The following is a 57,671-nucleotide window of genomic DNA, read 5'->3' as shown; positions in this document are numbered from 1 at the left end:
TTCTGCAATACCAATCACCGGTGCGCGAGTTAGCTCACGGGCAGCAAGCAGTCCAGGATCGCCAAAACAGGCCACGATATAGGCATCAATGCCTCCTTCGCGTTCGCCTTTCAACACCTCTTGAGCCACACCTACCGCGCTGACGACTTCATCAAAGTGACTTTCGATGGAGACCGGCCCAGACTCTGGTTGGGAAGCGGTTAGGCGAGTGCCTGTTGAAGCTTGACGCTCAGCGGCATGATGAATGGCTTGCGTCATCGATGCCGTGGTATTGGGGTTAATAATATGTATATGCACGATAAGCGATCCACAGGTAAACAAATCAAAATATCTTGTATACGAAAATAGGTTGATTTATCACCAAGAGCAAGGCCTTTAAGCTCATTAAAAAGGCTAAGGAGGTTGACCAATCGTTCAGTTTTGCTCCTTGGTTGCTAATAAAGTGGGATTCGGTGTATTAAGGTTGTATTGCGATTGGCTAATAATCTGGCTACTTTGTATACAAATATTGATGGCATTCTTGGGCTTATACGCTCAGCGATTACCGGTAAGGATCTGCTCTATGACGTTGACGACTCACCCTACCTATCCGCGCGATTTAATGGGCTATGGACGTACGCCGCCTCACGCTAACTGGCCGGGCAAGGCCAAAATCGCCGTTCAATTTGTACTTAACTATGAAGAGGGCGGTGAAAACAGCGTTCTGCATGGAGATAACGCTTCAGAGCAGTTTTTATCGGAGATAATTGGCGCTGCCGCCTACCCGGACCGCCACTTAAGCATGGAGTCGATTTATGAATACGGCTCCCGGGCAGGCGTATGGCGGATTTTGCGTGAATTTGAGCGACGCGGGCTGCCGCTGACGATTTTTGGGGTGGCAATGGCCTTAGAGCGTAACCCTGATGTCGCCCAGGCGTTCAAAGAGCTGGGTCATGAAATTGCCTGCCATGGCTATCGTTGGATCCACTATCAGGAAGTGCCCGAGCATATTGAGCGCGAGCATTTGCAAAAAGCGCTAGAGGTTTTCCAACGTCTTTACGGCGAAAAGCCCGAAGGCTGGTATACCGGGCGGGATAGCCCCAATACCCGCAAGCTGCTGCTGGATGAAGGCGGTTTTTTATATGACAGCGATTACTACGGGGATGACCTGCCGTTCTGGACGAAGGTTACTGATAGCCAGGGCAGCGAGCACCCCCACCTTATCGTGCCCTATACGCTGGATACCAATGACATGCGCTTCGCCGCGCCACAAGGCTTCAATACGGCCGACCATTTCTTTACCTATCTGCGCGATGCCTTTGATGTTCTGTATGCAGAAGGTGAAGAAGCGCCCAAAATGCTTTCCATCGGTATGCATTGCCGTTTGCTCGGGCGTCCAGGACGTTTTCGCGCCCTGCAGCGCTTTTTAGACTATATCGAAACCCATGATCGGGTTTGGGTAGCGCGCAGGGTGGATATTGCCCGCCATTGGGCAGCGCATCACCCGGCACCTGTTTGAGCTTTAATCCCCCTTTCTGAGCTAAGAAAGGGGGATTAAAAAAGCTTAACTTTTTAGCCTACCCACTGCACCGCCTGAGCAAAGATGAGAAAGCCTAGCGCGATTAATACCCAGACGCAGAAAAGCGGGAAAAAGAACTTCACCCACTTTTGCCAGGAAACGCCAGCAAGCGCTAACGTCGCCATGAAATAGCCTGACGTGGGATAAAGAATATTCCCCATGCCGTCGCCAAGCTGGAACGCCAGCACGGCGGTTTGACGGGTAACGCCAATAATATCGGAAAGCGGTGCCATAATGGGCATGGTGACAAGTGCTTGGCCACTGCCTGAAGGCACCACAAAATTGAACAGCAGCTGAGCAAAGTACATGCCAATAGCCGACAGAATCGTCGGCAGCTCGCCGACTAGGTTGCCCAGGCCATACACTAGCGTATCCATGATCTGGCCTTGCTCTAACATGACCGCAACGCCTCGGGCGATCCCCGCAATCATGGCACCTACAAGAACATCCCGAAAACCTTTGTTAAAGCCTTCACAAATATCATCGGTCGTAAGGCCCGCAATTAAGCCTACGACCACGCCCATAATGATAAACAGGCCAGCCATTTCGAGCATGAACCAGCCTTGTTTAAGAACACCGTAAACCAGGATGCCAAAAAAGATGAATGTGGCCAGTGCAGCCAGTTTCTGTCGCGTATTAGCCATTAGCGCTGACTCCGTAATGCTATGCTGATAGCTCAAACGTTTGTCCGCTTCTGCTTCATCATTTTGCATCAGGCTCAGGGCAGGATTTTGGCGCACTTGATGGGCGTAGCGCATGACGAAAAAAATAGCCGCACCCAGAACCGCAATGAACGCGACTACCCGTAAACCAAACCCTGAATATAACGGCAAGTCAGAAAGCTGCTGTCCAAGGCCCGTGTTAATCGGGTTTAATATGCCGGTAGCAAAGCCTGCCGTTGTCGCACACAGGGCTACCGCCGCCGCCGTTACTGAATCAAAGCGTAAGGCAATCATCAGCGGCAGAATAACCGGCACGTAGACCAGCGCCAGCTCTTGGGTGCCTATGATGGTGGCGATTAAGGCAAATACCGTCATCAAAATTGGAATCATCAGAAGGCTTTGATTGGCGAAGCGTCGCGTCAATTTATCAACACCAATTTCAATAATGCCGGTGCGCCGCAGCACCATGAACATACCGCCGATCATAAAGGTGAAAAACACAACCTCGCCTGCGCTTATCAACCCATTGGGGATCGCCAGCATAAAATCGGTGATGCCAGCAGGGGACGCTTCTACAAACTGAAAGGAATTAGGGTCAATCGTTATGCGCCCTGCAGGGCCCGGAACACGCTCAAACTGTCCGGCGGGAACAAAGTGTGTGGCAATCGCCGCGATTGCAATAAAGATAAATAAAATGACATAGATATCGGGAACCCTGCACCATCCTCGCTTAATGTTTTTGGGTGAAGGCGGAGTCGAGCGCTGAATTTTGTGGGACATAGGTGCCTCGCATGGGTGGGCGTTATCGTTATGTGAGCGTTATTGCCCATTTATATTGTTCGATGTTTCTTAATGAATTTGCGTGTTGTTTAGGCGCTAAAGGAGTTTTTTTGGGTACGCAGTCCTCCTCTTCTATTCCCCATATTGGCCAGCGAATTGGCGCACAATTTGCCGAGCTGAGCGCTCAGGAACAGCGTGTTGCCAGTTTCATACTTGATCATTTTGATGATCTGGCTACTTTTAGTGCCGCTGAATTGGCGCGCTTGACGGGAGTGTCTAAATCTACCGTTAGTCGCTTGTTTAAAAAGCTTGGATTTGAAAGCTTTCAAGTGGTTAAGCAGCATGCAAGGCAGCTGCGTAGCATGGGAGTGCCACTGGTAACAGGGAACGGGCAGCCGGATGAACAGCGCTTTAAGCATCATTTGATGCGCGAAAATGACAACCTTCAGCAAACGTTTGCCAATATTGACCCTGAAACGTTTGAGTCGGTGGTCAACGCGCTCGATAACGCAAGCCGTGTCGTGCTGATTGGGTTTCGTAACAGCTACCCTCTTGCTGTGCATTTTCGACAGCAGCTGATCCAGACCCGCGATAACGTCAGCTTGGCGCCACAACCCAATCAAAGCTTGGGTGAGGAGCTTGTCTCGCTCGGCGAAAACGATGTCGTCGTGCTGTTTGGGTTTCGACGTCGCCCCGCGATCTTTAACAATCTGCTGACATCGCTTATCGCTAAAGACTGCCGGGTATTGCTGTTCGGCGATGCCACCGTAAAGCCTCATATGCCCTACGTAGATTGGTGGTTTGAGTGCCCCTTGGATAGCATTTCTGCCTTTGACAGCTATGCCAGCGCAATGAGCCTGATCAGCCTGATGTCGAATAGCTTGCTCCACCAGCGGCTTGCCAAGGGACGTGTGCGTATCAACGCTATTAGCGAGCTTTATCAAGAACTTGATGAGCTTGAACTCAGCTAATATGAATACGTGCATTTTTTCCCATCGGGCGATGCGAAGGTCTATGCAAAGTCCTATACAAAGTCCTATGTAAGCCATGCGAAATGCTTTGGTATTAAGTGCCATCTTTCGTATAGTTTGTTAGTTTTTGGAACGAAGGTTTCTAAAGACGTTACTATTGGGACTAATGTTGCACAAGCTCAATTATCGTCCATGCCTCACACAAGCCGTTCATTTAACCGACCGAAAAGCATCATTATTCTTAGTTTATTTTAAATAAGATTTATAAAATAAATGCTTATGGTCGTTTTAAAGCTTTTGGATTGCTGTGCTACACATTCCTAGCCTCATCTATCAATGGTCTAAAGGAGAAACAATGCCAACAAAAAACGTACCTACTTATTACGCCTCCATGGGCGGGCATCCGCCGCAGACCCAGCTAACCGCTGACCGTGCGGTATTCACCGAAGCCTATGCGTTGATCCCCAAAGGGGTAATGCGCGATATCGTGACCAGCAATCTGCCATTTTGGGAAGGCACTCGTGCCTGGGTGTTGGCGCGACCGCTATCAGGCTTTGCTGAGACGTTTTCCCAGTACATCATGGAAGTGCAGCCGGGTGGGGGAAGCGACAAGCCCGAGCCTGCGGCTGATGCCGAGGGCGTGCTGTTCGTGGTCGAAGGCGAGCTTACCCTGACCCTTGACGGAGTGCGCCATACTCTGGCACCGGGCGGCTATGCGTTTATTCCTCCGGGTGTTGAGTGGCGGGCACGCAACGATGCGCAGGCGCCGGTGCGCTTTCACTGGATCCGCAAGGCGTTTGAATATGTGGACGGCCTTGAGGTGCCTGAGGCTTTCGTTACCAACGAACAGGCGATCACCCCCAGTGAAATGCCGGGTACCGAAGGACGCTGGTCGACCACTCGCTTTGTCGACCCCAACGACGTGCGCCACGATATGCACGTCACTATCGTCAACTTCCAGCCGGGCGGCGTGATTCCGTTTGATGAAACCCACGTCATGGAGCACGGCCTCTACGTGCTGGAAGGCAAGGCGGTGTATCACCTGAACCAGCAGTGGGTGGAGGTAGAGGCGGGTGACTTTATGTGGCTGCGCGCTTTTTGCCCCCAGTCGTGCTATGCCGGCGGCCCAGGGCCGTTCCGCTACCTGCTTTATAAAGACGTTAACCGCCACGCGGCACTAAAACTTTAAGGTCGACGGCTTCGTTGCTGTGCGGCAGCGAAGCCGACACGTCAGGAGTTCATCATGCTTACATTGACTGCCCAGCCGCTAACGTCGGAAGCCTTCGCGCCGTTTGGCGACGTCATCGATGCGCGTACTTCCGCGTCATTTCCGATTAATGCGGGGCGCACCCAACGCCACCATGATTTAGCCAAGGTCGAAACCCTGGGAGAAAACGGCCATACGCTGATTAATATCTTTGTCAGTCAGCCGGTTTCGTTGCCGCTTAAATTAACCTTTTTAGAACGTCATCCCCAAGGCAGCCAAGCATTTATGCCGCTGCATCAGGAGCGCTTTATCGTGGTGGTGGCCCCGCCTGGGGAGCAGATCCATGCGCAGGACGTCAAAGCGTTCGTCACCGATGGCCGGCAAGGGGTCAACTATCGTGCGGGTACCTGGCACGCGATTCAGTCCGTGTTGGAGCGCGAGGGCGAATTTTTAGTGGTTGATCGCGGTGGTGAGGGCAATAACTGCGAAGAATATCCGCTGGAAATCACGGTCGATTTAAGCGAATAACTTGTGCACGCGGCTTACGGTTGTCATCTTGGCCGTCTTATACTGATAAGCTAAAGACACACCACGTGATTGCTTAGGAAAATTATGAACGCACAGACACATATCCCGCTTCGTCGTACCAAAATTGTTGCAACCTTAGGCCCCGCCAGTGACCGTGAGGGCGTTTTGGAGGCGATGCTTAAAGCGGGAGTAGATGTCGTACGTTTGAACTTCTCCCACGGCACGGCGGACGATCATCGCCGTCGCCTGCTTCAGGTCCGTGAAATAGCCGCCAAGCTGGGGCGTAGCGTGGCCGCGTTAGGCGATCTTCAAGGGCCGAAAATCCGTATCGCGCGCTTTAAAGAGGGCGCAGTTAGCCTTAAAGAAGGCCAGCCGTTCGTACTCGATATGGCAATGGACAGTGATTCAGGCGACGTTCATCAAGTGGGCTGTGACTACAAAACCCTTGCCCAGGATGTAGGCGCTGGCGACCGGCTGCTGCTGGACGATGGCCGTGTCGTGCTGGACGTTACCCGTGTAGAAGGCCAGCAAGTTCATACCCAAGTAGTGGTGGGCGGCAAGCTCTCCAACCACAAAGGTATTAACAAGCAGGGCGGCGGGCTTTCTGCCCCGGCACTGACGGATAAAGATAAGCAGGATCTCAAAACCGCCGTTGAGATTGGCGTCGACTACCTGGCTATTTCTTTCCCGCGCCATGCCGAAGACATGCTCGAAGCGCGTCGTCTGCTGGGCGAAGAGGGCAAAGAGATTGGCCTGGTAGCCAAAGTAGAGCGTGCTGAAGCCGTTGCCGATGAGGCGACGCTCGACGGTATTATTGAAGCCTCTGAAGCGGTCATGGTGGCACGTGGTGACCTGGGCGTTGAGATTGGCGATGCCAAGCTGGTGGGCGTGCAAAAGCGCATGATCAAACGCGCCCGCTCGCTCAACCGTGCAGTGATTACCGCCACCCAGATGATGGAAAGCATGATCTCGGCGCCGCTACCTACCCGCGCTGAAGTATTTGACGTGGCCAATGCCGTACTGGATAGCAGTGACGCCGTGATGCTGTCAGCGGAAACCGCCGCCGGTGATTACCCGGTGGAAACCGTGCAAGCCATGGCGCGTATCTGCCTGGGCGCCGAGCGTGAAAAGGTGGCACAAGAGTCCGGCCACCGGATTCATGAAGGCTTTACCCGCCCCGATGAAACGATCGCCCTTTCTGCAATGTACGCCGCCAACCATATGACCGGCGTGGCCGCGATTGCCTGCATGACCGCATCCGGCTATACACCACTGATTGCCTCGCGCATTCGTTCTGGTTTGCCGATTGTTGGCCTTGCCCATAACCCGGTCGCCCAGCGGCGTATGGCGCTGTATCGTGGGGTCGTTTCGCTGCCCTTTGATACCTCAGAGATGAGCGCTACCGAGCTTAATGCTCGCGCGTTAGAACTACTAGTACAGCATAAGCTTGCCGAGCCGGGCGACCACGTCATTCTGACCCGGGGCGATCATATGAATGCCCACGGCGGCACCAATACAATGAAAGTCATGACGATCGCCGAATAGCCGACCGACAAAAGGAACTCGCCTTTATGAACCTGACTCGCCGTCAGTTGCTCAACGCTTCACTGGGTTTGTCGCTGGCCGCCTTGTTGCCGGGTACTGTACTAGGAGCACTCGCATGGGCGGGGGCTGACAATGAAAGTGTCGACAGGCTTTCATTGGCTATTCATAGCGAAAGTGGGCCGCACCGCCTGGACGTTGAAGTAGCTAAAACCCCCGCTCAGCGCCAGCAGGGATTAATGGAGCGGGAGCACTTACCCGAGCAGCAAGGCATGTTGTTTCGTTTCGAGAACGAACAGCCTGCCGGCAACGCCTTCTGGATGTACCGTACGTTAATCCCGTTGGATATCGCGTTTATAGATAAAGAGGGGCGGATTGTCGCGATTAACACAATGCCGCCCTGTGAGTCCGATAACCCCGGCGCCTGCCCCGCGTATCCTGCCGGGGCGGCCTATTATTCAGCACTTGAAACCAACGCTGGCTATTTCGCTGCAAGGGGTATCAAAGTAAGCGATTGTGTATCAGTGCCTGGCGAGGCCGGATTTTGCCAGCCCGCTGATTAATAGAAACATCTATAACGCCGGGCGGCGTTTGCGAAAGCGGATCAGAATCAAGCCGATCCCTGCTACCACCAAGCCGCCGCCCGCTAGCTTATGGATACCCAGACTATCGCCCATCAGCAGCGCCCCTAAACCCACGGCCAGCACCGGTACTAAAAGTGTCATCGGTACCACCCGGTTGACCGGATGGCGCCGCAGTAAGGCGTACCAGATGCCGTAAGCAACAATTGACGACATTGCTGCGGTGTAGAAAACCGCGCCCCAGCCCACCCAGCTCGCCTCTTTGATTGCCTGCCACTGACCGTTTTCAAACAGCCAAGAGCCAATAGCTACCTGCGGTACTGCCAATAGCGCAACCCACCCAGCCAGTGCCAGCGGCGCAATAGCCGGACCGCGTTTGATCAGAAGCTGCGATACCGCCCAGCCAAAAGCACTCAGCAGTAGAATGGACAGCGGAAGCGGCGAAGGCAGCGTAGGTCCACCGGCCAGTACGATCACCCCGGCAAATGACAGCAGCAGGCCAGTCAATCGTTTGGGACCCAGCTTCTCCTTAAGAAATATGACCGCCAAGAGTGTGGCGAAGGGCGTTCCCATCTGCACCAGAAGTGCCCCGGTGCCCGCCTCCGACTGGCCCAGGCCAATAAACAGCAGGGCAAAGTGCAGAGTGCCGAAGGTAAAGGATAGCAGGAGTAGAAACGGTAGCTGGGTGCGCGCCACCGGATAGAAGGGCACCAGAAGAATAGCCACCAGCATAAAGCGCAGCGTGGTCATCAGCAGCGGCGGAAGCTCAGCGACTCCCACCTTGATAACAATAATATTGAGCGCCCAGATGGCAATGACCAACAGGCCGAGCAGCAGATCGCGTAGGGGCACGGCAGTATCCAATCAGAATGAAAAGTTCTGCGCATCATATCAGCTTGTGTGTCTTCCCTTCGTCCTTTAAGTCCCTACAATAGAGCGGGGCAGCCGCCTACAAACGGCGGCGGGCCTACCATAAAAAATTGATAAAAAAGGAATCACAATGACGCTGACACGCTCAATGGGTCGTTTAACTGTGGGTTTGGTTGGTGCTGCGCTGCTTTCGGCGGCATTCTCTGCGCAAGCACGCGAACTATCGGTTTCTACCGTGCTTTCAGAAGCCTTTCCCTGGGGGCAGGCCGCCGAAAAATGGGCGGAACTGGTCGAAGAACGCAGTGATGGCGAGCTTACGCTACGCGTTTATCCCAATTCTCAGCTGGTTTCAGGCGACCAGACTCGCGAATTTTCTGCAATGCGCTCGGGGTTGATCGATGCCGCGGTGGGTTCGACCATCAACTGGTCGCCGCAGGTACCGGAACTCAATCTATTCTCACTACCCTTTTTTATTCCGGATGAAGCCGCCGTGGATGCAGTAACTGGCGGTGAAGCTGGCGAGATGGTCTTTGAAGCGATTGAATCACGCGGTGTGATTCCGCTGGCATGGGGTGAAAACGGTTTTCGCCAAGTGTCGAACTCGCGTGGCCCCATTGCCGCGCCGGATGACCTTGATGGCTTAAAAATCCGCGTGGTGGGTTCGCCGCTGTTCCAAGATACGTTTAATGCTCTGGGGGCTGACCCCACACAAATGAGCTGGACCGATGCCCAGCCAGCGCTGACCACTGGCGCAGTGGATGGTCAGGAAAACCCGCTTTCTGTGTTTGACGTGGCGCGTATTGACCAAGTCGGTCAGCAGCATCTGACGCTTTGGAATTACATGAACGATCCGTTGATTTTTGCGGTGAACCAGCAAGTCTGGCAGACGTTAAGCGAAGAGCAGCAAACCTTGCTGCGCGAAACGGCGCTTGAGGCAGGTGAGTGGGAAACCGCGATGACCCGTGAACAGGAGAGCGAGCGCTTGGCCGCGATCCAAGAGCGCGGCGTAACGGTGACCGAGCTTACTGACGAGCAATACCAGACGTTTGTGGATGCGACTCAATCGGTTTACGAAAAATGGGCACCGCGTATTGGCGAATCACTGGTTGAGGCCGCGCAAACGGCTATCGACGGGCGCTAACCGCTGACTTTGATGGAACAACTACCGGCCTCCTTGAGGCCGGTAGACTTGGTTGTGAAGAGGCTTTTATGAAAGGCTTTCCTGATGCGCGCCCCGAGCGCTGGATAGGCGCGCTGGCGCTTATCGTAATTTCGTTGATTAGTCTGGGGAATGTAGTTACCCGCTATATTACCGGCGGCTCATTTTCGTTTACTGAAGAATTTTCCGTGTTTTTACTGGTGGTGTTGACGTTTGCTGGCGCGTCGGTAGCGCTGCGCCGTAACCGACACATCCGTATTGGCTTTCTGGAACGGGCATTGCCTTTGCGCTTTCGTCAGCCGTTAATAGTCTTTCAGGCGTTATGCGGTATCACCGTGCTTGGGCTGATTACCTGGTATGGCGGCAAGCTCGCCTGGCAGGAATACCAGTGGCAGTCACTTTCTCCAGGGCTTGGCTTACCCCAGTGGTGGTATCTGGTCTGTCTGCCGGTGCTAACGCTCGCCATGCTGTGGCGGTTACTGCAGCAAACCCGTGACCGGTTAACCGGGGAGCTTTCTGATGACGCCTGATGTCTGGATGATTCTGGCATTTGCCGGACTGCTGATTGCCGGTGTGCCCGTGGCCTTTTCGCTGGCCCTTTCGGGCGCCGTAGGTATCGTGCTTGGCCTGTCACCCGATATGCTGGCAACGTTGGGTACCAATACCTATAACAGCATTGCCAAATATCCTTTGATTGCGATTCCGCTGTTTATTCTTACCGGGCTGATTTTTGAGCGCTCGGGCGTCGCCCTGCGGCTGGTACGTTTTGCTCAGGCGCTGATTGGTCCACGTCACGGCGGCCTGGCGCTGGTGGCGGTACTGGTATGCATGATAATGGGTGGGATGAGCGGTTCAGGCCCCGCCGACGCGGCCGCCGTCGCCATGGTAATGCTGCCCAGCATGACCAAGGCGGGCTATCCCAAGCCGTTTTCAGCCACGCTAATTGCGGCCTCCGCCTCGACTGCCATTCTGATTCCACCGTCGGTGGCGTTAATTCTGTATTCCATTGTGGTGCCGGGGGTCGATCTGCGTGCGCTATTTGCCGCTGGCCTGTTCCCCGGCATTTTGGCCGGGCTGGCGCTACTGGTGCCCGCGCTGATTTTCGCTAAACGCAATGGTTGGGAAGGCGGCACGCTTACGGCAGATAATCCGCGCTTGAGCGTTCGGGCCACGTTTAAAGAAGCGTTGCCGGCGCTGTTTGCGCCCATTCTGATTCTGGGCGGCTTGCGTTCGGGGTTATTTACCCCCACTGAAGCCGCCGTGGTCGCCGTAGCCTATGGAACCCTGGTGGGGCTATTTTTAACCCGTGAGCTTTCCCTGCGCGATTTATGGGAGCTGCTCGGTGAAGCGGCGATTATTTCGGGCGTGGTGATGTTAATCATCGCCTTAGCGGGCATTTTTGCCTGGGCTGGCACGATGCTGGGCACCTTCCGGCATCTGGCTGAATGGATCATTGGGTTGACCGATAATGGCGTTTTGCTGCTGATACTGGTGATGCTCGCGGTGCTGGTCGCGGGCATGTTGCTGGATGCGATCTCTATCTATCTGATTATGATGCCGATTTTGATACCAGTGATGCAGCATTTTGAATGGAATCCAGTCTGGTTTGGGATTTTGCTGGCGATGAACATCGCGATCGGCCAGTTTACGCCGCCCGTTGCGGTCAACTTAATGGTCACCACTGAAGTCGCTAAAATTCGCCTTGAGCACACGATTGGGTGGGCACTGGTATTCGTGGTTGCCATGGGCTGTGCGCTTGCCCTAGTGGCGATATTTCCCGAGATTGCGCTTTGGCTGCCACGCCTGCTGGGCTACAACGTGTAAGTAGTAAAAAAGTTAAATGACGCTAATATAAGATAGATCGTCTAATGCTTTGCTAATAACGGCCCATGCAAAATATGCATAGCCATTAACGGTAGCTAAACGTTACGTGCGGTTAAACTCGTGTTTCAATAGGCTGTGAAAGGGTTTGCCCAGCACTGATGCTAGCTACTTCGCCAAGCGACGCTTTTTTCGCTAAAGTAGTGATCGTCGGTACACCAAATGCCGGGCTATAACAGTTTGTCTTGAAAACGTTTTGAAACGTAATTCACCTGAGGGAACGGATCGACAGGTGGTTTCAAAGCGCATAACGCTCACAACATCAAGATAGAGGTGTGTTTATGAATCGCCATGTATTTTCTACCGCCGCCTTTTCGGGCGCGTTGATTGCAGCGGCCACGTTTGCTGCTCCGGCCGTCGCCCAAGAGCGCTATATCACAATTGGTACCGGTGGCCAAACCGGCGTTTACTACGTCGTAGGCCAGTCGGTATGCCGCATGGTGAACCGCGGTAGTGAAGATCACAATATTCGCTGTAACGCGCCTTCAACCGGTGGCTCTGTCGCTAACGTCAACGGCATGAAGAGCGGTGAGCTGGACATGGGTGTTGTTCAGTCTGACGTTCAATTCCGCGCCTATAATGGTGAAGCCAACTTCGAAGAAGAAGGCCCGTGGGAAGACATGCGTTCTGTCTTCACTATGCATGGTGAGCCGCTGACCGTGGTTGCCCGCGCAGATTCCGGTATCGAGAATATCAGCGACTTCCCTGGCAAGCGCGTTAATATTGGTAACCCAGGTTCTGGTCAGCGTAACACCATGGACGTCGTCATGGACGCGTTCGGTTGGGACGAAGATACTTTTTCACTGGCATCTCAGCTAGACGCAGCAGAGCAGGCTTCTGCGCTGTCTGACAACAATATCGATGCCATGGTGTATGTAGTAGGCCATCCCAATGGTTCTATCCAGGAAGCGACCACCACAATTGATGCGCGCCTGGTGTCTGTTACCGGCGATGAGATCGACAGCCTGATCGAAGAATACCCCTACTACACGCGTTCGGTTATTCCAGGCGGCCTGTACCGTGGTAACGATGAAGATGTTGAAACCTTCGGCGTCGCAGCAACGTTCGTGTCCTCCGCTGACGTAGATGAAGATATCGTTTACGAAACCGTTAAAGCCGTGTTCGAAAACTTCGATCGTTTCAAACGCCTGCACCCGGCATTTGAAAACCTTAACGAAGAAGACATGATCTCTGATGGTTTAACCGCCCCGCTGCATGACGGCGCTGAGCGTTACTACCGTGAGCGTGGCTGGATCGAGTAAGGCATAGCCATGACGCTATTAGCCAAGGCCAATAGCGATCGTTTTTGAAGTGCAAAGCGCGGGCACCTGGAGTGTCCGCGCTTCTTGTTGAAAGCGCTGACAATCAGCGCTGACCATTAGGCAGGGCAAGCGTATGCGTGATGACAAACAACCCACGGCAGCCACTGGAAGCGACCTGGATGATATGGTCGCCTCCAGTGACTCAGGGGCAAGGAAGCCTCACGGCGTACCCGGTAAGCTGCTGGTAAGTATCGCAGCTGTTTGGTCGCTGTTTCAGCTATGGATTGCATCGCCACTTCCTTATATTGTCGGCTTCGGCGTTTTTAGTGCTACCGAAGCACGCTCCATTCACTTAGCATTTGCGCTCTTTTTGGCTTTTATGGCCTACCCGGCGCTAAAGCGCTCCCCGCGTGATCGTATCCCTCTGCAAGACTGGGCGTTTGCAGCAGTAGCCGCGTTTTGCGGTGCCTATCTGTTTATTTTTTATTCGGACCTGGCGCAACGCCCGGGGCGACCCATTACCCAGGATATTGTGATCGGGATACTGGGCATTGTGATGCTGCTGGAAGCCACTCGACGTGCCCTTGGGCCTCCGTTGATGATCGTTGCCGCTCTGTTTATCGGCTATTCCCTATTTGGCCCCTATATGCCGGGTATTCTGGCTCACCGGGGGGTTAGCCTGGGTGGTTTGATCAATCATCAGTGGCTGGGAACACAAGGTGTCTTCGGTATTGCGCTAGGTGTATCCACAAGCTTCGTATTCCTATTTGTTTTGTTTGGCGCACTGCTCGATAAAGCGGGTGCGGGTAACTATTTTATTAAAGTCGCATTTTCAATGCTGGGCCACCTTAAGGGTGGGCCCGCGAAGGCGGCAGTCGTTGCCTCGGGCATGACCGGCTTGATCTCAGGTTCATCGATTGCCAACACGGTGACTACCGGTACGTTTACTATCCCCATGATGAAGCGGGTAGGGTTTAGCTCTGAAAAAGCCGGGGCGGTTGAAGTATCTTCATCGGTTAACGGGCAGATCATGCCGCCGGTTATGGGTGCTGCAGCGTTCCTGATGGTTGAATACGTTGGTATTCCTTATGTAGAAGTTATCAAGCACGCGTTTCTACCCGCCGTTATTTCGTATATCGCGCTGATCTATATCGTCCACCTGGAAGCCTTGAAAGCCAATATGACGGGGCTGCCTTCGAGTAACCCGGCGCGACCACTGCTTAATAAAGTGATTGGCTTTTTGACCGGCTTACTGCTGCTAATGGGGCTGTCGGTGGCGGTCTATTATGGTTTGGGATGGCTAAAACCGGTGCTGGGTGAGTCAACACCTTGGGTGGTATCGGTGGGTTTGGTCTTCATTTATGTTGGGCTTTTAAAAATCAGCTCTAACTACCCTGAACTGGAAATGGACGACCCGACTTCCAAGATCATTACACTGCCGCAAACCCGGCCGACCGTTATGGTGGGCTTGCACTATATCCTGCCGGTTATTGTGCTGGTGTGGTGTTTGATGGTGGAGCGCCTTTCGCCTGGGCTTTCGGCGTTTTGGGCGACCATGTTCATGATCTTTATCATGGTGACACAGCGGCCGATTATCGCCATCTTCCGTGGGCGTAGCAAAATGGCCGCTGACATTAAAGAGGGCTTTTTGGATCTGTGGGACGGCTTGGTAACCGGCGCGCGCAATATGATCGGTATCGGTATCGCAACTGCCACGGCGGGCATCATTGTTGGTGCCGTATCGCAAACCGGCGTAGGTCTGGTGCTGGCGGATGTCGTTGAGATTTTATCAGGCGGTAACCTGATGATGATCCTGCTGCTTACCGCGCTGCTGAGCCTGATCTTGGGTATGGGCCTGCCGACAACGGCCAACTACATCGTGGTATCGGCATTGATGGCACCGGTGATTGTGCTGCTGGGCCAGCAAAACGGGCTGATTGTGCCGCTGATTGCGGTGCATCTGTTCGTCTTCTACTTCGGCATTATGGCGGATGTTACCCCCCCGGTGGGCCTGGCTTCCTTTGCCGCCGCGGCGATCTCGGGAGGCGACCCGCTACGCACAGGCTTCCAAGCGTTCTATTACAGTCTGCGTACGGCAGCGCTGCCGTTCTTGTTCATCTTTAACACGGATCTGCTGTTAATCGATGTTACGGTCATGCAGGGCGTGGTGGTGTTTATCGTCGCGACGATTGCCATGCTGATCTTCGCGGCGGGCACCCAAGGCTTTATGTTGACACGTAACCGCTGGTACGAATCGCTGCTGTTACTGCTGGTCGCCTTTACGCTTTTCCGCCCCGGCTTCTGGATGGATCAGATTCATGACCCCTATGAGTCGGTACCCCCCGCGCAGCTTGCCGATGCGTTAGAGCGTGTGGACGATGGCAGCAGCCTGCGCGTGCAGATTGCCGGTGAGGATGCTTTTGGCGCCCCCATGTCGACTTACATTCTAGTGCCGGTACCCAGCGGTGAAACGGGCCAAGAACGCCTGGAAAATCTGGGTATAGAGCTCTATGTCGATGGTGATCAAACGCTGGTCGATTTCGTCGAGTTTGGTAGCCCCGCGGCCGAATTGGGCTTTGATTTCGATCAGGAAATTACCGAAGTTCTCGCGCCCGTTAACCGCTGGACCAAAGAGTGGATGTGGTTGCCTGCCTTGGGGCTCTTCGGCTTAGTGGTCCTTATGCAGCGTCGTAGGCGTCGTCAGGAACCTGATGACACAATGGCCAAAGCGTAACGGAGGTTGCTATGTACCAGAAAGTACTGCTGCCCGTGGATTTGAACGAAGAGGCCTCCTGGAAAAAAGCGTTACCTACGGCGGTAACGCTTTGCCAGACTTTCGGTGCATCGCTGCATATTGTCAGCGTGTTGCCGGAGTTTAAGATGCCGATGGTGGGGGCTTATTTTCCCAAAAACTTCTCAGAAAAGGCGAATGCTGCCATGAAGGAGGCGCAGCATACGTTTATTCAAGAAAATGTGCCGAAGGATATTCAAACCCAGAGCATCATTGTTGATGGGTCCCCCTGGGAGGCGATCACCAAGGTCGGTAAACAGCTGGATGCCGACCTTATCGTGATGGCCTCGCATACCAAGCATAAGTTTGTGGACTATGTGCTGGGACCTAATGCCGAGCATGTGGTGCATCATGCCAAGGTCTCGGTCATGATCGTGCGTTAAGCATCCATCGTTTGCTTAATGGCAGGTGCTTTGAAAAACCCCAGCTTAGCCAAGCTGGGGTTTTTTTATAGGCGCGGCGATGCCTGTTGGTTAAACTAAATTTATTGACACATAACAGCTAACTACCTTTGCTATCCGGACGTATGAAAAAACTCGTGTTTTGCCTGACCTAAATAGTGAGATCACGTACTCTTATAGAGTCTCTATTAATGGCTCGTTTACAACATTTTAGATCCAGGCTCCATGAGGAAATAATGATGAAAGCCTTATTAGTTAGAGGGCTACTGCTGGCTTTGTGCATTCCCCAAATGGGAGTGGCTGGCGAATCAGCAGCTTTAGAAGCGCCCCAAGGCGCGGCGCTGTTAGAAATTAGAGGCGATATTACCCAAGAGAATGCGCTTGAAGGCGCGCGATTTGACTTTGCAATGCTGAAAGACCTTCCCCAGTTCGGTTTTGATACGAGCACGCCCTGGACCAGTGGCGTCAGCTATTATTCTGGCCCACTGATGCGCGATCTGCTGGAGCGTGTCGGCGCCAATAGTGAGATGGTAAGGGTGGCGGCGCTGAATGGCTACGAAGCTGAAATTCCTGTCAGTGATTTTTATGAGTATGACGTAATACTGGCACTTGAGCGCAACCACGCGCCAATGCCTATCCGTGAGTATGGCCCGCTATGGGTGCTGTATCCGTTTGATCAGGATGACACTTTATTAAATGAAAAAATGCGCTTTAGAGCTGTTTGGCAGGTGATGCGTATTGATGCGCTTAAGTAGCTCCGTGACGCAGTCTCCCAGCCTACTGCGTTATCCCCGGCGTCTAAAACTGGTGGCCATCATTACCGTGCTGCTGTTTGCCGCAGCACTCGTGGTTGCCGCACTTGCCGCATGGCGTCAGGACAACCTCACCCAAAGCCTGCGCGAAGATACCTCGTGGGTAGTGTATAAGCTTGACCGTGATGCGGTGCAGCTTCTTAACCATTTACTTGCGACAGCTCGAACCGATATTACACCGCCGGTGCAAAATGAACTGAACATGCGCTTTGAGCTGTTATACAGCCGCCTTACGCTGCTTCAGGAGGGTGAGGTCAGTACGCTGTTGCATGCCATTGGTGATGCGAGTGAATTAATGGCGCACATACAGCAGCAAATGGAAACACTGGACACCATGTTTGCGCCGTATAGTGAGCTTGAATCACTACCCGTTAGCTCGCTTGAAACGGCACTGGATAGGCTAACGCAGTTAACTGAACGATTTGTAATTACGATTAACGGCTACCTGGCAGAGTCCGCCACTGAAGAGCGCATATGGCTGAGTACGCTTTATAAGCTCTTAATGACGCTGCTGCTGGGTATGAGTCTGGCCGTGCTGTTAGTGATAGGCTTCTTGCTACGTGAAATGCGTGAAAGCGCGGCCGCTAGGCGCGAGCAGGAGCAGCTAAGTCGGCAGTTGGAAGTTACTGCTGAGCAAGCCCAGGCTGCTAACCACGCTAAATCAGATTTTCTGGCCATGGTAAGCCATGAGATTCGCACGCCGCTTAACGGTGTGATCGGCATGAGCGAGCTGTTACGCGAGCCGACAAGCCCGGCTCAGGTGGAAGATTATGCCCGGACGATTCACGACAGCGCCAACCAACTGCTGGCCATGATCAATGAGATTCTCGATTTCTCTAAAATTGAAGCTGGCCACTTAACACTCGAAACCACACCGACGGCACTAAAGCCCTTGATTGATAGCGTAGTGGCCCTCTTTGAGCCGCGTGCGAAGGCGAAAGGCTTGGTATTAAGGGTAAATGTTGATGCCTTGGTGCCCCCTTGGATCATGATTGACGCTGGTCGTTTCAGGCAGATCTTACTGAACCTGGTGGCCAATGCGACGAAGTTCACCGACCACGGTGAAATACATATTCATGTCTCGTCAACGGTTGAAAACTTGTTGCTCGAAGTCATCGATACCGGCTGTGGGCTTAACGAGGAGCAGCAGGAAACTTTATTTGAACCCTTCCAACAGGCTAACTCCTCAATTGCACGTCGCTATGGCGGCACTGGCCTCGGGCTTGCCATTTGCAAGCGGTTGAGCGAGGCCATGCAGGGACGTTTAGGTGTGCAGAGCCAGCCGGGGCAGGGCAGTACCTTTTGGTGTGAGTTGCCGCTTGTAAAGGCCAGTCCGGAAACCGCATCTCTGCCTAATGAGCCGGCGGGAGACTTTGCGGGTACAACGCTACTGCTGGTCGAAGATAACGCGGTCAACCGCAAGGTAGCGACGAGCCTGTTATCGCGCTTAGGGTGCGATGTGGTCTGTGCAGAGAATGGTCAGGATGCGCTAACCATGGCGCAGTCTCTGCAGATGCATTTAATTTTCATGGATATTCAGCTACCGGATATGGATGGCCTGATGGTCACCCAACGCCTGCGAGAGCAGGGCGGCTGGTTGGCTCAGGTGCCTATTGTGGCCATGACCGCCGGCGGCAATGATCGCCAGCGCTGCCTTGCCGCGGGTATGAACGACTATATTACCAAACCGCTCTCCTTATCAGCGCTGAGTAACGTGCTTACGCTGCACCTATTGTCGTCAAGGCAAGATTTATTGCTACCGTCGCTCGAACAGTTAAACGAAGATGCGCCAGAGCACGCATTACTCAACATCAACACACTGAATATGCTGCTGGAAAATCTGGGAGATGAGCGGTTAATCCAGCTTATGGTGCTTTATCAACAGCAGGTAAGCGATTATCTCTTACAGTTGGCGGCTTACCTTGCGGCATCGGAACGCCTGTTTGATGAACAGCTGCAACAGGTAGCGCGGTTGGCGCACCAGCTGCGCGGTGAATCATTGAGTATGGGCGCAGAGCAGTTAGCGGATGATGCCCAGCATCTTGAGCTATTAGCCCATGAAGAGGGCCATACCCCGTGCCAGCTAGACAGCGTGTTTAGTTTATTACGCCATAACGCTGCTCGAACGCTTACAGAACTTGAACGGTGGCGGCGCGACGTTCTACAAAGCTAGTACCTGAAAAGCTAGTACCTGAAAAGCTAGTACCTGAAAAGCTAGTACCTGAAAAGCGGGATCCTGAAAACCAAGAGACACTGAACGCTGGTTTACAACGTCAGCCTTCTGGAGCCGTGTGCTTATCTTCTACCAAGGGATGAGAGCTAATCCTGTCCTCGTGCTCTATCGTCGTAGCCAATAATAAACAATACTGTCAAAGCACGTTTAATAATCATAAAACTCAGGAGCCTTGTCATGATCTATGCCAATCCAGGTGAAAACGGGTCAGTTGTCTCATTTGAAAAACGCTATGGCAACTATATCGGCGGTGAGTTTGTGCCTCCCGTTAACGGCCAATACTTTGATAATGTTAGCCCTGTTAATGGTCAGGTATTCTGCGAAATCCCGCGCTCTACCGCCGAGGATATCGATAAAGCGCTGGATGCTGCGCACAAGGCAGCGCCTGCCTGGGGTAAAACCGCCGCTGCTGAACGCAGCAATATTTTATTAAAAATCGCCGACCGCATTGAACAGAATATCGAAATGCTGGCCGTAGCCGAAAGTTGGGATAACGGTAAAGCCGTTCGCGAAACGTTAAATGCGGATATCCCTCTGGCCGTTGATCATTTCCGCTACTTTGCAGGCTGCCTGCGCGCTCAGGAAGGCAGCGCTGCGGATATTGATGCCAATACGGTGTCCTACCACTTTCACGAACCGCTAGGCGTGGTTGGGCAGATCATTCCTTGGAATTTCCCGATTTTAATGGCCGTCTGGAAGCTGGCGCCCGCGCTTGCCGCCGGTAACTGCGTGGTACTTAAGCCTGCCGAACAAACCCCGGCTTCCGTGCTGGTACTCATCGAGCTGGTTGGCGATTTGCTGCCCGCTGGTGTCGTCAATATTGTTAATGGCTTCGGTGCCGAAGCTGGGCAAGCGTTGGCCAGCAGCAAGCGCATCGCCAAGATCGCATTCACCGGTTCCACCCCGGTCGGCTCGCACATCCTTAAATGCGCGGCTGAAAATATTATTCCCTCCACCGTAGAGCTTGGCGGTAAATCGCCCAATATTTACTTTGCCGATATCATGAACGCCGAACCGACGTTTATCGATAAAGCGGTCGAGGGTTTGGTACTGGCGTTCTTTAACCAGGGCGAAGTATGTACCTGCCCATCGCGCGCGCTGATTCAGGAAAGCATGTACGACGAGTTTATGGCGAAAGTGATGGAGCGCACCCAAACCATCAAGCGTGGTAACCCGCTGGATACCGATGTTCAGGTCGGCGCTCAAGCCTCTCAGGAACAGTTCGACAAAATCATGTCGTACATGGAGATTGCCCGTGAAGAAGGCGCGGAGTTCTTGACCGGGGGCAACAAAGAAACCCTGGATGACAGCATTAACGGCGGTTACTACATCCAGCCGACGCTGCTTAAAGGCAACAATAAAATGCGCGTTTTCCAGGAGGAGATTTTTGGCCCGGTAGTCGCGGTCACGACCTTCAAGGATGAAGAAGAGGCGCTCGCGATTGCCAACGACACCGAGTTTGGCTTGGGCGCGGGTGTATGGAGTCGCGATATCAACGTGGCGTTTCGTATGGGCCGGGGCATCCAGGCCGGCCGTGTATGGACCAACTGCTATCACCAATACCCGGCTCACGCCGCGTTTGGTGGCTACAAGAAATCCGGCGTCGGCCGTGAAACCCACAAGGTTGCCCTCGAACACTATCAGCAAACCAAGAACCTGCTGATTAGTTACGACATCAATCCGTTGGGCTTCTTCTAAACCACGCTTACGTGCTACCCCCGCTCGGTATTGCCGAGCGGGATTGTTAGTCCCCTGATACCCGCTATTGGTTATTGATTTCCGGGTGACCGTTTCTTGCCAGCCAGAGGCGCGCTATCCGCTCAGCGTGGGCCAGATTGCTCGCGACAGCTAGCTTGCCCATTTCGCGACGTATGCCAGCACGTTTGATTTTTAACATCATGCGCGGCGGTAGCCCGACGAAGATAATGCCCACTTTCTGTTCGCTCAGTTCGCGACGCAATGTATCCAGCGCCACCATGGCGGTAGTATCCAGGCTGGGCACATCGCGCATATCCAACACGATAATGCGCACGCTGTGATCAATCATGCGCAGTGTCGCAATAGCCTTTTCAGCAGCGCCAAAAAACAGCGGTCCCGTGATCTTGTAATGCGCCACTTCAGCTGGGTATTGCGCGTGCGTATCCGGCGCGGTGAAGCGCTGGGTATTGGTCAACTGCGCCATCCGGCGAATAAACAGAGCGGCGGCTAGGCCTATGCCGACAGCTACCGCTATCACCATGTCGAAAATGACGGTGAGCAGAAAGCAGATCACTAGTACCCATACATCGCTTGCGGGGGCGCTTTTCAGCGTGTGAACAAAGTGGCGTGCTTCGCTCATGTTCCAGGCAATGATAAACAGTAAGGCTGCCAACGCCGCCATGGGAACGTAGCCCAGCACGCCCGCCAGGACGACTACGGCCAACAGTACCACCAGCGAATGTACCAGTGCGGCTATCGGCGAAAACGCCCCGCTTTTGATATTGGTAGCGGTACGGGCAAGCGCTGCGGTCGCGGTTATGCCACCAAAGAAAGGGACTACCATGTTGCCCAGTCCCTGACCGATCAGTTCGGCATTCGGGTTGTGACGTGTGCGGGTCAAACCGTCGGCCACAACCGCGCACAGTAGTGATTCGATCGCCGCCAACAAGGCGATGGCAAGCGCCGGGCCAAGTAACGACTGAATCAAGGCGAAGTTGATTTCAAGCGGCGTGCCATCCTCCCCCAGAAAATGCCACGGCAGCGCAACGCTTGGCGCAAAGGGCGGAATGCCATTGCCGTTTTCGCCTTGAAACTCCCAGCTAAACCGTGAGGCGATAGTGTCGACCTCAATGCCGCCCAGGGTCAGCAAAAAAGCTGCCAGCGTGCCCACCGTTAATCCAACCAGCGGCGCTGGAATCGGCGTTTTTAGACGCGGCCAGATCAATAGTGTGGCTAGGGTAGCAAGTCCGACGCTGATATCTGCCAGCGACAGGCCGGGCAGTGCCTGGCTGATCAGCATCAAATTATGCAGGGTGCTGTCACCCAGCTCGACACCGGATAAGCCTAGAAAATCAGGCAGTTGTAGCAGTGCGATCACCACGCCAATACCTGCCGTAAAGCCTAGAATTACCGGGTAGGGGACATACTGAATCAGGCTGCCCAGGCGTGAAAGCCCGAGTGCAACCAGAATTGCCCCGGCCATCAGCGTGGCAATTAGTAGCCCGCCCAAACCGTGATGGGCAACGATAGGAAATAGAATGACTACAAAGGCCGCCGTGGGGCCTGAGATGTTAAACCGTGAGCCACCCGTCAAGGCGATTACCGCACCCGCCACGATAGCGGTATAAAGCCCATGTTGAGGCGGTACGCCAATCGCAATCGCCAGCGCCATGGAAAGCGGCACCGCTACCACGCCAATGGTGAGACCCGCCATCACATCGCGCTTCAACATGCCGAGCGTATAGCCTTCACGCCAGGCGTTAAGCAATGCGCTGCCAGGCATCGGAAACACATAGTCCGAGGGGCGATTCGCGCGGGACATGGGTAGGCCTCTTGAGTGGCGAATAGATATACGCTTTACGCTACTCCTGACCTCAAATTTGCACAATCGGACGTTAGTGCGGTGCCCTTAAGGCACAAAAAATAAAACGCCCGGTGATGGCCGGGCGTTCTAGAAATATAGCGATTAAATGGCTTACTCGCTGGCAGTTTCCGCGTTTCTTTCGTGATGGTCATGCTCACCGCGGCGGCCGTGGCCTTTACCGTCGCCACGGTGCTCTTCGCGCACCTCTTGCATGGCATTTTTTAAAGCGTCGCGTTCTTCTTCAGAAAGAAGTTCCGCGACTTTTTCGTGGTGCTCTTCACGCAATGCCTGCATGGCCTGATAGTGTTCAGCGTTCAGCTCATTAAGGGCCGTTTGCTGCTCTTCATCTAATCCAGCACGCTCATATACTTCCTGGCGGCGCTCTTCCATGCGCTGTTGGAATGCTTCACGATCAACCTCTGAGGCATGGTCTTCGTGTTGGTTTGCCTGGGCTGCAAAAGCGAGCGGCGTTAGCGCGAAAGCAAGCAGAGCGGGAGCAAAAACCTGACGTAATGACATTTTCATAACGTACCTCTTGGTAAGTTGACGATGTCAGTATCAAGCGGCGAAGTGCAAATCGTATGCACGGAGTGTGCAATAACGGTGATGTTGGTGGACTATGGCTATTTGCTAAACACTTTCTTCGCATAAGGAATGATAAATGCCATACGCCCGTTTTGTTTGCCGCTACCTTGGCTTGGGCACGCTTGCTCTGCTGCTTGGTGGATGCACTGCAACGCACTATGTTCATAACGATCAATCGGCTATTGAGCAGCGTGTCTCACCGCGTGATACCGTGACCTTTGAGCGTCTTGATCCGCAGCCTTATACCCCGGCTGATTGGCCGCAAATGCTCAATGCTCAAGTACTGCTTCCCCATACCCAAGGCTTGGAACGTCGCCCGGCGGCGTTGATTGTTCACGGCGGGGGATGGCGCAATCGTGGTCCAAACGATATGCAGGGGATTGCTGAACAGCTGGCAGAGCAGGGCTATGTCACGATCAACATCGAGTATCGCTTTGCCCCTGAGTATCAGTTTCCCGCTCAGCTTTACGATCTAGAGCAAGCCATGAACTGGCTTCACGCCCATGCGGCAGAGTGGCGTATAGACACCGACAGAGTAGTGGGGGTTGGTTACTCTTCCGGGGCGCATCTGGTAAGTCTGCTAGCCGTGGCGGGGGCTGAAGGCCCACTCGCGGCCCCTTATGGCGGCGAGCATACCCGGCTAGCCGCCGTGGTGGCGGGTGGGCTTCCAAGTGATTTGCTGAAATTCGATGATGGCCCGCTGGTGGTTGATTTTATAGGCGGCACGCGCGCCGAGAAAACCGAAGCCTATACGCTGGCATCTCCCGCTCGCCAGCTAATCCCTCAAGCGCCGCCGTTTTTCCTGTTCCATGGCAAGTGGGACAGGCTGGTGCCCGTCGACCATGCCACTGATTTTTATCGGGCTCTACAAGCTCAAGGAACCCCGAGCGAGCTTTATCTCCAGCCATGGCGTGGCCATTTAGCCAGCTTTATATTCCGCGGCAGCGCCATGAAAGCGGCCATTGCTTTTTTGAATCGCCAGGTTGATACAAACGATTAGCCCTCTGGCTGATACTTATATCCTACCCCATACACTGAGCGAATGATCTCCTGCTCGGGGAGGGCTTCAGTGATTTTTTTACGTAACTTTTTAATATGGCTATCCACGGTGCGCTCTGACACGATGCGGTTATCGCGGTACATGTGATCCATTAGCTGCTCACGGCTAAAGATTCGCCCCGGCGATTGCATCATCACCCGCAGCAGCTGAAATTCAACCGCAGTGAGCCCTATATCATGGCCATGGGCTAGGGCTTGCCAGCCATCTTCGTTGAGAGTGACCGGCGCCAGTGTTTCAGGTTGATCCGCCGTGACTTGTTCAGCAAGGGCTTGGCTTCTGCGTAGCACGGCTTTTACCCTGGCCACCACTTCGCGGGGGCTAAAGGGTTTACAGATGTAGTCATCGGCGCCCAGCTCTAACCCTAGCAGGCGATCCACCTCCTCTACCTTGGCGGTGACCATGATAATGGCGATCGTAGGCCACAGCTGGCGTATTTCCCGGCATAGCGTGAGGCCATCTTTGCCGGGCAGCATAACGTCTAACAGGATTAGCTTGGGGGAGTTTTCCTGTAGCCAGGGAAGCACTTCGTCACCATGACCAAGCGTGGTCACGGCATAGCCATGAGAACTTAAGTAGTCATCCATCAGGCGAGCAATTTTGGGTTCGTCTTCAACGATCAACAACGAGGCGTCATGCGACATAGTGGACTCGCTCAGTAGTTAATGAACAGTGAGTATTAATGGGCAGTGAGCAACGGAAAACGCAGCGTCCAGCAAAGGCCGCCGAGCTGGGTGTTTGTGGCCTTAAGCGTTGCCCCGTGAGCATTGACCAGCGCGCTGGCAATCGAAAGCCCTAAACCGCTGCCGCCGCTGGCACGGTTACGCGACCCCTCTACCCGGTAAAGACGCTCGGTAAGCCGCACAAGCTCACTTTCGGGCACACCGGGTGCGCTATCTTGCCAGGTAATCACCGCATGATGGTGTTGGATGCCAAGCGTCACCTGAAGTTTGCCTGGGGCATCGGTATAGGCGCAGCTGTTATCCAGCAGATTATTCCATAGCTGATGCAGGCGCTGAGCATCGCCGTGAATCATAACGCCGGGGGCAATATGCGTGGTCAGGGTAAGGCCGCTTTCCTTGAGCCAGCGGTCGGCGTCCTCAAGGCGACTGGTCAGGCTTTCGCTAAGATCCATCGGGGCTAAATGAATATCCAGCGCCCCGGCATCACTTTGCGAGAGCAGACGTAAATCGGCGACCAGACGTTCGAGCTGAGCCACTTCCTGGGCAAGAGAAAACAGATTTTCCTGATTCAGAGGGCGAATGCCATCCTGCATGGCCTCAATTTCACCACGCAATACGGCAAGCGGCGTACGTAGCTCGTGAGCCGTATCGGATACCCAGCGCGAGCGCGCGTCCCGGTTGGCTTCAAGAGTCGCTGCCAAAACGTTAAAGTCCCGCGCCAGACGCGAAAGCTCGTCGCGGCCACGCTCGGGCAGGCGGGAGTGATAATTGCCTTCGGTGAGACGCCGTGTCGCAATGGCCAGGGCACGCGTGCGTCGGCTCAGCCACCAGGAGAGCCCGGCTGCCAGCAGCAGTGAGGCCAGGCCAATCGAGATGACGATAATCATCAAATTGCGCTGCTGGCGCTCTAAAAAGTGATTTTCCATGCGCTCAAGCATTTGCTGAGGCGGACGAAACCCTAGCTCGCCGATTTCCAGATCGTTGCTATAAAGCGTTAGCCAGCGCCAATCGCTCGAGCCCGTTCGATTATCCATGGGCGGGATAACAAACCGGCCGTCGGGGGCACGTAGCGCAAAATCCCGGGCTTCACCCAGCGGGGAAGGGCGCTCGCGGTCTTCCTGGCCTAGCTCAAAGCGCACAATATTCGGCCAGCGGCGGGGCTTGTTTTCCAGCCATTGCCAGTTGTTCTGCGTTTCCCAGCGGGTAATCAAGCCATCGGCCAGCAGCATGGCACGGCGCTCCTGGGCCTGACTTAAGTAATCGAGAAAGCCACGATCGATACTGTAGGAAACCGCCAGGAACATGCTGGCTGAAATGGCCACGTTAACGCTTAATATGGCCGCAAACAGCTTTAAGCCCAGCCGTGAGGGCCGCCATTTGGGAAACGAAAAAACCATCAGGTGGTGCCTTCCTGGCCAGGTTGACGTGGCATGCTCAATCGCTCGCGCCAGTTCTCCATGCCCAGATAGAGACACGGCACCAGAACCAGCAAAATAGCGGTCGCAAAAATCATCCCAAAGCCAAGCGATATGGCCATCGGGATCATGAAGCGCGCCTGGCGGGAGGTTTCGAGAATCATCGGCGCCAGACCTAAAAAGGTGGTTAGGGTGGTCATCATGATAGGACGTAAACGCCGGGTGGCCGCCGCTACAATGGCTTCCCGCGGGGCCATGCCTTCGCGCCGCTTGCGGTTGGCGTAATCGATCAGCACCAGAGCGTCATTGATCACCACCCCGGAGAGCGCCAGCATACCCAGCAGGCTGATAATCGAAAGCCCAAACCCCATGATGATATGCCCCATCACCGCACCGACAATACCAAAGGGGATCGCCGCAAGCACCAGCAAAGGCTGCAGATAGCTCCTGAACGGAATTGCCAACAGCGCGTAGAGGGCCGCCAGCATAAGCCACATGGCGGTGCGCAGCGTAGCAAGGTTGTCAGCGGTATCCTGCTGGCGCCCGCCCAAGCTGACCTCAAGCCCTGGCCAGGTGTTCTCAAGTATCGGGAAAACGTCTTCCTGCAGTGTTGCCAACACCTGATTAATGGTTCTATCACCTTCGGCATCGGCCGTCACGGTAATGATCCGTCGGCCATCAATACGCTGTAGGCTGCTGGAGGCCTGGCTGAGGGTAATATCCGCCACGCGGGAAAGCGGCACGCTAAGCCCGTCCGGCGTGCGAACGGGCATGCGGTAAAGCTCGTTTAAGCTATCGCGGTCGGCTTCTGGCAAGCGAACTTCCACACTAATCTCGCGGCGCCCGACAAACTGCTCAACAGCGGTAGCACCCTGCAAGGGGCCACGCAGTGCCTGGGCCAAGTCGCTGCCGGTAAGGCCCAGCGCCCGACCTTCTGCGGAAAGGCGCATTTCCAGCTGCGGCTTACCATCGCCAATACCGCTATCGATATCGGTTAGCCCGTACTCACCCAGCTCATCGGCAAGCCGTGAAGCGGCCGCTTCAAGCACCTGAGTGTCGGGGTGAGACAGACGTAGGCTAAGCGCCGCGCCACTGCCGGGGCCTCCAAAATCGGATTCAAAACGCACCGACTGAGCGCCGACCAAGTCTCCGGCAAGCGTGCGCCACTCACGCGCAATACGCGAGGGTGGCCAGGCTTCCAGGCTATCATTTGCGATATCAAGCCTGACCTGTAGCTCTTCGCCGTCTAGGCGGCTGCGCGTGCTGCTAAAGCTGAGCGTGTCTTCCTGCTCGCTCAATGTCTGAGCGGCATTAAGCAACTGCTGACTAAGCTCCCGGCTAACGCTGATGTTGGTGCCAATGGGCAGCGTGACGGTTGCTTGAACCTGATCCGACTCCGCGCGGGGCATCAGCGAGAAACCCAGCCGCCCGCTCATTATCCAGGCGAGAGCCACGACCAGCACCGCTACTCCTAGCGCGACGCTTAGCAGGCGCTGATTGAGCGCACGCTGTAGAAAAGGCTCAAACTGGCGGTAGGTAAAGTGGTGTAAGCCGCTCTGCATGCGTTGACGCACCGCTTCCAGTGGCCGCTGCCAGGCCGGTGTTTCACGCGGCTTGCGGCTGTGGGCCAGGTGCGCGGGGAGAATAAACAGCGCTTCTGCCCAGGAAATCAGAAACACGGTGATGACCACGACCGGCACGGTCGCAAACAGCATGCCCAAAAAGCCGGGTAAAAACAGCAGCGGTAGAAACGCGACGATATTCGACAAGATGGCAAAGGTCAGCGGCACGGCAATTTCGCTGGCACCTTTTACCGCCGCATCGCGCAGCGAGTAGCCTTCTTCACGATAGCTGTAGATGTTTTCGCCGACCATAATCGCGTCGTCGACCACGATCCCCAGCGCAATGATGAAGGCAAACATCGACATCATGTTTAGCGATACGCCGATCCAGGGAAGAAACAGCATGGCCCCCAAGAATGCTGTCGGAATGCCCAGGGTTACCCAAAAGGCCAGCCGCGCTTCAAGAAACAGCGCCATCAACACCAGTACGAGCGCCAGTCCCATCCAGGCGTTTTTCAACAGCAGGCTAAGACGGTCTTCGTATATTTCAGAACTGTCGCGCGAGACATCCAGGCTAACCCCGGGCGGAAGCGCTGCCCGCAGGTGCTCCAACTCGCCGTAAACCGCTTCTGAAATGCTGGTCGGCGTTTGGTGACCAATCTGATAGATATCGACCGACAGGCCCGGCTCTCCGTTATAGAACTCTTCCCGGTCGGTTTCCGCAAAGCCGTTGCTGACGTCGGCAATATCCCCCAGCAGAATAGGTGACCCTTGAGCGGTGGTGAGAATCGGCAGGTCGGCAAATTCAGCCGCGCTGTTGCGCCGCCCTTGGTAGCGAACCAGCCATTCGCCTTCGGCGGTGGTTAGCTGCCCGCTTGCCAAGTCCAAGGCTTCTTCGCCGATACGCGCGGCAAGCTGCTGGTGATCAAGCCCAAAGCGTTCAATGGCTTCTTCATCCAGATGAATCTGAATTTCCCGTTCACGGTTTCCGGAAAGCTCCGCTCGCGAAATGCCCTCTACGGCCTGAAGTTCGGCCCGGATATCTTCAGCGGCATCGTGAAGCGCAGCGAGCCCTACCGACCCATAAACCTGAAGGCTTACCACGCTGCGTGAGCGCCCGGCCAGCGTGAAACGTGGCGGGTCGGCGGCGTTGGGCAGCGTAGTGATCGCATTAACCGACTGCTGAATATCCTGATAAACGCGCATCACGTCAACGCCATCAATCAGTGTCGCGCTGACCATACCGCTGCCTTCGCCAGCGGTTGATGTCAGCTCATCAATACCTTCTACATTCGACACCGCCGCCTCAACGGGCAGCAGCAGGCTTTGCTCTACGTCCTCTGGGGTAGCGCCGGGATAGCTGATGCTGACCTGAACGATTTCAATTTCAAACTCAGGGAAGACTTCCTTTTTAATCGCGAGCGAGGCCATAAGGCCACCCACAATAAACAGCAGCATCAGAAGGTTAGGCGCAACGCCATGGTCGATCATCCAGGCAAGCGGGCCGCGGCGCATCAGATATTCTCCCTATCGCTTGCCGGGGTATCGCCGCGCTGGCGAATGCGTACCTGCTGGCCTTCACGGGGTTGGGCGAGTCCTGAGGTGACAACCCGTTGGCCGGCCTGCAGGCCGCTACGCACCAGGGCTTGCTCTTCTCCGCGATAAGCAAGCGTTACGATGCTGCTATGCAGTTGGCCCTCTTCATCCACCCACCAGACACGCTCGCCAGGGCGCAATGCAGCCGAGGGCAGTGCAATCAATTCTTCATGGGACTGGGTCTGAAACGACACGCGCATGATATCGCCCAGGCGCAGTGCCGGGCCATCGGTATCCAGCGCTAGCGGGTCATCGACGGCGATCAACAGCTGTGCCTGCAGGCCGCTTTCTTCAAGATTGGGCAAAATGGAGATCAGCGTTCCCTGACGGGTGGCATCGATGGGCCAGCCTCGGCTTGAAAGGCTGACCGCGCTGCCAGGCTCCAGCCACTCAAGCGCATCGCCGGGCAACGAGGCGCGTACCCAGAACTGTTCGACGCCGACAAGATTAAGGATCTCGGTTCCCTGGCTGAGAAGGCTGCCCGCGCCCACCAGGCGCTCCTGGACCATGGCCCGCCAAGGCGCGATAAGCGTGGCCCGCTCCAGATTGAGCGCTGCCTGGTCACGCACTACGCGCGCTTGGGTCAGTTGGGCCTGGGCCTGGCGCAGCTGAGGTTCACGCAGCACCAAAGCGCGCCGCTCGGCTGACAGCTGACGGCCAAACGATTCATATTCGCTGCGTGCCCGCTGCTGCTCAGCATTTTCCAGCGCAAGCTGGGCTTGTGCGTTGCTTAGCTGGGCTTCGGCATCTTCAAGTGTCAGGCGTAAATCAGCCTGATCGATATACGCAACCGGCGCGCCTTCCTCGACGACCTGACCGGGCAGCACGTTTTCAGCAAAGCGCTCCAGTTGGCCTGCCACGCGGCTTGCCAGCATAGCGGTCTGCTCGGCTTCAACGCGGCCAAAACCGCTGAGGGCAGGCGACTGGGTGCTTTGGGTAAGCGTGATGACATCGACCACCGGTGGCGTTGGTTGTGGCGGTGGACGTCGCTCAATACGCGGTGGCTGGCTAATAATCCACCAGGCGCTGGCCAAGCCAACCGCAAAAACCAGCAGGGCTGCCACGGCGCCAAAACGAATACGACCCTGTTGGGATGAGGAACAAGAGCTAAGCGATTTTATCAACACGGGGTATCCGTCGTAAGAGCGAAAATTCCAGACAAACAAGCGTATCATGCTAGCATCACGCATTGGTTCGCAGCGATTGGGTAAGCATTATGAAAATAGCGTGCAACCCTTCGCAAGCCGGTAGTATCTGCGGCTTTTTAATGGCGTGATCTATCCACATTGGAATAATTGCCGACCCACGAGTCTTTTTTACGCGTATGAAAAACACCGCCACCCGCGATAAGTTAATTGATACCGGTGCCGAGCTGATTGCCCAGCAAGGGTATAACGCAACGGGCATCAATGCCGTTCTTAAAGCGTGCGACGTGCCTAAAGGGTCGTTTTACCATTACTTCTCCAGTAAAGAAGATTTTGGGTTGGCGGTCATTGAGCGCTTTGCCAATGATTACGATGAGAGTTTAGTGGCCCTGCTTGAAGATTCGAAGACGCCACCGCTAGAGCGCTTGCAGCGTTACTTTGCCGCTGGCCGAACGTACATGCGCGAGTGCGACCATGCGACCGGTTGTCTGATTGGTAATTTAGGCCAGGAACTGGCCGGTCAAAGCGACCGTTTTCGTGAAGCGCTTAACAGCGCCTTCCAACGCTGGGAAGAGCGTTTTGCGCGCTGTTTACAGGATGCCCAAGCCCAGGGCTTACTCCCAAAAGCGCTGGATGCGCATCGGCTGGCAAGCTTTATTCTCTGCGGCTGGGAAGGGGCCATTCTACGCGCCAAAACGCTTAAGTCAGAAGCGCCCATGGAAGTCTTTGAGACGCTGTTATTCGAACAGGTGCTCACTCCGCCTGCGGGCTGACGAGTTATCCTTGAGGTGGCGTAGACTGCCTGGTGTGCTTATTTATTCCGTGCAGGAGTCCGCCATGTTTACCCGCTATGAAAAACACACCCGTCAGGTCAACGGCGTCGAGATCGCCTTTCGCATGGGCGGGAACGGCCCCGCACTCCTGCTACTTCACGGCCACCCGCAAACCCATGTGATTTGGCATAAGGTGGCTGAGTCGCTTGCCCAGCACTTCACCGTCATTGCTGGCGACTTGCGCGGCTACGGCGATAGCGGCAAACCCGACGATGACGTCGAGCATCTCAATTATTCCAAGCGCACTATGGCGACCGATATGGCCGAGCTGATGAGTGGTCTGGGGTTCGAGCGCTTCAAGGTGCTGGCGCATGATCGCGGCGCGCGGGTCGCCCACCGCTTGGGCGTTGACTATGCCCAGCGCGTTGAGCGCATGGTGTTTCTGGATATTGCGCCCACCCTTGCCATGTATCGCGGCACCAATGAGGCGTTTGCACGCAGTTACTGGCACTGGTTCTTCCTGATTCGCCCCCAGCCCCTGCCCGAAATGCTGATCAATAGCGACCCCACCCAATACCTTAAAAGTGTGATGGGCGCGCGCAGTGCCGGGATGACACCGTTTACCTCGGAAGCCCTGGCGGAATACGAGCGGTGCCTGGCACTGCCCGGCACCGCAACCGGCATCTGCGGCGACTACCGCGCCAGCGCCACGATCGACTTAGTCCACGATCAGGCCGATATCGACGCAGGTGTAAAACTTACCTGCCCGTTAAAAGTGATGTGGGGCGCTGAAGGCGCGATTGAAGCCAACTTTGATGCACTCAGCGAATGGCACAAGGTGGCGACTCAGGTTGAAGGCAAGGCGCTGCCCTGCGGCCACTATATTGCTGAAGAAATTCCTGAGGTGCTGCTGGACGAAGCATTGGCATTTCTGCTCAGCGCTGAATAAGCACTTAACGAGACTTACCAAGACGAAGCGGGTCAAAAACTGGATAATGGGCGGCAATTCGCCAAGGGCCCTGTTTATAAAGACTCAGTTTTAACAGCCCAGGCACACTCATTGCTCCGGATGCCCGCTCATGGAAATCAAAGTCAACTATCTCGATAACCTCCGCCTGGAGGCTAAATTCGACGACTTCACCGTTATTTCAGACCAGCCGATTCGCTACAAGGGCGACGGCTCGGCGCCTGGTCCGTTCGACTACTTCCTGGCGTCATCCGCCATGTGCGCGGCCTACTTCGTGAAGGTGTACTGCAACGCGCGGGACATTCCTACCGAGAATATCCGCCTTTCCCAGAACAACATCGTCGACCCGGAAGACCGCTACAAGCAGATCTTCAAGATTCAGGTCGAGCTTCCCGACGATATTTCCGAGAAAGATCGTCAAGGCATCCTGCGCTCGATTGACCGTTGCACGGTCAAGAAGGTCGTTCAAACTGGACCTGAGTTTCAGATCGAGGTCGTCGAGAATATCGATGAGGATTCCCAGGCGCTGCTGATGGGCGCGCCGGAAGGCAGCGAGCGCACTTATATCGAGGGGAAGGACTTACCCCTTGAAGATACCATCGCCAATATGAGCGCGCTGCTGGCCGAGCTTGGCATGAAGATCGAGATCGCTTCCTGGCGCAATATCGTGCCCCACGTGTGGTCGCTGCATATTCGCGATGCGGCCTCACCCATGTGCTTTACCAACGGTAAAGGCGCGACCAAGGAGAGTGCACTGTGCTCGGCGCTCGGAGAGTTTATCGAGCGCTTGAGCTGCAACTTCTTCTATAACGACCAGTTCTTTGGTGAAGAAATCGCGGGTAGCGACTTCGTGCACTACCCCAATGAGAAGTGGTTCAAGCCTGGGCCAAACGACGAACTGCCCGAAGAAATCCTCGACGAGCACTGTCTTGCCATCTACAACCCGGAAGGCGAGCTTGCAGGCTCCAACCTGATCGATACCAATTCCGGGCGGGAAGACCGCGGGATCGTCTCGCTACCCTTTGTGCGTCAGTCGGATGGCGAGACGGTTTACTTCCCCTCGAATCTGATTGAAAACCTGTTCCTGAGCAATGGCATGAGCGCGGGCAACACGCTGGTGGAAGCCCAGGTGCAATGCCTGTCGGAAATCTTCGAGCGGGCGGTGAAGCGCGAGATTCTTGAGCAAGAACTGACCCTGCCGGACGTGCCGCAGGATGTGCTCGCGAAATACCCCAGCATTGTAGAAGGCATCAAGGCGCTAGAGGCCCAGGGCTTCCCGGTGCTGGTGAAAGACGCCTCCATGGGCGGGCAGTTCCCGGTGATGTGTGTGACGTTGATGAACCCGCGCACCGGCGGCGTTTTCGCCTCCTTCGGCGCCCACCCAAGCTTTGAAGTGGCGCTCGAGCGCAGCCTGACCGAACTTTTGCAGGGGCGCAGTTTCGAAGGTCTCAACGACTTGCCGCTACCCACCTTCAATTCGCAGACGGTGTCCGAGCCCAACAACTTTGTCGAGCACTTCATCGACTCGGTGGGCGTGGTTTCCTGGCGCTTCTTCAGCGCCAAGGCCGATTTCGAGTTCAGTGAATGGGACTTCTCCGGCACCAACGAAGAAGAGGCTGAAACGCTGTTCGGCATCTTCGAGGAGCTGGGGGCCGAGGTGTATATGTCGGTTCACGAAGACCTCGGCGCACCGGTGTGCCGCATTTTGGTGCCGGGCTACTCCGAAGTGTACCCGATCGAGGATCTGATCTGGGACAACACCAATAAAGCGCTCGATTACCGCGAGGATATCCTCAACCTGCACCGCCTGGAGGATGACCAGCTGCTCAATCTGGTCGAGCGCCTTGAAGAGAGCCAGATGGATGACCACGCCGATATCATCACGTTGATCGGCATCGAGTTCGACGAGAACACCGTTTGGGGCCAGCTCACCATTCTCGAGCTGAAACTGCTGATCTATCTGGCGCTTGGCCGTCATGAAGAGGCGCTGGACTGCGTACAGATGTTCTTGCAGTACAACGACAACACCGTCGAACGTGGCCTGTTCTACCAGGCAGTGAACGCGGTGTTGGAAATCGCGCTCGACGATGAGCTTGAAATCGACGACTACCTGCCCAACTTCCAGCGCATGTTTGGCGAAGAGACCATGGCGGCGGTTGTGGGCTCGGTAAGCGGTGAAGTGCGTTTCCATGGTCTAACACCCACTAACATGCAGTTAGAAGGCCTGGAACGTCATCAACGTTTGATTGAAAGCTACAAGAAGCTTCACGCCGCGCGGGCGGCTCGAGCTAAGTAAGTTCGGCGCTTGATCGCGCTTGGTTTTCACTTATTTAATGGGAATGCCATGACTTCGATGACCTATCGCTCGCCCTTGATCGCGGCGGCGCTCACGCTTGTTTCAAGCGCAAGCCTTGCCCAGAGCTCTGAGCAGAGCCAGGCTGAGGTGCGCAAGCTCTACAGCGGGCGCATGATGCCCGACGAACAGGTGGAGCTTTCCCGCCATATCGACCGGCTTTTTCCGACCCGTACGGTCAAGGCGGCAAGCGCCCCGCATGAGTTCGGCACGCGCGACACCTCGCTCGAGGATTTTTCGCTCACCCATGAAGGCGTGACCTATGATATTTACGACTTCATGGCGCTCAACCGGGTGAGCGGCCTGATGGCGGTGCACGACAACGATGTGGTGTTCGAGCAGTACGCTTTGGGCAATACGGCTAAGACGCCCTGGATGTCAATGTCGATCGCCAAGTCGATCTCCTCGACGCTGATTGGCGCGGCGCTCAACGACGGCCATATCGAAAGCCTGGATGATGCCGTCAGCAAGTACGTGCCCGAACTCGAGGGCAGCGTTTACGACGACGTCACCGTCGAGCAGATTCTGCTGATGGCCTCCGGTGTTGCCTGGGATGAAACCTACGCTGATCCGGAGTCCCAGCGCCGCCAGATGCTCGAAGTGCAGCTTGAGCAGCGTCCCGGTGCGCTTTTAGAGTTCATGGGCAGCCTCGAGCGCGCCGGTGAGCCTGGTGAGGTGTGGAACTACAGCACCGGCGAAACCCAGCTGCTCTCGGCGATCATCAACGGTGCGGTGGGCAAGAGCGCCTCGGAGTATCTATCCGAGAAGATCTGGGCCGGTTACGGCATGGAAACCGATGCCAAGTGGTGGCTGGATAGCGAGGACGGCCAGGAGATTGGCGGCAGTGGGCTTTTGATCACGCTCAAAGACTATGCTCGCTTTGGGCAGTTTGTGCTGGATGAGTATAACGAGCCCAACGTGCTGCCCGAAGGCTGGGTGGCGGAGTCGGCAAGGCCCCATGAGATCGGCGGCGAAGAGGTCGAGTACGGCTACTCCTGGTGGCCGGAAGGCGAGGGCGCCTTCTCGGCGGTAGGCATCTTTGGCCAGTGGGTGTTCATCGACCCGGACAACGACATGGTGATCGCCATGACCAGCGCCCAGCCCAAGGCTGAAGCCTTCGAAATCGTCCCGATCACCCAGTTCTTCCACGCGCTAAGCGATCATCTGGCGGGTGAAAGTCAGTAAGCGCCTAGCCGAAGAACCAGTAACACACGCCGATTGCCGTGAGGATACCCGCGGCATCGGCGATCAATGCACACCCCAAACCGTGACGAATACGGCTGATGCCCACTGCGCCAAAATAGACCGCCAGTACGTAAAAGGTGGTCTCGGTGCTGCCTTGCAACGTGGCCGCCAATAGCCCCGGGAAGCTGTCCACGCCGAAGTTGTTCATGGTCTCGATCATCATCGCCCGCGCGCCGCCGCCGGAAAGCGGCTTGATAAACGCGGTAGGCAATGCATCCACAAAGCGCGTGTCCCACCCAAACCCTTCTACCAGCCAGCGCACGCCGGCAAGTCCTGCATCCAGAACGCCGCTGGCGCGTAAGACGCCTACGGCTACCAGCATGGCGATCAGGTAAGGCAAGAGCGTCAGGGTAAAACTCACCCCTTCCTTCGCCCCTTCGATAAAGGCGTCATATACCTTGACGCCCCGCAAGGCGCCCACCACCAAAAACATGATGACAATGCTGAACAGCGTCAGGTTACCCACCAGCGTCGAGGCTGCGGCCAGCGCCTCGGCGGAAAGCCCGGCCAGAGTGGTAATCAGCAGGCCCAGGCCAAGGGCCGCCACGGCAAAGTAGGCAAGCACCGTGGGGTGCCAGAGCTTTAAACGCTGAACCAGGGCCACCGCCAATAGCCCCACGAAGCTGGAAGCACTGGTGGCCAGTAGAATAGGCAGAAACACGAGCGTTGGATCGGCGGCACCCTGTTGGGCGCGGTACATGAAAATGGTGACGGGCAAGAGGGTCAGCGATGAGGTGTTGAGCACCAGAAACAGGATCTGGGCGTTGCTGGCCGTATCGCGGCTGGGATTAAGCGATTGCAGCGAATGCATGGCCTTTATCCCAATGGGCGTGGCGGCGTTATCCAGCCCCAGAATATTGGCCGCAAAGTTCATGCTGATCAGGCCCATCGCCGGGTGGCCCCGGGGCACTTCCGGCATCAACCGGCAAAAAAGCGGGTCCAGCACCCGGCCTAGCAGGCGAATCATGCCCGCCTTTTCGGCAATGGATAAAAACCCCAGCCAAAGCGTCATGGCACCCAGCAACACCAGGATGATATCCACGCTCACCTTGGCCATATCGAAAAGCGACTGCACCAGGCGCGCGAAAACTTCGCCATCCCCACCCACCAGCCACTGCCAGAGCGCGCCGGCAAACGCGGCCATAAAAAAGCTTAACCAGATTCCATTGAGCATGGCGGGTGATGATCCTGAACAGATAAATAAAACGTGGCGGCTATCCTACCTAATTTGTGCCGGTGCCACAGTAGCGGCTTACCAACGGTTAATGCGATGCTAATGGGATTATTGAGCGTTAGGATTACGACAGGGGAACAGTGACCATGTTTATTAAAGAGCAGCAGCTGGAAGGCGAACATATAGTTCTTGAACATTTGCACTCAGGGCACATCGAGCCGCTACAGCAGGCAGTTGCCGAGGGGGAAGCGTGGAAAATCTGGTACGCCAGTGTGCCTCAACCGGATGAAATAGGCGCCTATGTTGAACGCGCGATAGAAGATGCGAAAACGGGCAATATTGCCTATGCCGTACGCCATAAAATAAGTGGTGATATTGTCGGCACCACGCGATTTTATCAGGTCGATGCCCCTAACCGACGCGCGATGCTCGGCTATACGTGGTATTCGCAGTCGGTTCGGCGTACGGCCGTGAATACTGAGTGCAAGTTTCTGATGCTGCAGAATCTATTTGAAGCCTCAGAGGCGGTGGCGGTCGAGCTGCGTACACATTTCTTTAACCAGGCATCGCGCCAGGCGATTGAACGTCTAGGGGCCAAACAGGATGGCATTCTGCGTAGCCATCAGATCATGCGTGACGGTTCGCTACGCGACACCGTGGTGTATTCGATTATTGCCTCGGAATGGCCTGCCGTGCGCATGCATCTAAACAGCAAGCTGGAAAGCTATCGCACACCCTGATGTAAACCGTAATTTATCCGCGTCTTGAAGAAAAAAGCCCCTGACACGATAAAGCGTCAGGGGCTTTGGGGCCTTAATTTACAAAGGCTGAGCCTAAAGCGCTCCAGAGGGGCGCAGCAACAGCACCGCCAGCGGCGGCAAGGTCAGCTCAAGGCTGGCGCTTTGGCCGTGAAGCGGGGCATCTTTTGCGGTGATGCGCCCCAGATTACCCATATTGGAGCCGCCATAGCATTCGGCATCGCTGTTCAGGCACTCTTCCCAACTGCCCGCCATCGGCACGCCCAAGCGGTAACCCTCGCGGGGAATCGGCGTCATGTTGGCAACCACCAGCAGCGGCTCGCCTGTGGTACTCCAGCGCAGCCAGGCAAATACGCTGTTGGTTTCGTCATTGCCCACCACCCAGGTAAACCCTTGAGGCTCGCTATCGCATTCGTGCAGCGCGGGTAGCTCCTTGTAGCAGCGGTTGAGATCACCCAGCAGCCGTTGAATACCGGCATGGCGGGGCTCGGCAAGCAGTGACCAGTCCAGCTCCCGATCGTGGTTCCACTCACGCCACTGACCAAACTCGCAGCCCATGAATAAAAGCTTCTTGCCAGGCTGCGACCACATGATGGAAAGGTAGGCGCGCAGGTTGGCAAACTGCTGCCACTCATCACCGGGCATCTTGCCGATCAAGGAACCCTTGCCGTGTACCACCTCGTCGTGGGAAATCGGCAAGACGTAATGCTCGGAAAAGGCATAGACCATAGGGAAGGTCATTTCGTGATGCGAGTAGGCGCGATAGACCGGATCTTTAGAGATGTACTCCAGCGTGTCGTGCATCCAGCCCATGTTCCACTTGTAAGCAAAACCCAACCCGCCTTTCTCGGTCGGCTGGGTGACGCCGGGCCAGGCGGTGGATTCCTCGGCGATGACCACGGTGCCGGGAACTTCCTCGGCGATGACCTCATTGAGGTGGCGCAGAAAATCGATGGTCTCGAGATTCTCCTGGCCGCCGTGGCGGTTAGGGATCCACTCGCCTTCGTTGCGCGAGTAGTTGCGATACAGCATCGAGGCCACGGCATCCACACGCAGGGCATCGATATGGAAATGCTTCAGCCAGTGCAGCGCCGAGGCCAGCATGAAACCGTGCACTTCGCGTCGGCCCAGATTGTAGATATAGGTGTTCCAGTCCTGATGAAACCCCTCGAAAGGGTGTTCATATTCATACAGGGCGGTGCCGTCAAAGCGGGCAAGGCCATGCGGGTCGGTAGGAAAGTGGGCGGGCACCCAGTCGAGTATTACGCCGAGCCCGGCGCGGTGGCACTCATCGACGAAATAAGCGAAGTCGGCAGGCGTGCCGAAACGCGCGCTGGGGGCAAACTGGCTGAGCGGCTGATAGCCCCAGGAGCCGCCGAAAGGGTGCTCCATGATGGGTAAAAGCTCAACGTGGGTGAACCCCATATCGAGCACATAAGGGATCAAGTGCGTGGCCATATCGCGCCAGCTGTAGAGCTCGCCATTGTCGCCGCCATGCTTGCGCCACGAGGCCGCATGCACTTCGTAGATACTGATAGGGCGTGATACGGCGTGCGCCTTTCCGCGGCTGGCGATCCACTCATCGTCATGCCAGACAAAGGGCGTGGTATCGGCCACCACCGAGGCGGTGCTGGGCGGTGCTTCGGTCGCCAGGGCGATAGGGTCGGCGCGCAGGCCGAGCGTGCCCTGGGGCTCGAGAATCTCGTATTTATACGATTCTCCTGGCCCAAGCCGTGGCACGAACAGCTCCCATACCCCGGCTGGGTGGCGCAGGCGCATTACATGGCGCCGCCCGTCCCAGCTGTTGAAGTTACCAACCACCGATACCCGCCGCGCATTGGGTGCCCAAACGGCGAAGCGCACACCCTGCACGCCTTCCACCGTCATGGGCTGCGCGCCCAGGCAGTGCCCCAGGTTGCGGTGATTACCTTCGCCGAGCAGGTAAAGATCCATTTCCCCTAGCAGTAAGCCAAAGCTGTAAGGGTCCTCGGTTATCTGCTCGCCCTGCGGCCAACGAATACGCAGCCGGTAAGGGGCGCTGTGAGACAACCGGGCGGCGAATAGCCCGGGAATCTGCATACTCGTCAGGCAGCTGCGTAAGGTATCGTCTTCACGGTCGAGAACATCCACTCCCACGGCGCCGGGCATAAATACTCGCAGGAACGAGCCTTTGGCATCGCTATGCAAGCCGAGCAACGAAAAGGGGTCACGATGAGTGCCCTGTATCAATGCATTGGCGTCATCGTCGGTCAGCCACAAGGTACGATCTACCGTGAGGCTTGACGTGGGTCTGGTGTGCATCACCTCATTCATGTGGCTCTCCCGGGCTTAGTTGTTCGACAAGTGCTGCCAGACCGCGCAGCGGTACGCCCAGCCAAGCGGGGCGGTTGGCGGCTTCATAGGCAATTTCGTAGGCGGTCTTTTCGAGCACGAACAGATCGACCGCCGCCGCAGCGCCGTTAGCCTGTTTCCATTCGTGAGGAAGATCCAGGGTGGCCTGCCAGTAGGCATTCAGAAATACCTGGCGCCCTCTAAGCAGGTACTGCTCTACCACATCGTGGCTAGTGCGCGTGTGGGTATCCGCGCTTTCGCTGCCACCGGACTGAGCCTCTTCAATCTTGGCATAGGCGTAGTCGAAGGAGCGCAGCATGCCGGCCACATCACGCAGCGGGCTATCCTTGGCGCGCCGCTCTTCAAGGGGGCGGGCAGGCTCGCCTTCAAAGTCGATGATATAGGCATCGTCATGGGCAACCAGTACCTGGCCAAGATGCAGATCGCCGTGGATACGTGTGATGAGGCTACCCTCGGCAAGGTCCGCCATATATTCAATGGAGGTCAGAAGGGTATCGCGCTGCGCCAGAACGTTAGAGGCAATCTGCTGTTCGGCTTCATCGGCAGCGCCAATGTGGCGTTCAAGTAGCTCCAGCGCTTCTTCAACACGCTGAGTTACACGCTGTTTCCAGTGCGCGACATGGCTGGAGTCGGCTACCTCGGTCATGAACGCCGGTTCATTGCTGGGCATTGCCAGCACCATATGCAGCTCGCCCAGCCGCTGCCCCAGCGTGGCGGCAAACGCTTCCAGCTCTTCGAATGCACCGTAATGGGATTCATCGCGCGCAAACTCGCGGCCCTGATGATCATCCGCCAGCGCTTCACGAATGGCGCGCTCAAGTGTCGCGCGAGTCCATGACCAGGCATCGCCCTGGTTATCGATAAAGCCCTGCAGAATCATCAGTGTCTGCGGGGTGCCCTGTTCATCGATCTGGGTTACTTCGCCAAGCAGCGGCGCGGTGTTGATAAAGCCCCGCTCGGTCAGGTAGCGGCCGATCTCGGCTTCCGGGTGAACGCCGGACTCCAGGCGACGAAACAGCTTGAGCACCAGTTGATGATTGATCACCACTGAGCTATTGGACTGCTCGGCGCCCTGCTGGGCAATCTCCGGGTGCTCGGGCAGCGAAAGCTCGATAAGCTCCGGCGTCGGCAGGAAGTGGATAGCGCCTTTCGAGCTTGGCAGCACGATTGCCTGCCGCATGGCGTCAAGAACGGCCAGCGTAAACGCATCCAGGGTGAACGCATCGGTAAGCAGGCCCACTTCATGGAAGCGGCGTACCCGGGCCATGGCAAGCTGTTGGGCCAGAGGGCTGCTTTGCTCATCTTCACCCAGGAATGCCAGGGGTAACTGGTAACGCTCGCTGCCTTGTGCATGGGTGATTTCCAGCTCGCTGAACAGCAGGGTATGGCCGCTGTGCTCAAGGCTTGCCAGCGAGTTCAGGTGGATATCCTCGATACGTGCCTGTTTGGCCGCGAACCAGCGCCGCTTGGGCAAGTAATGGGGCAGCGTTTCATGTTCAAGCAGTTGTCTTGATGAGCCTGCAAAAATCTCCTCAAGGCGCTTTTTGATAATCAAGGTGACGTAATCCGGCATCGGCTCGGGTACCGGCGTATGCCACTCGGGCATGGCGGTTGCCGGGGCCAGCAGGAACCAGAAAAAACCGTAGGGTGGGAGCGTCAGCAGGTAAGGTAGGCTGCCCACCGGCGGAAAGGCACTGCCGCCGACCATTTCCACCGGCACTTTGCCTGCGAAGGCGGAAAGATCCAGCTCCACCGCTTGGGCGGTGCTGGCGACGTTCGCTACGCAGAGCAGCGTTTCCGTCTCGCCATTGTCGAGGGTCATCTCGCGCAGGTAAGCCAGAATATGCCGGTTGGCTGGGTAGAGCGGCCGCATGGTGCCGCGGCTAAAGGCGCGGTGCTGACTGCGCACGACGAGCAGCCGGCGCTGGTTATTGAGCAGTGAGTGCGGATCGCGCACTTGCGCCTCGACATTGACGGTCTGATAGCCATACAGCGGGTCCATGACCGGTGGCAGAACCAGGCTCGCCGGATCGGCACGCGAGAAGCCCCCATTACGGTCGACCGACCACTGCATAGGAGTGCGTACACCGTCACGGTCGCCAAGGTAAATATTGTCGCCCATGCCGATCTCGTCGCCGTAATACAGCACCGGCGTGCCCGGCATGGAAAGCAGCAGACTGTTGAGCAGTTCAACACGCCGCCGGTCACGCTCCAATAGCGGCGCCAGGCGTCGACGAATACCCAGGTTAATGCGTGCCCGACGATCCGCCGCGTAATGGTTCCACAGATAGTCGCGTTCCTTGTCGGTGACCATTTCAAGCGTCAGCTCGTCATGGTTACGCAAAAAGATCGCCCATTGACAGGTGGCGGGAATTTCCGGCGTCTGGCGTAATATGTCGGTGATCGGGAAGCGGTCTTCCTGGGCGAGTGCCATGTACATGCGCGGCATCAGGGGGAAGTGGAACGCCATGTGGCACTCGTCGCCATCGCCGAAGTAGGGCCGGGTATCTTCAGGCCACTGGTTGGCTTCGGCAAGCAGCATGCGGTCGGGGTAGCGCTCGTCGAGCACCGCACGGATCTTCTTGAGCACCACGTGGGTTTCGGGCAGGTTCTCGTTGTTGGTGCCTTCGCGCTCGACCAGATACGGAATCGCATCCAGGCGCAGACCATCCACGCCCATATCGAGCCAGTACTCCATGACCTTGATAATTTCATCAAGCACCACGGGGTTATCAAAGTTGAGATCCGGCTGATGTGAGTAGAAACGGTGCCAGAAATAAGCGCCAGCCACCGGGTCCCAGGTCCAGTTGGAGGATTCGGTATCCAGAAAGATGATGCGCGTGCCGGTGTACGCCTGGTCGGTGTCTGACCAGACATAAAAGTCCCTTTCTGGCGATCCTGCGGGAGCATGCCTGGCGCGTTGAAACCACTCGTGCTGGTCGGAAGTATGGTTGATGACCAGCTCGGTAATCACGCGCAGCCCGCGCTGGTGTGCCTCCTTGATGAAGCGCTTGGCATCGTCGAGCGTGCCGTAGTCGGGGCTGACGCCGGTGTATTCGGCAATATCATAGCCGTCATCGCGACGTGGTGACGGGTAGAAGGGCAATATCCAGATCGTGTTCACGCCGAGGCTTACGATATAGTCGAGCTTCTGGATCAGGCCTTCAAAATCGCCGATGCCGTCGTCGTTGGCATCAAAGAACGACTTCACATGTACCTGGTAAATCACCGCGTCCTTGTACCAGAGCGGATCATCCAGAAAATTCAGGGCCTCGACAGCGTGTGTTTCACTGCTGGCATCCATCATGGGCTTGCTCTCCCTGCTTTGATCGGTGTAAACGAATCAACCGGCGCCTTCATGAACGGCTCACCGTTGAGCACACTACAAATACATTGCCTAACTTATTAATGAACTGGATGAAGGCGCCAGATGGCGAACGGCATGACGGCAGGGTCGAGCCGCACCGATTGCCATTGGCCTTGCCACGTCCAGCGTCTGCCACTCATCAGGTCCTCCACATGCAGCGCTGCCTCTTCGGGTAGGCCGAACAGTGCCAAAGGCAACTCGAACGTGCCTTCCTGAGGTTCGAAAGGGTCAAGATTAACGGCGACAAGAATCACGTTATCGAGCGTCTCGGTGGCCTTGGTAAAGAGCAGCAAACGGTCGTTGTGTACCATGTGGAAGGTCACGCCCAGGTGGGTATGCAACGCCGGGTTTTCGCGCCGAAGGCGGTTAAGCTGGGTAATTTCGTAGACAATATTGTCGGGGGCGCTGTAATCACGCGGACGAATCTCGTATTTTTCAGAGTCGAGATACTCCTCCTTGCCCGGCACCGGTGCGCCTTCACAAAGCTCAAACCCTGAGTACATGCCCCATAAGCCTGAGCCCATCGTGGCAAGTGCTGCGCGAATCAGAAAACCGGCCCGCCCGGAAGACTGTAGAAAATAGGGGTTGATATCCGGCGTGTTGACGAAGAAGTTCGGCCGGTAACCATCACGCAGCGGCGCCTCGTTCAACTGGGTGAAATATTCTGTAAGCTCGGCCTTGGTATGGCGCCAGGTAAAGTAGGTATAGCTCTGGGTAAAGCCCAGCTTGCCCAGGCGCAGCATCATGGGTGGGCGCGTGAAGGCTTCGGCCAGAAAAATCACCTCAGGATCCCGCCTGCGAATATCACCGATCAGCCACTCCCAGAAGGGCAGCGGCTTGGTATGCGGGTTATCGACGCGAAATATCTTCACGCCTTCATCGACCCAGCCCTGAACCACATCGCGCAGTTCAGTCCACAGTTCAGGCACAGCATCCTGGGCGTAGAAATCGACGTTGACGATGTCCTGATACTTCTTGGGCGGGTTCTCGGCGTAGCGGATCGAGCCGTCGGGCCGCCAGGAGAACCAGCCCGGGTGCTCGGCAAGCCACGGGTGATCGGGCGAGCACTGGATGGCGAAATCAAGCGCTATTTCCAGGCCATGCTCGCCTGCCACGCGCACCAGCTCGCAAAAATCCTCGCGGGTACCAAGCTCTGGGTGAATGGCCTCGTGCCCACCTTCATCGCTTCCAATCGCGTAGGGGCTGCCGGGATCTTCTGGCCCGGCATCCAGGCTATTGTTGGGCCCTTTGCGATGCTTGCGGCCAATCGGGTGAATGGGCGGGAAATAGAGTACGTCAAAACCCATGTCGCGGATGATGGGGAGCCGCCTGTGAACATCCTTGAATGTGCCGTGACGGCTGGGGTCGTCGGTTTCCGAGCGGGGGAATAGCTCATACCAGCTGGCAAAGCGTGCCTTGAGCCTTTCCACATCTAAAGGATAGCTAACGCTTTGCGTGAGGTGCGGGCGTGAGTCCGCTTCGTGCATCAACTGTGCCGTGTCGCTATCCAGCAGCAGCGCAACACGTTCGCCCTCCTGGGGGGCCAGCTGAAACTGTTCATGAAGAGCAACCAGAGCTTCGTTTAGCGCTGCATTGTTGTTTTCAGAAGCGCGCTCAGCGGCGCGTTCGATCAGCTGCCGGCCCTCTTCGAGTTCGAGGCTGATGGGAATGCCTGCCTGGTGCTTCTTGGAAAGCTCATAGCGGTAGGTCGCGTAAATATCCCACCAGGCTTCGATCGTAAACGTGTGGCGGCCCACGCGCGTCGGGGTGAAGCTGCCCTCCCAACCATCCAGCCCCAAAGGCTTGGCTGGCTGCATGGGCACGCGCTGCTCACGCCCTTCGTCATCTTGCCAGCACACGGCTGCCGCCAGCACATCGTGGCCGTCAGCGAAAATGGTCGCCTTGACCTGCACCGGCTCGTTAACCACTGCCTTGGCCGCGAAACGTCCGTGGTCAAGGGCGGGCATGACGGATTCAATTGCAATGCGCGGCGCCTGAACCGCTGCGAGAACAGAGTTCTCTTCCTGCTCGTATGCCGGAAGAGAGCGTGAGTCTGGGGTGACAGATGAACTCATTGCATGCATCTCCTTGCAGCGCGGAAATGCCAATGGGCATCTCCGCACTACCTCGTGGCTAGGTGACGGCGTTATCGGGCTGCTGAACCAGTTCCAGCAAGGCCAGCGAACGGCCTTCCATTACATGTTGCTCTCCAAAAGAGCGTTGGCCAAAAGCACGCTGGCCATCAGCATCGTCCTCGGTGGACCAACTGGTATCGAGGCGGCACAGCCAGCCCCCGCCGCTAGGGGCTTCGGGTAAGTGAAACGCCACCGAGTCGTGGTGAGCATTAAAAATCAGCAGTAGGGTAACGTCGGCACCGGCACGGCGAATGCCGCTGGGCTGGGCACGTCCGTCCAGCATCAACCCCAGTGTTCGGGCGTCGGAATCCTCCCAACGCTCAACGCTCATTTCATTGCCGTCCGGAGCCAGCCAAGTCACTTCCTTGAGCCCCATTTCCTCGTTGTATTCACCCGAGAGGAAGCGTCCGCGCCGCAGGATGGGGTAGCGCAGCCGCAGCGCCGTCACTCGGCGCACGTACTCGATCATGGCGTGGGCGTTACCGTCGAGGTTCCAGTCCAGCCAACTGATCTCGTTGTCCTGACAGTAGGCGTTATTGTTGCCCTGCTGGGTGCGCAGCAGTTCGTCGCCCGCCAGCAGCATGGGCGCGCCCTGGGAAAACAGCGTAGTGGCGATAAAGTTACGGATCTGGCGTAACCTTATCGTCTGAATCTCGTCATTATCGCTATGGCCCTCTTCGCCGTGGTTCCACGACAGGTTGTTGCTGTGGCCATCCTGGTTATTCTCGCCGTTGGCCTCGTTATGCTTATCGTTGTAGGCCACCAGATCAAACAGGGTATAGCCGTCGTGGGCCGTAACGAAGTTGACCGAGGCAAACGGTCGCCGGCCGCGGCGCTTGAAGAAATCCGCCGAGCCCATGAGCCGTGTGGCAAGTTCTGGAAGCTTGCCCTCGTCGCCGCGCCAGAAAGAACGCACAGTATCGCGGTAGCGGTCGTTCCACTCCGCCCACCCCGGTGGGAACCCGCCTACCTGATAACCACCGGGACCGCAGTCCCAAGGCTCGGCAATCAGCTTGACCTGACTCAGGACAGGATCCTGGCGGCAGGAGTCGAGAAAGCCACCGCCTTCGTCAAAGCCATGAGGCTCGCGCCCGAGGATGGTCGCCAGATCGAAACGGAAGCCGTCAACGCGCATTTCGGTGGCCCAGTAACGCAGAGAGTCGGTGACCATTTGCAGAACGCGCTGATGGCTCAGATTCAGGGTGTTGCCGGTGCCTGTGTCGTCGATATAGTAGCGCGGCTCGTCCGGCATCAGGCGGTAGTAGGAGGCGTTGTCGATACCCTTTAGGGAGAGCGTCGGGCCGAGCTCGTTACCTTCAGCGGTGTGGTTGTAGACCACATCAAGAATGACTTCAAGGCCCGCAGCATGATAGCGCGCGACCATCTCCTTGAATTCGTTGACGTTGTCGCCGGATAAATAGCGCGAATGCGGGGCGAAGAAGCCCAGGGTGTTGTAGCCCCAGTAGTTGTGTAGCCCCTGCTCTTGCAGGTGCTGATCGTCGGCAAACGCGTGAATGGGTAAAAGCTCAACCGACGACACGCCCAGCGAGCGGATGTAATCGACCACATCGTTGACCATCAGCCCGGCGAAGGTACCGCGTAACGCTTCAGGTACCGACGGATGGCGCATGGTATAACCGCGAACATGGGTTTCGTAGACAATCGTCTTGTCCCAGGGGAGCTGTACTCCACGGGCGCGCCCCCAGGTAAAGGCCGGATCGACTACTTTGGACTTCGGCATGAACGCTGCACTGTCACGTTCATCAAAACTCAGGTCGCCATCCGGGTGGCCTATGGTGTAACCGAATAGCGCCTCGTCCCACTTGATCTCGCCCACGATCTGTTTGGCGTAAGGGTCGAGCAGCAGCTTGTTGGGGTTGAAGCGGTGGCCCTCTTCGGGTGCGTAAGGTCCATATACACGGTAGCCGTAGAGCTGACCAGGCCGCACGTCTGGAAGGTAGCCGTGCCACACTTCGTCGGTATACTCGGGGAGTTCTATGCGTTCCAGCTCATGCTCGCCCGTTTCATCAAACAGGCACAGCTCGACCCGAGTAGCATGCGCCGAAAATAGCGCGAAATTCACCCCCAGGCCATCCCAGTTGGCGCCAAGAGGAAACGACCATCCTTCATGCACGCGTGAGCGCCGCATGACGCTGGGGGCTTCATCGGTCGCAACGGAGTCATCGCCGTCCCGCGTGGTTTGGCTTGTCTGCATCTCATTCATCCTTGAGCCTTTTGAGTGCTCTTATGCGTGGTCGCTTTACTTCCGATCGCTTGGTTTCTTCGCTTTGGTCGTGGTCTTCTTGGTCACTGTTTTAGTAGGCTCGGACTTTCCTGATCCGGCCGTCTTTTTGGGCTGAGCGCGTGTTGATTTTTTAGCCGGTGGAGGGTCGTCAGCCTCGTCAGTAGCGGTTAGCGCCTCGCTGCTGCGGCGCGGGCGCTGGGCGCGTTTTACGGTGGCCGACTCTTCCGGCAGTGGCTCCATTGAGCCGGCTGTTTCGTCGGGTGTAGATTCCTGAGGCGGATGGCCACGGTCCTGTACAGGCACGTCCTGGACAGGCACGTCCTGGACAGGCACGTCCTGGCCTACCGTTATATCGTCGCGAAAGGGCGCTTCATCGAAGGATAGATCGCCATCGGGGTCCTCAAGCGGTAGACGGTTCTCCTGAATGCCCATTTCGTCCTCTTCCAGAGGCAAGTCATCCTCTAAAATGGGCGCTTCGTCGATGGGTTCGCCCACTTCGTCAAGATCAGCTTCGTTGCCTGCCGCCTGCTCGGCAGCCACTATCTTCATCGCTCTGTCCCAGTGTTTTTGCTGCTGCCCTTCGGGGCGCCCTTCAGCTTCCCAAATGCTGTAGGCCAATTGACGTACGCGTTCTTCGTCAGTCATCTCAGCTCTCCCTATGCCTATTTCGATAATTCACTGTATTGATGGAAGGGCGGGGCTTCAGTGCTGCTGTCCGTGTGGTCAGCGCGCAGGAAAACTCCCACGGGTAGCTCAGCAAGCAGGCTGGCAACAGAAATGCCGGCGCTGCCTGCTTCCAGGGTTGCCTCGGTTAAAACGCTTTGCCAGCAACCTGGGGCCGGTTGCAGGCACGTATCCTCCCAGTGCTCTTGTGGAATATGCGGTCTGTCGGTGTTATCCAGCAGGTTGGCGGTGAGTCGAGGGACTACCACCAGTAATTGATAGCCGGTATAGCGGCGGGTAAAGGCCACCACGTGATTGGCACGTTCGCCGTCTGCCATAAGCGGGTGGTAGTCGCCGTGGGCGAACAGCCGCGGATGGCGGTGGCGAAGCTCGAGCAACCGGGCAATCAGTGCTTGTTTTACTCGCCCATCACGCCAGGTGCGCAGGGCGGCTTTAGGTGGCAGCGCCTGATCAAGCCCTGCTTTACGCAGGCCGTAGTCGACTGGGCGGCGGTTATCCGGATCTACCAGACTGTAGTCCCAGAACTCGGTTCCCTGATAAAGATCCGGCACGCCGGGTACGGTTAGGCGCAGTACCGTCTGTACCAAGCCGTTAATGGTGCCCGGAAGGTCGAGAGAGCGCGCAGCTGCGGCGATCGAATCCCGCAAGGGCGCTGTGGTCAGCAACCCTTCTAAAAATGTGCGGCAGGCCGATTCGTAAGCCTCGTCGGGCCACAACCAGTGGCTACGTAGCTTGGCTTCGCGCAGGGCTTTTAACTGCCACTCGGCGAGTCGCTGGTTAAAGTGCTCAAGCGCCTCATCGTCCTGTGGATCGAGCGTTGGCGACCAGGCGCCCAGCAAAATCTGATAGAGAATCAGCTCATCGCCCGGTGAGGGCGCAAGCCCCTCAGGCAATGACTGGCGCAGCGGTGCGGCCATTTTCCGCCAACGTCCAATCTGGCTGGTAAACATCACCGCGTGCTCACTCAGTGCGGCAAGCCGGGCACGTACATCTTCGCCTCGCTTGTGGTCGTGGGTAGCGGTGGTCACCATGGAGCCAGGGAAGTCGCGGGCACGCCGGGCGTTGGCCTTATGGAAGTGCTCGGCGGAGTGGCTAAAGTGCTCCCCATCAAAGCCCACGTCGTTACGCGAAATCAGTGCCGCACTGCGATACCCGGCAGTATCTTCCACCGCCTTGGCGGCCACCGGCGAGGTCAGCTGTTGAAAACGGGTAATCGCGCGCTGACGCAGCTGGCGCTCGTTATCCTTGGCGCAATCACTCGGTGCCTCACCGCCTAGCCAGCGCTCAAGCGCTTCAAGAACGCCAATGTCCGGCGGGTTAAGCGCTTGGCGTGCACCCTGCATTGCCTGGGTAAAGAAGGGTTGATCAGCATCGGGGCGGCCGGTGTCATCGGCATAAGTGCGGTAGATAGGGAAGTGGACAATCAACGCTTCCAAGGCACGGCGAATCGCGGCCAGCGTAATATCACGGCTGCTTAATTGAGCACGCGCGACAGCATGCAGGGCACGGGCGCAGGCCGAAAATTCGCTGGCCAGCAAGGAAGTAAGTATCTCTCGTCTGGCCAGGCGCACTTCGGCAGAAAAATCAGGATTACGACCACTGACTTCGTGCCATAGTTGGCGTAGGGGGGCGGCGCTTGCGGGGTCGTGCTGTATTCCCGAGACCTCGTTCATGAATTCATAGCCGCTGGTGCCATCTACGCCCCAGTCAGTATGCAGCGTCTCGCCATCGCCCAGAATCTTTTCCACATACAGGGCGACATGGCGCGGCACAACTGCCGGGCGTTTTTCCTCTAGCGCATCCAGGTGCTGGCGCAGGCGCAGGCAGTAACCCCGCGGGTCGGCCAGCCCATCAACGTGGTCTATTCGCATGCCGTCGACCCAGCCTTCCTCGACCAGACGTAATGGCAGGGCGTGTACGGCCTCAAAGACTTTTGGGTCTTCAATGCGTAGCCCGCCCAGTTCGGTCACGTCGAAAAAACGCCGCCAGTTAATCTCATCAGATGCGGTGCGCCACCACGCCAAGCGGTAGTGCTGACGTTCCAGCAAGGCATGAAGCCGAGTAGCAGCGTTATTACTTGCACCATTGAACAGTTTCATGACGGCGCTGAGCGACGCCTGGGCTGCGGGTGATTCCAGCACCTTGTTTAACTGGCGACGCGCATCCTGGGTAGACGTGTAAGCGTCTTCGTCTTGTTGCAGGGCTTCAAAAAAAGCCGCCTGCTCATACAGCGCGTTGTGCTCGGAAAAACGTAGTATGTCGCCGTAGTGACGCGGGTCGATGGGAAAACGGTGCTCGTGATAATCGACGTGAAAGCTTGCCGCCTCGGCGTCGTAGTCCAGCGTCAATTCGCCTGAGTTGAGTACTTCGGCATAGGCGGCGCCAAGAAACGGCACGAGCAGTTTGCCGTTAAGCGTGGGGTCAGCGTTGTTGATATCAGGATGCCAGTCGATATCGAAGAACCCGGCGTAGGGGCTATCGCCACCCCAGGCCAGCACGTCTTGCCACCACAGGTTTTCCGAGCCGCCCACCGCCAGGTGGTTGGGCACAATATCCAGAACCAATCCCATATTGTGGGCGCGCAGCCGGGAAACCAGGCTTTTCAGAGCGGCCTCACCGCCCAGTTCAGAATCGATGCGGGTAGGGTCAACGCCGTCGTAGCCATGTGGGGAGCCCGCGCGCGACGCCTGCAGCGGTGAGGCATAGATATGGCTGATGCCTAAAGCAGCGTAGTAGTCTACCCAGCGTTCGGCGTCTGCCAACGTAAAATCGCGATGAAACTGGAGCCGAAGCGTTGCACGAATCTCATTCATGAGTCGGCCTCCCAAGCAGGGCAGTTTGTGAGGTCGGCTCTTTTAGCTCGCCGCTGCGCGAAAGCGCCAGTGCGCCAAGCCGTTGATGAACTTCATCGGATGCCAGCAGGTCACTGGCATCCGTTGCCCAACGGCGACGCCAGTTGGGGTGTTCCGCCGTGCTGTTGGGCAGGTTGGCCTGCTCTTCAAGCCCCAGAACATCCTCTACCGGCAGTAATACCAAGGGGGCAGAAGTGCCGCCCAGATGGCGGGCACAGGCATCCAGCACCTGCGAGGCGGGAATGTCGGCAGCTTCCAGGGTCTGGGTGGTCGGTTTGCTGCCTAGCAACCCCAGCGTAGTGGCAAGCTTGGCGCGCTCGTGGCGCCGGGCCTGTTGCTCGCTTTCCAGGCTCTGGTCGGCTTTAAACAGACCCAGTCGGTCGCGCCATTCAATATCGCGGCCCGCCCACCAACCCGCCACGGTGGGCAGATCATGGGTCGAGGTGGTGGCCAGCGCATCCGCAGACCACCGGCTAGCGGCAAGATAGTTGCTGTCTTCGTCCTGTTCGAACCACAGCACCTGCATGCCCAATATGCCGCGCGCCGCCAGCTTTTGGCGAAAGCCCGGTGCCACGGTACCAAGGTCCTCGCCAATCACGATGGCGCGATGACGCCAGGACTCCAAAGCCACTAAACGAAGCATGTCGTCGAATGGGTAACGCAGGTAGCCGCCTTCAGTGGCGGGAGCGCCCTGAGGCACCAGCCATAAACGCATCAGGCCGAGTACATGGTCGATACGCAGCCCACCAGCATGCGCAAAGGCACTACGCAGCATATCGATAAAACTACGGAAACCCGAGCGCTTCAGTCCGAATGGCGAGAAGGCGGCCAGCCCCCAGTTTTGCCCCTGGCCGTTAAACAGGTCGGGGGGCGCGCCGATGGAAACGCCTTCCAGCATATCTTCCTGGCGGCTCCACGTTTGGCTACCCGCGGCGTCGGCGCCCACGGCTAAGTCAGCAATTAAGCCTATTGCCATGCCGTTTTCGCGAGTAGCGTACTGGGCGCACGATAGCCCTTCAGCGACTAGCCACTGCAGAAAGACGTGAAAACCTATTTCGTGGGCGCGGGTCTCGGCAAAGCGGGCCACTTCCGGGCTGGCAGGATCGCGAAGGGCTGCCGGCCAGTCACGCCAGTTGCTGGGCCCGAACTCGCGTTGCAGGGCCTCAAAACGGCAGTGATCTTCCAGTAAATCACCCCCCGTCTGACGAAATTTGTGCATTTTCTGGCGCAGGGCTTGAGTAGCTTCATCCTCGCAAGCCATGAAATCATCGTATAGAAAGCGCAGCCAGGAGAGCTTGGCTCGCGCTGCATCCAACCAGTCGAGTAAAGCGTCGGCTTCCAGGCGACGAAGTTCTGCCTGTAGCCCGTTGCGTGCCTGGGCATCGCGAACACGGTCTTCGCCCAATAGCGCCTCCGGCGCGCTATACAGCACATTGTTAAGAAGCCGCGTGGAAGGTGAGTACGGGCTGTAATTATCAGGGTTAGCGCTGAACATGGCGTGTGTGGGGCTAATGGCCAGCGCATCTGCGCCAAGCGTTGCCGCCGGGGCGATAAAGTTCTCCAGCGCCAGGATATCTCCGATACCCCCATCGCCCGTGCGGCGTAGGGCATAAAGCTGGGCGGCCAGACCCCATAATCGGGGCGTGGATTCACCGCTGGCCCCATTAGGGAAGAAACACCGCTGCGGCGCGACGGCCAGGGTCAATTGGGTATCGGCAATGTGCAGCTGGTGATAGCCGATTTCTTCAATGCCGGGCAGCGTGCCGTCGCGGTCGAGCGTGCCCTCTACGCGGCTGCCTTGCTCAAGCATCAATACAAATGCCGTGCCGGGAGCCAGTGGCGATGGCAACGTGATCGGCGTCTCAAGATCAGCGGTGATCAGCGGTGGCCACTCGGCCGGGCTTTCCGGTGCGTTCAGGCGTTTCAGACGCACCAAGCTTTCATCCAATGCCGCTTCACTCTCGTTTGGAAAACCGAGTATTTCCAGCAGGGTGCGCTGAACCGACTCAGACAGCTGACACGGTTCGCCGTCGCTATTTTCCCATTCAAGCAATAATCCGGCCGCTTCAGCGAGCTGGGTAAGTTTATGGTTCATCGGCTTGCCTCACTGTTACCCGGCCCATCCAACAGCCACACGGCAGCAGCCCCCGAGGGCAGGCGGCCACTCTTGGTAGACGCTGCCACTCCTTCACGTGTTTCGTATAAGCACTGCTCAGCGAGCAGCGATTGAGCGTCAGAATTGGTTACGGCAACCGGCTGATGGCTCAGATTGAGCGCTATTACCAGCTGGTAGCCGTCATTCATCTGCCAGCGGGCCAGCACGGCCTTATCGCCGATGGGGTTAGCCCCTAAGGCCCACGCGCCTTGAAGGCGCGGAACGATATGCTGATGGCGGAGGGCCAAAAGCGTGCGATAGCGTTCCAGACAAGCCGTATGGGAAGCCGTTTCGCGGGCGTCAAAGTCGGGAATTGACGCCTCGAAGGTGCTCAGGGCATTAGGGTCCGGTATGCGTTCGCGGGCCTTTTCATCTTGAAATGCGTTGAAGTCGGCAAACTCAGCCCGGCGTCCTGCGCGAACCGCCTGGGCGAGTTCTTCGTTATGCTCAGTGAAAAATAAAAAGGGCTGATTGGCCTCCCACTCTTCGCCCATGAACAGCAAGGGCACCATGGGTGAAAGCAGCAGTAGCGTCGTGGCGGCTGCTAGGGCGTCGGGGTCTGCAAGATGGCTTAGCCGCTCACCAAGAGCGCGGTTACCGGTCTGGTCATGGTTTTGCAGAAACGCCACAAAGGCTGTTGGAGGCAAATGAGCGCTAGACTCGCCGCGGGTATGGCCATGGCGTGTCTGCGCGCCCTGATAGATAAACCCTTCGCTTAAACAGCGTGCCAGCCGGGCCGTGGCATCGTCGACAAAATCGCTGTAGTAGCCCTCGGTTTCACCGGTTAGGAGGACATGAATCACGTTGTGCCAGTCGTCATTCCACTGGGCATTGAACTGCTCAGTATTGAGCAGGCTGGCGGTGTTGCCTTCGTTTTCAAGCACTAGATGAACATGCCGCTCAGGGGCTATCCGGGTGCGTGCGGTTTGTGCCAGCTCGACCAGAAAGTCCTGTTCGCTGATGGCATGCACGGCATCGAAACGCAGGCCATCCAGACGGTACTCCTCAAGCCACATCAAGGCGTTGTCGATAAAGTAGCGGCGCACCTGAGGCTTTCGAAAGTCGATGGCGGGGCCCCAAGGCGTGGCGATATCGTCACGAAAAAACGTGCTGGCATAGCTTGCCAGGTAGTTACCATCAGGGCCGAAGTGGTTATACACCACGTCAAGAAATACCATCAGGCCCAGCCCATGGGCTTCATCGATCAGGGCTTTCAGTTCATCCGGGCTGCCGTAGGAGGCTTCCACTGCGTAGGGCAGCACGCCGTCATAGCCCCAGTTACGCGCGCCGGGGAACTCCGAGACCGGCATTAGCTCGATGGCGGTAATACCCAGCTCAGCAAGGTAGGGAAGGCGTTGATGAACGCCCTCGAAGCCACCCAGCGTGCCAACATGCAGCTCGTAAAGCACCGTTTCATGCCAGGGGCGCCCTTGCCAGCCTTGATTGCGCCACTGGTAATGGTTTGGGTCAATCACTTCGCTAGGCCCGTCGATATCACCAGCCTGAGCGCGGGCAGCAGGGTCAGGTATCAGGCTGCCCTGATCGTCGCCATCACCGAAAACACGGTATCGGTAACGAGCGCCGTGGCCGCAGGCAAGCTCGGCAGAGAGATACCCGTCATCGACCTTTACCATGGTGGCGCTTGGCAGGTCTTCGACTTCGACATCGACCCGGCGCGCGTCCGGCGCCCAGAGTACAAACCGGGTGACTCCTTCCTCGACCACCTGGGCGCCCCATGTGGGCTGAAAAACCGTTTCTCGAAACTGAGTCCTGTCAGACATTCCTTGCCGACTCCTTCAGTGAGATAGCGCTGTTTTATGTCCTGCTTGTAAAGTGTCCGCCTGTTCAAGTGCCTGCTGGTAAAGCTTGCTGTAGGGCACGATGGATTGCTTCCAATGGTAGCGTCCCGTCATGGCGGCGCCGCGCATGGCGTTGAACAGGTCAGTCGACTTATGGACTGCAAAAGCGCGTTGAATCGCTCGCATGTAGCTGCCGAACTGCATGTCGTCGAAAAGAAAACCGGTTACACCATCCTCAATCGTATCGGCAAGCCCGCCGGTGCGGTGGGCGATGGGAAGCGAGCCAAAGCGCTGAGCATACATCTGGCTTAATCCGCAGGGCTCAAAGCGCGACGGCATCAGCAGGAAGTCGCTTCCAGCAAACAGGCAGCGCGCCTGGTATTCGTCAAAACCAATGTAAGCAGCGATAGCGCCTTGAAAACGCATGGCCAGCTCACGCAATGCTTCCTCAACATCCCACTCGCCGCTGCCCATAAACACGATCTGACCACCAGCATCGACAATCGCCTTGGCGGCCTTGATGGTCAGGTCGAGCCCTTTCTGATGAACAAGCCGTGATATCACCACGAACAGTGGGCCTTGGCTCGGCAACAGGCCGAAATGACGGCGGACATGATCGGCATTGGCGCGTTTACCACGCCAGTCGTTGGAGGAGAAGGCCTGAATCAGGTGGCTATCCGTACGCGGGTCCCAAGAGTCATCGATACCGTTGGGGATACCGCTCAGAAGTCCCTGGTCGGCTTTGCAGCGCAGCAGGCCATCAAGACCACAGCCGAATTTAGGCGTAGTGATCTCTTGGGCGTAGGTAGCACTGACCGTCGTGACATGCGAGGCATAGACGATACCTGCCTTCATAAACGAAAGGTCGCCGTAGTACTCGACACCTTCGATATGAAACGCCTCATCGGGGATGCCGAGCGCTTTCAAGCGCGAGGCATTGAAGATGCCTTGATATGCCAGGTTGTGAATCGTGAATACGCTTGGAATGGACTGCCCTTGCCAGTGCATATAGGCCGGCGCCAAACCGCACGCCCAATCATTGAGGTGCAATAGCTGGGGCTGCCAATCGAGATTTGCCTCGCCAAGGGCGATATCGGCCGCTGCCCGGGAGAGTCTGGCAAAGCGGATATCGTTATCCTGCCAGCCTTTATCCTGACCATCGCCATAGCCGCTGGAGCCCATTCCGTAGGGCGTGCCTTCGCGGTCATAAAGCTCGGGGCAGAGCAATACATACAGAATCAGCCCATCCTGGCAGGTGATCTTGCCTATATCACACGCAGGCAAATCGGCGAAGGCGGGCAGGTGGCCTACAGGAATAATGTCATACTCGGATTCAAGTATCTCCCGATAGGCAGGAATCAGCACACGCACATCGTGATGCACCGATAGCGCCCTGGGTAAAGCCGATGAAACATCACCCAATCCACCGACTTTAACGAAATCGGTAATCTCGGTGGTTACAAACAAAATGCGTTGTGGAGAGTCTGGTTTAACTTTATCGTTTTTAGCGATTTTAGTATTATTAAGATCCTTAGTAATACTGTGATCAGGACAATAGTCAGAAATTACTTGATGAGAGATATAAGAAGTTTTGACGGCGGTTAACTTCAAGTGCCTATCAACTTCTTTTTGACTCTCGTCCGGTTCGCTTGTATCGGTAGTAACCTCGCCCAAAGCCACTCCGCCCATGTTCAACCTCCCTGGATTATCATGGTTAATAACGCTTAACTAGATCACTCAGCTTTTCGATGACTTCCCTGTCTATCCTTCGAAACCCCTGACAACAGGCCTCGCAGTGGAAATCTTTATCAAACTACTGTAAACGCGCCACTAACCACATCTTCTCAAGCGGAGTTTTGCTGACCACACTGAGGTTTCTTCATCCAGGAGACCCTCATGATCCAAGAACTCAACTCCATGCAGGCGTTTTGGCTCGGGCATCTGTATCACGCCTCGGTGCGCGAGATTC

Annotated in this window: 40 protein-coding genes (1 of these 40 running past the window's edge); 21 read left to right on the top strand and 19 right to left on the bottom strand. The window is 56.4% G+C overall.

Features of this window, described 5'->3' with window-relative positions:
- Window positions 1-297, bottom strand: the 5' end (the start) of a protein-coding gene (locus tag INT33_RS14560) for an aspartate/glutamate racemase family protein (RefSeq protein ID WP_192537797.1). 456 nt of this gene lie to the left of the window's left edge; 297 of the gene's 753 nt are visible here — the first part of the coding sequence; the start codon lies at window positions 295-297; its stop codon lies off the left edge, out of view.
- 265 nt (window positions 298-562) lie between these two features.
- On the opposite strand from INT33_RS14560, the gene puuE reads away from it, so the two are divergent.
- Window positions 563-1,498: an allantoinase PuuE gene (gene puuE, locus INT33_RS14555; RefSeq protein WP_193092253.1), complete on the top strand. Its 936-nt coding sequence runs from the start codon at window positions 563-565 to the stop codon at window positions 1,496-1,498.
- 53 nt (window positions 1,499-1,551) lie between these two features.
- Here the strand turns inward: puuE and INT33_RS14550 are convergent, their stop codons facing one another.
- On the bottom strand, window positions 1,552-3,000 hold the full coding sequence (locus tag INT33_RS14550) for a YfcC family protein (protein ID WP_226940210.1): 1,449 nt from the start codon (window positions 2,998-3,000) through the stop codon (window positions 1,552-1,554).
- A 110-nt stretch (window positions 3,001-3,110) separates the two neighbouring features.
- Here INT33_RS14550 and INT33_RS14545 point away from each other — a divergent pair, with 110 nt between their 5' ends.
- The 5 genes from INT33_RS14545 to INT33_RS14525 all read left to right on the top strand — a co-directional run bounded on the left by INT33_RS14545 (window position 3,111) and on the right by INT33_RS14525 (window position 7,811).
- Complete coding sequence (locus INT33_RS14545; protein WP_192537795.1) at window positions 3,111-3,971, top strand: MurR/RpiR family transcriptional regulator; 861 nt, start codon at window positions 3,111-3,113, stop codon at window positions 3,969-3,971.
- Window positions 3,972-4,326: 355 nt separating this feature from the next.
- Window positions 4,327-5,160: a bifunctional allantoicase/(S)-ureidoglycine aminohydrolase gene (locus INT33_RS14540; protein WP_193092252.1), complete on the top strand. Its 834-nt coding sequence runs from the start codon at window positions 4,327-4,329 to the stop codon at window positions 5,158-5,160.
- 54 nt (window positions 5,161-5,214) lie between these two features.
- Window positions 5,215-5,706, top strand: a complete 492-nt coding sequence (locus tag INT33_RS14535; RefSeq protein WP_193092251.1) for an ureidoglycolate lyase — start codon at window positions 5,215-5,217, stop codon at window positions 5,704-5,706.
- An 84-nt stretch (window positions 5,707-5,790) separates the two neighbouring features.
- Window positions 5,791-7,251: a pyruvate kinase gene (gene pyk / locus INT33_RS14530; protein WP_193092250.1), complete on the top strand. Its 1,461-nt coding sequence runs from the start codon at window positions 5,791-5,793 to the stop codon at window positions 7,249-7,251.
- 26 nt (window positions 7,252-7,277) lie between these two features.
- The gene (locus INT33_RS14525; RefSeq protein ID WP_193092249.1) at window positions 7,278-7,811 is read left to right on the top strand and encodes a DUF192 domain-containing protein; all 534 of its coding nucleotides are present in this window, start codon (window positions 7,278-7,280) and stop codon (window positions 7,809-7,811) included.
- Between the two features lie 9 nt (window positions 7,812-7,820).
- Here INT33_RS14525 and INT33_RS14520 read toward each other — a convergent pair whose 3' ends face one another.
- Entirely contained in the window at window positions 7,821-8,681 is an 861-nt protein-coding gene (locus INT33_RS14520) for a DMT family transporter (protein WP_192537790.1), read from the bottom strand.
- Window positions 8,682-8,829: 148 nt separating this feature from the next.
- Here INT33_RS14520 and INT33_RS14515 point away from each other — a divergent pair, with 148 nt between their 5' ends.
- The 9 genes from INT33_RS14515 to exaC all read left to right on the top strand — a co-directional run bounded on the left by INT33_RS14515 (window position 8,830) and on the right by exaC (window position 20,936).
- A complete protein-coding gene (locus tag INT33_RS14515; RefSeq protein WP_193092248.1) occupies window positions 8,830-9,840 on the top strand; it encodes a DctP family TRAP transporter solute-binding subunit in 1,011 nt (336 codons plus the stop codon).
- Window positions 9,841-9,908: 68 nt separating this feature from the next.
- Complete coding sequence (locus INT33_RS14510) at window positions 9,909-10,388, top strand: TRAP transporter small permease (RefSeq protein WP_193092247.1); 480 nt, start codon at window positions 9,909-9,911, stop codon at window positions 10,386-10,388.
- Window positions 10,378-11,682: a TRAP transporter large permease gene (locus INT33_RS14505; RefSeq protein WP_192537787.1), complete on the top strand. Its 1,305-nt coding sequence runs from the start codon at window positions 10,378-10,380 to the stop codon at window positions 11,680-11,682. The genes INT33_RS14510 and INT33_RS14505 overlap by 11 nt, the downstream gene beginning before the upstream one ends.
- A 338-nt stretch (window positions 11,683-12,020) precedes the next feature.
- Complete coding sequence (locus INT33_RS14500) at window positions 12,021-13,001, top strand: TAXI family TRAP transporter solute-binding subunit (RefSeq protein ID WP_192537786.1); 981 nt, start codon at window positions 12,021-12,023, stop codon at window positions 12,999-13,001.
- A gap of 133 nt (window positions 13,002-13,134) precedes the next feature.
- A complete protein-coding gene (locus tag INT33_RS14495; RefSeq protein WP_192537785.1) occupies window positions 13,135-15,735 on the top strand; it encodes a TRAP transporter permease in 2,601 nt (866 codons plus the stop codon).
- An 11-nt stretch (window positions 15,736-15,746) separates the two neighbouring features.
- On the top strand, window positions 15,747-16,175 hold the full coding sequence (locus INT33_RS14490) for a universal stress protein (RefSeq protein WP_193092246.1): 429 nt from the start codon (window positions 15,747-15,749) through the stop codon (window positions 16,173-16,175).
- A gap of 257 nt (window positions 16,176-16,432) precedes the next feature.
- Window positions 16,433-16,948, top strand: a complete 516-nt coding sequence (locus INT33_RS14485) for a molybdopterin-dependent oxidoreductase (protein WP_192537783.1) — start codon at window positions 16,433-16,435, stop codon at window positions 16,946-16,948.
- Entirely contained in the window at window positions 16,935-19,178 is a 2,244-nt protein-coding gene (locus INT33_RS14480; protein WP_192537782.1) for an ATP-binding protein, read from the top strand. Before INT33_RS14485 ends, INT33_RS14480 begins: the two co-directional genes overlap by 14 nt.
- A 237-nt stretch (window positions 19,179-19,415) precedes the next feature.
- Complete coding sequence (gene exaC / locus INT33_RS14470) at window positions 19,416-20,936, top strand: acetaldehyde dehydrogenase ExaC (protein ID WP_193092245.1); 1,521 nt, start codon at window positions 19,416-19,418, stop codon at window positions 20,934-20,936.
- 64 nt (window positions 20,937-21,000) lie between these two features.
- Here the strand turns inward: exaC and dauA are convergent, their stop codons facing one another.
- Together dauA and INT33_RS14460 are read right to left on the bottom strand one after the other, a co-directional pair.
- Window positions 21,001-22,758: a C4-dicarboxylic acid transporter DauA gene (dauA, locus tag INT33_RS14465; RefSeq protein WP_192537780.1), complete on the bottom strand. Its 1,758-nt coding sequence runs from the start codon at window positions 22,756-22,758 to the stop codon at window positions 21,001-21,003.
- A 153-nt stretch (window positions 22,759-22,911) separates the two neighbouring features.
- Window positions 22,912-23,325, bottom strand: coding sequence for a hypothetical protein (locus INT33_RS14460; protein ID WP_192537779.1), 414 nt, complete (start codon window positions 23,323-23,325; stop codon window positions 22,912-22,914).
- 136 nt (window positions 23,326-23,461) lie between these two features.
- On the opposite strand from INT33_RS14460, the gene INT33_RS14455 reads away from it, so the two are divergent.
- Window positions 23,462-24,385, top strand: a complete 924-nt coding sequence (locus INT33_RS14455; protein ID WP_193092244.1) for an alpha/beta hydrolase — start codon at window positions 23,462-23,464, stop codon at window positions 24,383-24,385.
- Here the strand turns inward: INT33_RS14455 and INT33_RS14450 are convergent.
- The 4 genes from INT33_RS14450 to INT33_RS14435 are packed head-to-tail and all read right to left on the bottom strand — an operon-like array spanning window position 24,382 to window position 30,873.
- Window positions 24,382-25,086: a response regulator gene (locus INT33_RS14450; protein ID WP_193092243.1), complete on the bottom strand. Its 705-nt coding sequence runs from the start codon at window positions 25,084-25,086 to the stop codon at window positions 24,382-24,384. The two genes, INT33_RS14455 and INT33_RS14450, sit on opposite strands and share 4 nt — an antisense overlap.
- Window positions 25,087-25,121: 35 nt before the next feature.
- Window positions 25,122-26,522: an ATP-binding protein gene (locus INT33_RS14445; RefSeq protein ID WP_193092242.1), complete on the bottom strand. Its 1,401-nt coding sequence runs from the start codon at window positions 26,520-26,522 to the stop codon at window positions 25,122-25,124.
- Window positions 26,522-29,617 (bottom strand): efflux RND transporter permease subunit, encoded by a 3,096-nt coding sequence (locus INT33_RS14440; protein WP_193092241.1) that lies wholly within the window; start codon window positions 29,615-29,617, stop codon window positions 26,522-26,524. Before INT33_RS14440 ends, INT33_RS14445 begins: the two co-directional genes overlap by 1 nt.
- The gene (locus INT33_RS14435) at window positions 29,617-30,873 is read right to left on the bottom strand and encodes an efflux RND transporter periplasmic adaptor subunit (protein ID WP_193092240.1); all 1,257 of its coding nucleotides are present in this window, start codon (window positions 30,871-30,873) and stop codon (window positions 29,617-29,619) included. The genes INT33_RS14440 and INT33_RS14435 overlap by 1 nt, the downstream gene beginning before the upstream one ends.
- Window positions 30,874-31,022: 149 nt before the next feature.
- Between INT33_RS14435 and INT33_RS14430 the strand changes: the two genes are divergently transcribed.
- The 4 genes from INT33_RS14430 to INT33_RS14415 all read left to right on the top strand — a co-directional run bounded on the left by INT33_RS14430 (window position 31,023) and on the right by INT33_RS14415 (window position 36,121).
- Entirely contained in the window at window positions 31,023-31,616 is a 594-nt protein-coding gene (locus tag INT33_RS14430) for a TetR/AcrR family transcriptional regulator (RefSeq protein ID WP_193092239.1), read from the top strand.
- 64 nt (window positions 31,617-31,680) lie between these two features.
- Window positions 31,681-32,565 carry an alpha/beta fold hydrolase gene (locus tag INT33_RS14425; protein ID WP_193092238.1) on the top strand — a complete coding sequence of 295 codons (885 nt, stop codon included), beginning with the start codon at window positions 31,681-31,683 and terminating at the stop codon, window positions 32,563-32,565.
- Between the two features lie 130 nt (window positions 32,566-32,695).
- Window positions 32,696-34,879, top strand: a complete 2,184-nt coding sequence (locus tag INT33_RS14420; RefSeq protein WP_193092237.1) for an OsmC domain/YcaO domain-containing protein — start codon at window positions 32,696-32,698, stop codon at window positions 34,877-34,879.
- Between the two features lie 48 nt (window positions 34,880-34,927).
- On the top strand, window positions 34,928-36,121 hold the full coding sequence (locus tag INT33_RS14415; protein WP_193092236.1) for a serine hydrolase domain-containing protein: 1,194 nt from the start codon (window positions 34,928-34,930) through the stop codon (window positions 36,119-36,121).
- 4 nt (window positions 36,122-36,125) lie between these two features.
- Here INT33_RS14415 and INT33_RS14410 read toward each other — a convergent pair whose 3' ends face one another.
- Complete coding sequence (locus INT33_RS14410; protein ID WP_126951126.1) at window positions 36,126-37,355, bottom strand: nucleoside recognition domain-containing protein; 1,230 nt, start codon at window positions 37,353-37,355, stop codon at window positions 36,126-36,128.
- A 146-nt stretch (window positions 37,356-37,501) separates the two neighbouring features.
- On the opposite strand from INT33_RS14410, the gene INT33_RS14405 reads away from it, so the two are divergent.
- On the top strand, window positions 37,502-38,095 hold the full coding sequence (locus INT33_RS14405) for a GNAT family N-acetyltransferase (RefSeq protein WP_192537766.1): 594 nt from the start codon (window positions 37,502-37,504) through the stop codon (window positions 38,093-38,095).
- A 93-nt stretch (window positions 38,096-38,188) separates the two neighbouring features.
- Here the strand turns inward: INT33_RS14405 and glgB are convergent, their stop codons facing one another.
- From glgB to glgA, 9 genes are all read right to left on the bottom strand, one after another.
- Window positions 38,189-40,426 carry a 1,4-alpha-glucan branching protein GlgB gene (gene glgB / locus INT33_RS14400; protein WP_193092235.1) on the bottom strand — a complete coding sequence of 746 codons (2,238 nt, stop codon included), beginning with the start codon at window positions 40,424-40,426 and terminating at the stop codon, window positions 38,189-38,191.
- Window positions 40,419-43,772, bottom strand: coding sequence for a maltose alpha-D-glucosyltransferase (gene treS, locus INT33_RS14395; protein ID WP_193092234.1), 3,354 nt, complete (start codon window positions 43,770-43,772; stop codon window positions 40,419-40,421). Before treS ends, glgB begins: the two co-directional genes overlap by 8 nt.
- A gap of 98 nt (window positions 43,773-43,870) precedes the next feature.
- Window positions 43,871-45,907, bottom strand: a complete 2,037-nt coding sequence (locus INT33_RS14390; protein WP_193092233.1) for an alpha-1,4-glucan--maltose-1-phosphate maltosyltransferase — start codon at window positions 45,905-45,907, stop codon at window positions 43,871-43,873.
- 58 nt (window positions 45,908-45,965) lie between these two features.
- Window positions 45,966-48,182 carry a glycogen debranching protein GlgX gene (glgX, locus tag INT33_RS14385; RefSeq protein WP_193092232.1) on the bottom strand — a complete coding sequence of 739 codons (2,217 nt, stop codon included), beginning with the start codon at window positions 48,180-48,182 and terminating at the stop codon, window positions 45,966-45,968.
- 45 nt (window positions 48,183-48,227) lie between these two features.
- Complete coding sequence (locus INT33_RS14380; protein ID WP_193092231.1) at window positions 48,228-48,857, bottom strand: DUF2934 domain-containing protein; 630 nt, start codon at window positions 48,855-48,857, stop codon at window positions 48,228-48,230.
- Window positions 48,858-48,874: 17 nt separating this feature from the next.
- Window positions 48,875-51,709 (bottom strand): malto-oligosyltrehalose synthase, encoded by a 2,835-nt coding sequence (treY, locus tag INT33_RS14375; RefSeq protein WP_193092230.1) that lies wholly within the window; start codon window positions 51,707-51,709, stop codon window positions 48,875-48,877.
- On the bottom strand, window positions 51,702-53,843 hold the full coding sequence (gene malQ / locus INT33_RS14370) for a 4-alpha-glucanotransferase (protein ID WP_192537760.1): 2,142 nt from the start codon (window positions 53,841-53,843) through the stop codon (window positions 51,702-51,704). Before malQ ends, treY begins: the two co-directional genes overlap by 8 nt.
- Window positions 53,840-55,684 carry a malto-oligosyltrehalose trehalohydrolase gene (gene treZ, locus INT33_RS14365; RefSeq protein ID WP_192537759.1) on the bottom strand — a complete coding sequence of 615 codons (1,845 nt, stop codon included), beginning with the start codon at window positions 55,682-55,684 and terminating at the stop codon, window positions 53,840-53,842. The genes malQ and treZ overlap by 4 nt, the downstream gene beginning before the upstream one ends.
- A 15-nt stretch (window positions 55,685-55,699) precedes the next feature.
- On the bottom strand, window positions 55,700-57,391 hold the full coding sequence (gene glgA / locus INT33_RS14360; RefSeq protein ID WP_192537758.1) for a glycogen synthase GlgA: 1,692 nt from the start codon (window positions 57,389-57,391) through the stop codon (window positions 55,700-55,702).
- Window positions 57,392-57,671 lie beyond the last annotated feature (280 nt).

This window comes from Halomonas colorata, from assembly GCF_014897985.1.
Taxonomy (GTDB): Bacteria; Pseudomonadota; Gammaproteobacteria; order Pseudomonadales; family Halomonadaceae; genus Vreelandella; species Vreelandella colorata.
This window is presented reverse-complemented; position numbering and strand designations above follow the sequence as displayed.

Coding starts and splice junctions, on each gene's coding strand:
- INT33_RS14455 (WP_193092244.1), top strand. CDS start 23,462: ATGCCATACGCCCGTTTTGTTTGCCGCTACCTTGGCTTGGGCACGCTT.
- INT33_RS14405 (WP_192537766.1), top strand. CDS start 37,502: ATGTTTATTAAAGAGCAGCAGCTGGAAGGCGAACATATAGTTCTTGAA.
- malQ (WP_192537760.1), bottom strand. CDS start 53,843: ATGAACCATAAACTTACCCAGCTCGCTGAAGCGGCCGGATTATTGCTT.
- INT33_RS14460 (WP_192537779.1), bottom strand. CDS start 23,325: ATGAAAATGTCATTACGTCAGGTTTTTGCTCCCGCTCTGCTTGCTTTC.
- INT33_RS14430 (WP_193092239.1), top strand. CDS start 31,023: ATGAAAAACACCGCCACCCGCGATAAGTTAATTGATACCGGTGCCGAG.
- INT33_RS14485 (WP_192537783.1), top strand. CDS start 16,433: ATGAAAGCCTTATTAGTTAGAGGGCTACTGCTGGCTTTGTGCATTCCC.
- INT33_RS14500 (WP_192537786.1), top strand. CDS start 12,021: ATGAATCGCCATGTATTTTCTACCGCCGCCTTTTCGGGCGCGTTGATT.
- treY (WP_193092230.1), bottom strand. CDS start 51,709: ATGAATGAGATTCGTGCAACGCTTCGGCTCCAGTTTCATCGCGATTTT.
- glgX (WP_193092232.1), bottom strand. CDS start 48,182: ATGCAGACAAGCCAAACCACGCGGGACGGCGATGACTCCGTTGCGACC.
- INT33_RS14480 (WP_192537782.1), top strand. CDS start 16,935: ATGCGCTTAAGTAGCTCCGTGACGCAGTCTCCCAGCCTACTGCGTTAT.
- INT33_RS14450 (WP_193092243.1), bottom strand. CDS start 25,086: ATGTCGCATGACGCCTCGTTGTTGATCGTTGAAGACGAACCCAAAATT.
- INT33_RS14510 (WP_193092247.1), top strand. CDS start 9,909: ATGAAAGGCTTTCCTGATGCGCGCCCCGAGCGCTGGATAGGCGCGCTG.
- INT33_RS14440 (WP_193092241.1), bottom strand. CDS start 29,617: ATGCGCCGCGGCCCGCTTGCCTGGATGATCGACCATGGCGTTGCGCCT.
- INT33_RS14490 (WP_193092246.1), top strand. CDS start 15,747: ATGTACCAGAAAGTACTGCTGCCCGTGGATTTGAACGAAGAGGCCTCC.
- INT33_RS14445 (WP_193092242.1), bottom strand. CDS start 26,522: ATGGTTTTTTCGTTTCCCAAATGGCGGCCCTCACGGCTGGGCTTAAAG.
- INT33_RS14540 (WP_193092252.1), top strand. CDS start 4,327: ATGCCAACAAAAAACGTACCTACTTATTACGCCTCCATGGGCGGGCAT.
- INT33_RS14550 (WP_226940210.1), bottom strand. CDS start 3,000: ATGTCCCACAAAATTCAGCGCTCGACTCCGCCTTCACCCAAAAACATT.
- INT33_RS14420 (WP_193092237.1), top strand. CDS start 32,696: ATGGAAATCAAAGTCAACTATCTCGATAACCTCCGCCTGGAGGCTAAA.
- INT33_RS14505 (WP_192537787.1), top strand. CDS start 10,378: ATGACGCCTGATGTCTGGATGATTCTGGCATTTGCCGGACTGCTGATT.
- treZ (WP_192537759.1), bottom strand. CDS start 55,684: ATGTCTGACAGGACTCAGTTTCGAGAAACGGTTTTTCAGCCCACATGG.
- INT33_RS14425 (WP_193092238.1), top strand. CDS start 31,681: ATGTTTACCCGCTATGAAAAACACACCCGTCAGGTCAACGGCGTCGAG.
- glgB (WP_193092235.1), bottom strand. CDS start 40,426: ATGAATGAGGTGATGCACACCAGACCCACGTCAAGCCTCACGGTAGAT.
- pyk (WP_193092250.1), top strand. CDS start 5,791: ATGAACGCACAGACACATATCCCGCTTCGTCGTACCAAAATTGTTGCA.
- puuE (WP_193092253.1), top strand. CDS start 563: ATGACGTTGACGACTCACCCTACCTATCCGCGCGATTTAATGGGCTAT.
- INT33_RS14515 (WP_193092248.1), top strand. CDS start 8,830: ATGACGCTGACACGCTCAATGGGTCGTTTAACTGTGGGTTTGGTTGGT.
- INT33_RS14410 (WP_126951126.1), bottom strand. CDS start 37,355: ATGCTCAATGGAATCTGGTTAAGCTTTTTTATGGCCGCGTTTGCCGGC.
- INT33_RS14435 (WP_193092240.1), bottom strand. CDS start 30,873: ATGATACGCTTGTTTGTCTGGAATTTTCGCTCTTACGACGGATACCCC.
- treS (WP_193092234.1), bottom strand. CDS start 43,772: ATGATGGATGCCAGCAGTGAAACACACGCTGTCGAGGCCCTGAATTTT.
- INT33_RS14390 (WP_193092233.1), bottom strand. CDS start 45,907: ATGAGTTCATCTGTCACCCCAGACTCACGCTCTCTTCCGGCATACGAG.
- INT33_RS14380 (WP_193092231.1), bottom strand. CDS start 48,857: ATGACTGACGAAGAACGCGTACGTCAATTGGCCTACAGCATTTGGGAA.
- glgA (WP_192537758.1), bottom strand. CDS start 57,391: ATGGGCGGAGTGGCTTTGGGCGAGGTTACTACCGATACAAGCGAACCG.
- INT33_RS14415 (WP_193092236.1), top strand. CDS start 34,928: ATGACTTCGATGACCTATCGCTCGCCCTTGATCGCGGCGGCGCTCACG.
- INT33_RS14525 (WP_193092249.1), top strand. CDS start 7,278: ATGAACCTGACTCGCCGTCAGTTGCTCAACGCTTCACTGGGTTTGTCG.
- INT33_RS14495 (WP_192537785.1), top strand. CDS start 13,135: ATGCGTGATGACAAACAACCCACGGCAGCCACTGGAAGCGACCTGGAT.
- dauA (WP_192537780.1), bottom strand. CDS start 22,758: ATGTCCCGCGCGAATCGCCCCTCGGACTATGTGTTTCCGATGCCTGGC.
- INT33_RS14535 (WP_193092251.1), top strand. CDS start 5,215: ATGCTTACATTGACTGCCCAGCCGCTAACGTCGGAAGCCTTCGCGCCG.
- exaC (WP_193092245.1), top strand. CDS start 19,416: ATGATCTATGCCAATCCAGGTGAAAACGGGTCAGTTGTCTCATTTGAA.